Origin of the sequence: Nocardia alni, from assembly GCF_019038435.1 — a bacterium.
GTDB lineage: Bacteria > Actinomycetota > Actinomycetes > Mycobacteriales > Mycobacteriaceae > Nocardia > Nocardia alni.
The window spans coordinates 1-57,671 of record NZ_JAGPOX010000048.1; the positions used below are offsets into that span (position 1 = coordinate 1).

A 57,671-nucleotide genomic window follows, 5' to 3' on the forward strand; every position below is an offset into this window, starting at 1 on the left:
CTCCCCACCGGCCTCATCCCCCGCCCGCCGCCGATACAACTCCCGCACGGCCCGCACCTCGGCCGCCTGCGCGAACGCCGCCGCCCCGTGTGCCCGCTGCAGCGCATCGATCAGCCCCTCGTCACTCATCGCCTGAAGCTCTCTGCCATCGAACATGTGTTCGAGCCTACCTCTTCGAACCTATGTTCCACCACCCCGTTATCCAGGCGATTTGGTAGCAAAAGGCGGGGTAGTGTAACTTCGTGCAAGCCGAAGGGGAACACCCGGCTGGCAAACAGCACGGGGCTATGGCGCAGCTGGTAGCGCACCACACTGGCAGTGTGGGGGTCAGGGGTTCGAGTCCCCTTAGCTCCACAAAAACCACAGGTCAGGGCCGATATTATATCGGTCCTGACCTGCTTTGTTTGGCTCAGCCCCACGGGAACTCCGCAGTTTCGGTTTCGTATGTCCGTTCCGGCCGGGCGCGGAGCTAGCCGCTGTAGGTTCTGCTGGCCTATTGGTGAGACTTGGGCGGGTTGCCGAGAGCGCTCAGGCGCCTTCGTGTCATGTGTATATGGCCAGCAGATGGGGCTGTCCGTTGGCGATGATTCGGGTCGACTGCTGGGTGGCGTAGCCGCTTGAGATCCTTGCCGGTCCGTCGAGCGTCAATCAACCTAAAATGGCGATCTATGATTTAGGTTGATTGCTTCAGCGGTATATGAGTAGTAGGGGCGCAGCGATGGGCGGGTCGAGTGTTTCTGGTGTCGGCCGCGCTGGGCCTGCTCCGTCGGGCCGAAGGGGCGCCCGACGGCAACACGATGGAGAGAATCTAGCTAGGATTCTGTATAGTTTCTGGTATGTCCATCCTGCGCAACACGTATGAGATCAGCGTTTCCGACGCGGCGCAGCGGGGTGTGGCCGGGCTGGTCGCGGATGCCGAACATGGCGCCGATCTGGTGGTCACTCGTCATCACCGGCCGGTTGCGGCCGTGGTCAGTATGGATCGGCTCGCGGAGTTGGATCGTGCGGAGTCCGATTTGCGTGATCTCGCGCTGGTGCTCGCGCGGACCGCGACTGACAGTGGGAATCGAACATCACTGAATGCGGTGCTCGGAGCCTTCGGTCACACGAGGGAGTCCCTCGCCGAACTCGACGACGAGTAAGCCGATGGTCGAAGTCCTCTTCACCGATGCGGCGATCGACGACCTCCGGAAGCTCGGCCCCGACGCCGTGCCCAAAGTCCTGAAAAAGGTGCTGCTGCTACTGGATTCACCGCAAGCCGGCTATCCACTCGGTGGCGAACTGACCGGGTTCCGCAAGCTTGTCGTCGGCCGCAACACGTGGCGGATCGTGTACCGGGTCGTCGACCAGCAGACGATCGAGATCTGCGAGATCTGGACAATCGGAGCACGCGCGGACTCCGAGGTCTACGCGGAAGCGACCGCCCGCATCGTCGCAGCCGCCAGTCGGCTACCGGAATTCAGCAAACTCGGCGACGTAGTCGAACGACTCGGCCGCAATGCCGAATCACTCGGTATCCCACCGGCACCGATCCGCGAGCCCGTCCCGGATTGGCTCGCACAGCGACTGATCCACACGGTCGGCATGGCTCCTGCCGAGGTCGCGGCACTGGGCCTCGAGCAGGCCGTCGACTGCTGGGCCGAATACACCTCGCGGCCATCGAGGTAGCTGTCTCTCGTCGGAGAGGTGCGCTCGCCACCGATGCCACGATCCGGCGGCTGGTGGCTGGCGCCACCGACAAGCCGCCTCGGGCTGGCCGAGGCGGTTTCGCGGTCGGCCACTCCTACATTGATCGCCGAGATCGTCCAGGTCGGACAGGAAGCTGGAGGTGTCGGCCGACGCCGTTCCCGGTGAATATTGCCGCTGTGGCGGCTGTCGGGGCGATCACGGCGGCCATGGGGTTCACCAGCAGTAGTCGTAGTCGTCGTAGTAGTGGCATTCCTGCTGGTACTCCCACTGATCTGGAACGTCCGAGTTGGGGACTGCGGCGCCGGCCGCGCCGCCGACGATCAGCCCGCCGATGGCACCGACCGCGCCACCGATACCCATACCGGCGCCGATGCTGCGTTGTCGCGGTGAGGTGAGTTGCCAGTAGCCGATGTCGCGGGCGCTGATATTCGCGGCCAGATGTGTGCCATCGATCCGATTGGCGACGCTCACCTGGTGCGTGCCGGAGTTCAGTTCGACGGGCAGTACGGCGATGCGGGCGCAGCGAATCATGCGCCAGCACCCCGGTAGGTGATGGCAGGCCCGGCACGAGTTTCGGCTACGCGGGCGACGATCATCCGATGCCAGCGCGCCTCTGGCACGCCGGTCATGATGCCGGATGAGGTCGACAGTCTTGCGATCGAGCGCCCGGCCCCGTTCCTGGCATGTCCAGGGCTTGAAGCTCTGAATCGTTATGGGTTGGGGCTGCCTTATAGCATCAGCGGATGTCTGTGTCTGTGCCGGAGAAGACTTTTGAGCACTGGGTGAGTCAATACATTTTGTATAGGTTTCGTTCGAAGGCACTGTTGTGGTGGCCCGCGTTCGGGGCGGACGTGTTGACGGGAGGACTTCCACGACGACCAGGCAAGGCCGTCTCGTTCGAGTTGAAGACGACCACGACGACGGGGGGCAATCCGAATCGTCACCACATCGACATCGACCTCGGACAGCTCTGGAACTACGTCAACCATCCGCTTGGACTGCAGCCGTTCTACGTTTTCCCGATACCCAACTGGTCAGGGAGTCTCGACACGTTCGCGAGACGTCGCGGAATGCACGTCACGGACTTGGCATTCAGGCGGAGCGGCTCCAATTGGTGGTTCGCAAACTGGACGGTGGCGATGCCGGCGAGAGACGTAGCGAAAGTTCTCGCCGGGCCACTGAAGCGTCATGGATCCCCGAATCTCGGCGTCCGGGAGCGGTTGCTGACTATCGACGTAGATCCATCGAAGCGGACCCGCATCGTCCACTGGGCCGCAACCCCTTCGCGTCCGCTGGTTCAGTGGCGCGAGTTCTGGGACCGCATCCAAGAATGCGGTGCGATTGATTGGCCACAACGCATCGTCGTGGCCGCTGATGCTCTCCCGCGGGCCAAGTCGTCCTTGTCGTATCAGGAGGCTCGGGCCGCGCTGGTCTGGGACATGGGAGGTGAGCAGAATGCCGAACTGGTCATTCTCGACCTCGTCGAACCCAACCAGTACGTGGTACGGGAGAGGCTGACAACCGCTGTTTTCGAGGTGGACGAGTCGGCGGACGGACAAGGGTATGACCACCGCGCCGTGGTGTTCATGGACGCAACTCTGTTGTCGCGATGAGTCTTTGACTCGAGATCGGTCATGGAACGACCATGTCCGATGGCTTGCACGCCCGCCTCTTTTTCGTGATCGCGTGGGGGCCTTTCGGCCCCTACTCGATCTGGACCCGGTCTACTGTGCGGCGGACTGGCGCTTCGGCAGTTGCCAGCCGGGGCGTGGGTAGTGGCAGGTGTAGCCGTTCGGGTAGTGCTGCAGGTAGTCCTGGTGTTCGGGCTCGGCCTGCCAGAAGTCGGTCGCTGGGGTCACCTCGGTGACAACCGGGCCCGGCCACAGGCCCGACGCCTCGACATCGGCGATGGTGTCCACCGCGACGCGCTTCTGCTCGTCGTCGAGGGTGAAGATCGCCGATCGGTAGCTGGTGCCGGTATCGTTGCCCTGACGGTCCTTCGTGGTCGGGTCGTGGATCTGGAAGAAGAATTCCAGCAGAGCCCGGTAGTCGGTCTGTGCCGGGTCGTAGACGATCTCGATCGCCTCGGCGTGACCGGGGTGGTTGCGGTAGGTGGGGTTGTCGTTGAGCCCTCCGGTGTAGCCGACGCGCGTCGACACCACTCCTGGCTGCTTGCGGATGAGGTCCTGCATGCCCCAGAAGCAGCCGCCGGCCAATATCGCGGTCCTGGTGTCCGTCACACCTTCTCCTTCATGAAGAGTTCACTGCATCTGCCACCTGTTCAACTCGCACCCGGCCCTGAAAAGTTCCACCCGCGCCGTCGGTTCGGATCACCACCGTATCGCGCGGGCGACCGTGAAAACCTGACTCTGTGGCCCTTTACGGGAAGACCAGAACGGTTGCCGTGCGAATACAAACGGTTACCGTGCCACCTCGAGTCGGGGAAGTGCTGTGAGCAGGGCCTGTGTGTATGAGTGTCGCGGGCGCTCGAAGATCTCCTCGGCGCCACCCTCCTCGACGACCTTCCCGCCCTTCATGACGAGCATGCGGTCGCTCATGTGATGGATGACCCCCAGATCGATTGGAAAACATATGCCGTGAGGGCCCGAGGCCGATGCCGAGCGAGAGGCGGGTGCCGTCGACCACGCACTCCGGGGATTCGCGGCCCGGATCGTCATCCCGCGACGGCGGCAACGACGAATTGCCGGCAGCCGCAGGCCAGGCACGATCGGATCGCTACACGGCGGTCGGTGAGCCGTTTCGCCCTACGTCGCGCGGCGGATGTTAGCCGGACGGCGATTGTGCACGCTGGAGGTCATAACCGAACCGGAGGATCTCATGGACTCTGTGCCGAAACTTGAAGGAACCACCGAAGCGGGAGTGCCGATCTACCGCTTCGACGACTCCGCCCGCGGACCGGTAATGTCGCACCAGCATGTGTGGGATCATTTCGTCCGGAGACACACCGGATTTCGCAGTAGCGTGGAGCCTGGCTTCTGGGTGGTTACCGACGGCAGCGATGTCCGGCGGGCGCTGCAGGATTGGAATACTTTCTCCAGCAAGGCCAGTATCGTATTCGATCCCGAGCCTGCCTATCAATGGATTCCCGAGATGCTTGATCCGCCGGAGCACCGGGAGTGGCGGATCCCGCTCGCCGAGGAGTTTTCCCATGCTGCCGCGGCTCGTCGAGAAGAAGAGATCCGGCAGACCGCGAGGAATCTCATCGAGCAGATAGTCGACCGCGGGGAGTGCGATGTTCTCGATAATTTCGCACGGCTGTTGCCGACGACGATATTCATGCGTGTGATGGGATTCCCGGACGAGGACACGGCTCAGTTCCTGGAATGGACAGCCGTGATTTTACATCAAAGCATCGACGATGATCCCGATCGCAGTAAGATGGCGGCGGCGATGGAAGCCGAGGCCGAGTATTTTCTTGCGCGGATAGCCGAGCGGCGTGAATATCCGGGTGACGATCTCCTGTCGAAGGCCATCGGCTGGACAATCAAGGGCGAGCCGGCGCGAGACGAGGATTTGTTGTCGTTCTGCACGTTGATGTTCCTGGCGGGTATCGACACCGTCCCCATTCAACTGGGCTACAGCTTCTATCACCTTGCGACTCATCCCGCTGACCGCGCGCTCATCAACTCCGACCCTTCTTCGGTGTCGCGCCTGGTGGAAGAAATGCTTCGCGTCTATGCCTTCGTCAACCCGGCCCGCCGGGCGACTACGGAAGCTACTCTGGGTGGTTGTCCGATAAAGGCCGGCGATATGGTGCTGCTGCCGCTGTCCGTCGCCAATCGGGACCCCGCGCGATACGACAATCCACAAGAAGTCGATGTCGATCGGGCGGCAAGTAGCCATATCGCATTCGGATCCGGGCCCCATCGCTGTGTCGGGTCTCATTTGGCACGGCTCGAGCTCAACGTGGCAATGCAGGAGTGGCACGCGCGCATCCCCGACTATCGGTTGACCGACGACCAGCCTCCCTTGATGCAGCACGGAACCATCTACGGACTCGAACAACTGAGGTTGACCTGGTAGAAGAGCCGCGAACGTTCAGCCCAGGCTGATGGCAATTTGGATGCGGGACCGCAGGTCGAGTTTGTTGAGGATGTTGGAGACGTGCGTTTGCACGGTGCGTCGGGAAAGGTACATCTGTGTGGCGATATCGGAGTTGGACATACCGAGGGCCACGAATTTTGCCACCTTCTGCTCCGTGACAGTCAGGGCGGCGAGTCCGGTTTTGGGACGCTGACGGGATCCTCGGGTTCCACGGCGGACCCCGAGGCGGCGTAGCCGGGAAAGCGTGCGGGCCGAATCGGTTTCCGCGCCGAACTGGTCGTAGAGTTCGATCGCGGCTTCCATGGTTTCGCGCGCCGGGCCGGTCTGACCGTCAGCTGCCAGAAGCACCGCAAGATTTTCCTGCGTTTGAGCCTCGAGCAGGCGGTAACCGGCCTGGCGGAACTGCTGGGTGGCTTCCGCGAGCAGGTCCGGCCGGTTCTCGAGCAGACCATGGCACAGCAGCGCCGCGCCCCGGCGACTGGGAGTGGACTGTACTTCCGCGATCGCGTCAGCCTTGGCAGTGACGATTTCAAGTCCAGCACGGTCGCCTATCGAGTACACCAGCCGCGCGGCATCGGGGATGGCGTGGTGCAAGAAGACATTGAGCACCGGCGCGGGTTGACAAATAATATCGACCAGGACATGAGCCGATGCGCCGGCGTCCTCTTCGGCCTCCGCTATGAGCGCATGGGCCCACGGATGAAAGTGGGAATGCGCGCGGGCGCCCATACTGCTGTCTTGCGCCGGGATCGTCGGGCGCTCGGTGATCTGGCCACGCCGCATGTGAATGATGGCGGCGAGGGTCTGGCCCGGTGCGTCATAACCAAGAGTATCGGGGGCTTCATGCAGTGCATCGAGTTCGGCGAGCGCATCATCCCAGTCGCCGGTGACATACATCAGGCGCGCGCGAGCGAGCAGGTTCGGCGCGAGATATGTGCCGTGATTGTCCAGACAGAAGCGGTTCGCGGCGTCTAGTGCGGCGTGCGCGTCTTCGGTTCTGTCCAGTTCTATCAGGCAGTGGCTGCGCAGTAGATAAGGGTCGAATTGGTCGAAGCGTTTTCCGGCTTGTACGCCCGTGTTGTACGCGTCGATCACTTTATCGGCCATCGTCAAGGCATCGTCGAGTTGGCCGTTGCATAGCCGGAATCCGCCGAGCCCCATGTATCCGAAGCCACCGGCCACCGGATCGTCGTGGATTCTGCCGATCGAGATGGCTTTTTCCGCGGCTTTTTCCGCGGCGGTGAAATCCTCGAGGAAACAATACGTCAACGCCATGAAGCCGTGGATCTGGCCCTGCTCCTGCGGGGCGAGCGATGGCAGCGCAAGCGCGTTACGGGACTCGGTGATGGCGTCGCGGAGGCGCCCCTGCCCGTGGCAGGCCTGCGCGAGCAGCCAGCGCAAGGCGCCGTCAGCTGTTGGGTCGAGGGAATGGGCAGCCAGGGCTGTCCTCGCCGCGGCTTCGGCTCGTGCGGCCCGGCCGGACCACAGCAGGGCCCGCACTTGGTGTAGGCACAGCGCTGCGCGGGCCGCTTTTGGGAGACGGGCAGTGGTCAGGGCGGAGTCGAGCAAGCTGACGGCAAGGTCGGGGGCGCGCACGATCAGTGTGTCGGCGTCCCGGGTGAGCCAGGTCAGGCAGGGCTGGTCGAGAGTGGTGCGGGAGGCGACCAGGAATAGTGCGATGTTTTCGGCCGAGGCGCCGGTTTCGATGAGTGCGTGCGCCGCACGGGCCTGAAGAGCCCGTCGGGTGTCGTCCGGCACCTGCCTCGCGAAGGCTTGCCGTATGAGGTCGTGACGGAATCCGAGCCGGTGTTCAGTGTGCGCCAGCAGGCCGGTTTCCAACGCTAGGCTGACTGCGTTCCACACCTCGAGCACGGACACGCCCAGAACTGTCGAGAGCTCGTAGGCCTCGATCTCTGGCCCCAGTGCGGCGGCCATGGACAGGATTTGGCGAGCGGCGACCGGCAGAAAGTCCAACCGACGCAGGATTGTGTCGGTCAGTGTCCGCGGAAGGGTGATCGTCGCGTCCTCGCCATCCACGGATGTGCCGATCTGCTCGGCGATCCCCTCACTGAGCAGTATTTCTCCTGCTTGCCGCAGCCCCGCCACCAATTCGGTCACATAGAGTGGATTACCGCCCGCGGTGGCGACGATCGTACGCAATCCGGGCCCCGCGGGTGCGCCGGCTACGTCTTCGGTAAGGGCCGCCACGGCAGGCTCGTCCAACGGGTTCAGCCGCAGCCACGTCGCGCCGGACTCGCCGAGCTCCCGTAACACCGCGGCCAATGATTCGTCGCGTGGAACCGGTCGCACTGCGACGAGCATGAGCAATGGAAGCTGCGTGATCCCGGCGGCCAACCGTCGTATCACCAGCAGACTGGCGGCGTCGGCCCACTGAAGGTCGTCCACTGCCAGCGCCACCGGACCTCGCGCGCACAAACCGTCGATCACTGTCAGCAAAGCCTCACTGACCGCGAATTCGCGACTGGCGGCTCCTTCAGCCGGGCCTTCGCTGCGCAGCAGGGCCCGCGCTCGGTCCATCAAAACGTCTTCGGATGGGCTCTTCGACTCGAAGCACGAGGCGATCGCGGTGAACGGCACCTGGTTTTCGATCAGGGCGCCCCGCCCTGACAAGATCTTCACCTTTCGCGAACGGAAATGCCTCCTCACCGCATCCAGCAACGCGGTCTTACCGATCCCGGGTTCCCCCTCGACCACTACTACGACGCCGTGACCGGCGACTGCCTCTTCGACCGAATGCGCTATCCGGTTGAACTCGTCCTGTCGGCCGACGAACGGGGCTGGTCTGGGGCTTGCCACAGTTGAAAGAAAATCGGTCGAGGGTGTGCCCGCCGTCGGTCGCTCGCGAGGCGTCATGAGTACAGCGAAGCTGTGAGTTCGACCGTCTCGGATCGATGGATTTCGGGTGTTTCGATAGTTGGCACGACAACTCCACGGTGAGACTGAAGTGGCTGCGGCCGTGAGTTCGCGGCCCGTGGCGCACCGAAGGGGGCCTCGGCTCCGGCCTGTGTGCCGTAACGAGAAGACTAGAACGGTTGCCGTGCGAATCCAAGTGTCGGAAACGATATGCGTTGTGCCCTGGGATCTGGGCTGTCCGGACAGATCAGCTGCGAATCTGTGCCGTGTCGGCGTACAGCCGGGTGTGGGCGAGGCGACCGTTGGCGACCTCGAACAGCCAGAGGTTGTGGAACACCACCGGAACGCCGGTCGCCTTGGGGACCGCCGTGTTGGTCAGCTGGACCGCGAAATACTCTTCGGCCTCGATCACCTGGTCGACCTGGCTGCTGAACGAGTCCCACACCTCCATTCCACCGGGCGTCTTCGCGAAGAAGTCCTCGAAGGTTTCGCGGCCGGTGTAATCGCCGCCGTAGGGCAGCGATTCGGGGAGCGACATGACGAAGTCGTCCCGGAGTATCGGCAGAATGCGGCTACTGTCGCGGCGCGCGAACAGTTCCGTTATGGCATAGGCCATCTCGTCCTTCGTGTACACCTGCCGTGAGCCGGGTTTGTCGGTTGCGGCGTCGAGTGCCTCGATCGCGACCATGTCGGTCCCGATGACGCCGTCGGCGAAGGAGAAGTTCTCCGGCGGTGTGAGTGTCATCATCACGAAGACGTCCGCCGGGCTGATGCCCGGGTCGACGTTGAGCAGGTGTACCAGCGTTGTATAGAAGCGGCGCTTGGCCTTCGGGCCGCGCTCGAGGCCGTCGGTGATGCGGATGACGGTCCAGTCCTGCGAGCGCGGACCGCCTCGGAACTCGCGGGGGAACACCATCGTGCCCTGCTCGAATTCGTGGATGAGCTGGAAGTCGTCGTCCGGCTTCATGTTGAGCTCGGAGACCAGTGCGTCGTGCACCGCCCGGGAAACCGCTCGGATGTGCTCGGGTGACTTGCCGCGGGCCAGTGAGATGTCGACGAAAGGCATGATGCGTCCTGTCTGGGGGCTGGTCCAGGCCGACCTTGCAGCTGGTCGGCCTGAGCAGGCTTCTTATACTATGTAGGTCATCATACATAGTTGATGAGCGAAGAGGGCCGCGCGGCCGCATGATCCTGTAGCCTCTACTTGACGATTCAGGTGATTCTCGGTAAAGATCGAACGTTTGGTGCCTTCGTAACGGAGTTTGAACTCCTGATATTATGTAGGCTGGCATACATTCATTACTGATGACGGGACGACACAGCGATGGGGCGACGGTCGGACGCAAAACAGAAGATGGTGCAGGCCGCCAAACAGCTCATCCGCGAGCGCGGCTACAACGCGACGGCCTTCTCCGACGTCCTCGAGCTCAGCGGTGCTCCTCGCGGCTCGGCCTACCACCATTTCCCGGGCGGCAAAGCGCAACTGGCGATCGAGGCGGCCGCCGCACACGCGCACGAGCAAGTGGAGATAATCGACCGCGCCGCCGACCAGGCGGACAGCGCGACACGGCTCATCGAGATCTACGTGGACCGCGGCCGCGAAGGCATGGTGGCCAGCGATTATTCACGCGGCTGCGGAATCGCCCCACTGGTGATCGAAGGCGCCGCCCGAGACTCGAACGAAGTAGCCGAGGTGAGCCGCCAATCGTTCACCGAAATGGCCGATCGACTCGCCTACCACTTCGTAGCGTTCGGCCTCGAGCGCCCCACCGCCCGCACGCTCGCGGACGCCGTGATCGCAGGCGTCGAGGGCGCGATGGTGACCGCCCGCGCCCAGCGCAGCCCGGCCCCGTACGACGCCGTGCAAGCCGTGATGACCCAGTATGCGGCGAGCGTCGCGCCCAGGAGTTCCGGCCGTCAGGGTACGGGAGGATCTCGGGTCTGATCGTTCGACGCGGGCTCGGCCGGAACGGCGGGTCTGAGGGGGCTGATACGGCGCAGATTCAGCCGTAACGGGATTCAGACCGTACTCACGGAGGACGCCGGTAACAGACGCTGTCCGGCAGGTGCTGACTGCGTATCAGGAGCTGTGGGTATCGACGCTGAACGGTCGCAATTCGTCAGCCTGGGAGCCGCAAATCGTCAGTGTAGACGTCGCATATCGGCAGCCTGGGCCGCGGGCTCGTATTAAACAGGTTGTATGCACGACTGGCACAACCGCCGCCGCGAAGTCAGCCGGACCCGGGCAAATGGATAGGGGTGCGTAGGCCGCCTACCGGCGACGGGTGGGCCGACCCGCACGCCTGTGCGGCCGAGCCAGGGTATTCCATGGAATCCCTTCCTAGCGAGGCACTACACGCATGGTGGTGCCCGCCGCCTGCGTGCTGTTGATGGAGTCGATGATCGGGGCGGCGTAGCGGTGGTATTTGGTGCGGTAGGCGGCGTCGATGCGGTCGTCGGCCGTGGAGGCGGCGTCGACGAATGTGACGTCGGTATCGAGACCGTCGGTGTGGAGGTGGCCTTCGTGAAGTCGGCGGGTGCTCCGATACCAGGTGGCGGTGGGGCCGTTGACGGATCGGATGTAGACCTCACCGCCGTCGCGGACCGCCCAGATGATTCGGGGCTTGGTCAGCGTTCCGTCGGAACGGCGGGAGGAGATCTCGATCTCGTCGATCCGGTCGATGATGTCGAGTTGGTCCGGGCTCCATGCGGTCATGTGGATCACTCCTTCGAAATCGGTTGGGGGAGTTGATGTCAGAGCTGCGGATCAGGGGCGGGCGCGCTGCCGGTCGGCGCGGGCGTACTCGTCGTCGGTGACGTGTTCGCCCCAGGTGGTTTCCGGAGCGTTCGGATCGCCGGTGCCCTCCCAGATCGCCAGATGAGTCATGAAGTGCTCGGTGGTGGCGCCGTGCCAATGCCATTCACCAGGCGGGGTGTAGACGGTGTCGCCGGGACGCATCACGATGACCTGGCCGTCCCGGGTGGCCACCAGTCCGATGCCCTCGGTGACGTGCAGGGTCTGCCCGACGGCGTGGGTGTGCCAGGCGGTGTGGGCACAGGGGGCGAAGCGGACAGCGTTGACCCGGGCTCGCGACGGCTCTTGTCCCCGGTAGATCTGGTCGAACCAGACCTCGCCGGTAAACCACTCGCTCGGGCCTTTCTGCGTGGCCGGGGTCGGTATTTTCTCCATGTCCTCGTCTCCTTCCTTATGACCCGTGCAGCTAATTTCTGGTTACTTACAGTGTGGCTGTATCGGGCGCGTAGTGGTACGAAACGGCTGCATGCTGACACGCCGCGGGGCCGTGTCGCGGTCACAGGTCGAGTACACGCCGGTTCCGCCGCGCGCGGGAGTGACGCCTGTTCCGGGTAATCCCAGTACCTCCCTGAGTCGGTTCGCCCGTCACGATCTGCTCGCCGCCAACCATCTCGCTCGCGCCCTCTACGCGCCCATGCTGGCCGATCCCCGCCGACCCGCCAACAACGCCCGCTTCGTCTACCTCGACCCCGCATCCCGTGAGTTCTTCGCCGACTGAGATCGCGCCGCCGACGACATCGCCGCCAGAGCGCGCAGCCGGTCGGCGCGGGCGCGATGGACGCCACTCGGAGTGAGGTCGAATTGGTCGAAGCCGTGGGGTAGCCAGGATTGCCGTGCAATTCGACGGGGATGCCGCCCGACATCAGGGGCGGCGTCGGTCCGTCCAGCAACGGGTGCGGGTCCCCAAGGTTGTGGCCGCGTGTGTTCGCTTCCGTCTACGATCAACCGTGAAAGGAGGCGAGGGAGTGGCTTTGAGCAATCGCGTAGTCAATGACCCGCACTACACGGCACCGATATATCACAAGAGCGAAGCGGCTCACATTATTGATGTGCCAGCCCAGACGTTCCGCAATTGGTCGGTCGGCTATGCCTACAAGCGACTCGACGGTTCGCAAGTTGCCTCACCACCGATCGTCACCACACTAGAACCGCCTCACCCTCGAGGTCGGAGTGTGCCGTTCGTCGGTCTTGCCGAGGCGTACATCGTTGCAGCCTTCACCACAGCCGGTCTTCCCATGCAGCGCATCCGCCCCGCTGTGCTGTGGCTGCAGGAGCACATCGGCCTGCCACAAGCACTTGCGAGCGAACAACTCCAAACTGACGGCGCGGAAGTGCTCTGGGACTTCGGTCGACACTCCCGGAACCCCGCAGACCTCGACACAGTCGAGGGGCTGGTGGTAATTCGCAGCGGCCAGCAGGTATTTCGCCCAGTAGTTCGCGATTATCTGAAGCGTGTCACCTACGAGAACGGGTGGACCAAGACCATCGAACTCGCACAGTACAAGAACGTCAATGTCATCGTGGACCCATGGCTCAACGGCGGGCAGCCGACCGTGGCCGACCGTGGTATTCGCGTCGTCGACATCACGAGCAGACTGCGGGCCAATGAACCGGTCGACGATATAGCAGACGACTACGACCTGACCCCGAGTCAGGTCGAGGCGATACTCCGGGCAGCCTGAGGTTATGGCGGGGGAAGCAGCCGAAGCGGGAGTCAGATTCTTTCTCGACCGCGGCCTCGGTTCACGCATCGTGCCTGATGCGCTCAGACAAGCTGGGTGGGTCCTCGAAACGATGGACGAACGCTACGGAAAGGAGGAGTCGCAAAATATCCCGGACACCCAATGGATCGAAGAGGCCACTCTCGCTGGTGACGTGTTGCTTTGCAAGGATGTGGCCATAGCCCACAACCCCCTCGAGGCACAGGTCATCTATATGTCCAATGCGCGGGTATTCGCCCTGTCCAAGGCAAATTTGGCAGGACGCGCGATGTGTCAATGGTTTCTCGAGAACGAAGCCAAGATCCTGGCCGCCGCGACCAGAGCGAGTGGACCGTATGTGATGTCTGTGAATCCGTCGTACAACCTTCGCCGGGTAAAGCTGGCCTATCCTCCACCGAAGTGACGTCACCGGCCAGCATGCGCTCGAGTCCGGCAGGTTGGTGTCCGTGCGGAAGTCTTCTCGATCAGATTGATATTCTCGGTGGCGAGATTGTCATTTTCAAGGAGTCGATGGTGACGACCAGTGATGGGCGGGCCGTGCTGCGCTTGCCTACCCGCGAGATCCCGGTGCCGGCCTCGGTCAGCGAGCAGGCCCAGGCCATTTTGGCGCTCGGGCCGCTGGCGCCGACGCCGCAGTGGCCTGGGCTGGATGATCCGGACGCCTGGCGGACGTTGATCGCGGAACTCGACGGGACGGCGTTGCGGATGGCTCCGGGGTCGGGCGCGCCCGCCGGGGTCGAGGAGATTTCCGTCGGGCGGGCCCGGGTTTTCGTGATAACCCCCGAGGGCATCGCGCCCGGCGATCGCCGTGTTTACCTCGAGATCCACGGCGGTGCGTTCATTCAGGGCGGTGGCGAGATCTGCCGGGTGCGTGGCATCGACAATGCGCACCGGGTGGGGGCGCGGTCGTGGTCGGTCGACTACCGGATGCCGCCGGATCATCCGTTTCCCGCCGCGCTCGATGACTGCGTTGCCGCTTACCGGGCACTGCTCGAGCAGCGCGACCCGGGGGAGATCGTCGTGGGCGGGGTGTCCGCGGGTGCGAACCTGGCCGCCGCAACCGTGCTGCGCGCCCGCGACGAGGGCCTTCCGCTGCCCGCCGGAGTCGTCTTGGCAACGCCCGCAACAGATCTCACCGAGGCCGGTGATACCTGGCAGACCAATCTCGGCCTGGACAACCTGCTGACCCCTTCACCTTCCCCGCTGCTGTATGCCGCGGGCCACGACCTGCGCGACCCGTATCTGTCACCCCTGTTCGGCGACTTCGGCAAGGGCTTCCCGCCGGCCATTCTCCTGTCCGGTACCCGCGACGTCCTGCTCTCAGATACCGTCCGCCTGCATCGCGCGCTGCGTGCCGCCGATATTCCCGCCGACCTGCACGTCTGGGAGGCCGCGAGCCACGGCGGATTCCTCGGCCGCGCCCCTGAGGACGACGAGCGCACCCGTGAAATCCGGCTGTTCCTGGCACGGTGCTGGGCCGTTTGATCACGGTGCGGCCGGCGCCGGTAATCCGTTGGGGCCGAATGATTCCGGACGCGGCCGATCCGGGCTAGACTATGGCGCGGTCGACGACAACCTCGGTCGGAGCTAGGAATATCGCCATGGGTCGGTACAACGACATAGAAAGCCTCGAGCGACGGTACTGGAAGATCATCAGGGTCGCGCACGATCCGGAGGTGAAGGAGTTCATCGATCAGTGTCGATCGCGCACCGTCGAGGTCGATGGGAGTCCGTACAAGTACTACGAATGCGGTAGCGGGCCGACGGTGTTGTTCGTCCATGGGCTGCACACCAATTTGGGGAACATGCTCCCGGTTGCCCGCGAACTCGTGGAGCGGAATTACCGGGTGGTGTTGTTCGACCTCCCTGCCCACGGGGAGGCCCCCGGCAGTGCTGTCACCCCCGTCGAAGTACGTGAGGTGATCCGCGCTGTCGGCGCCCGGCTCGGCGAGCTGCATGCGATCGTCGCCTATTCCGTGGGCGCGTTGTGGGCATTCGGGGCATGGAACGACGACCTGCGTGCCGAGGCGTTCGTCTCGATTGCGGCGCCGTGCTCGCACAAGTATGTGATCGAGAAGTTCGGCGAATTGCACGAGGTGGACACCCACCTGGTCGAGGAACTGTTCTCGAGAATCGAGAGGCTTCTCGGCCCCGGAGTCTGGACCGAGTTCTCTCCGCAGGAGATCGTCAAGACGATCGATGTGCCCGGACTGGTCATCCACGGTACGAGCGACGACTTCATACCACCCGAACACGCTGTGGATCTGCACTCCAACTGGCCCGGATCAACCTTGGAACTGGTCGAGGGCACCGGCCACTTCGATATCGTCGGGTCCTGCGACACTCGCAGGCTTATCGCCGCTTACCTCCACGAAGTGAAATCTTCCTAGAGGTGCGGTTATGCCGCGACCGGCTACTGCGGTTGCCCTTCCTGACTTCGGCCGGTGGCGAATGCGTAGAGGGCGTTCACCGTGTGCAAGGACTCCAAGGACAGCGAATCCGCACTGGTCGTGCGGCCGGAGTACTGCTCGAGCCGGACGATCACCCAGGTCAGGGTCAGCGAGTCCAGAGCCAGGTCGGCGTCGTCGAGGTGATCGTCGTCGGTGGAAGCGAGTTCGCCGCCGAGCCGTGTGACATCCCACAGGAGCGTCCGAATATCGGCCTTCGTGAGACCGGGACCAGTGGTCATCGTGGCTCCGTGGGCATGCTGCGGTCGGCCTTACCCACTGCTGTGCGCGGGATATCAGCTCCGATATGCCACCGCCTGGGTACCTTGAAGGCGCTGAGCCGTTCCCGGCACCACGCGGTCAATTCCTGCTCGGTCACCGCTTCGGCGGCGACGTATGCCTCCAGCATCGGCGGCGGCCCGTCCTTCTCCGCCGCACGGAACAACGCGAGAGCTTCCGAGACCTGGGGATGGGCACGCAGCACACTCTCGATCTCGGTGAGATCGACCTTGAGGCCGCCGATGATGCGCACCGAGTCGGCTCTGCCTCGCAGCGTCAATACGTTTGTCCCGGGGGCGATCTCGGCACGATCGTAGGTGCGTAGCCAGCCGTCCGCGTACCGGTCCTGATACTCGGCGTCCAGGTACGGGGAGGCCTTCGTCTCGATGTAGAGCTCCCCGTCGACGATCCGGGTCTCGATTCCGGGCAGTACCCTTCCGACTTCCGGATAGGTGAACTCCCCGGCCAGATCCGTGGCGATGACGCCGAACTCCGACATTCCGTAGAACTGTCCGGCGGGGACGCCGTACCTGCCCGAGAACCGTTGTGCCACCGCGTCGGGCAGTACATCGCCACAGGATGCCGCCAGTCTGAGCGAACGAGGGCGGTCCGTTCCGCCTGCCTGGCTCAGCAGGCCGAAATGTGCTGGTACACCGAGGATCACCTGGACGTCGGCCTCGCATGCGCGTGCCATCAGCTCGTCGGGAAGTACTCGGTCGGGAAAGACGAGCGACCCCCCGAGGTAGAGGGTCAGCAGTACGCCGCAGAACAGGCCGAATCCGTGCGTGGGCGGGCTCAGCAGAAAGACGCGCTCACCCGGTCTCGTCATGCCCGGGTTCGCCGCATGCCGGCGTATGTCCGCCAGCACCGAATCACCGGTGCGTACTACGACTTTGGGTGTTCCGGTAGTGCCTGAACTACACATCATCACTGTGACACGCGGATCGCGGGGCATCGGATCGTCGCGACGCTCCACCGACAGTTCGCCGCAATCGTCGACGAAGGCCGTCAGGGCCGGTGCGACGAGGTGACCTCGTACGACATAGTTCGGCCGCACATGATCCAGGACGGTGGTAGTCTCGGCGGCCGTCATCCGGGCGTCCAGAATCAGCGCCTGGGCGCCCTCGGCCCAGAGGCCGAACAGCCACCACAGCATACCGAAACTGGGCGTCACCTGAAGGGCGACAACGCTTCCCGCGCCGATCCCATGCTCGGTCAGGATGTCGCGTACCGCAGCGACCTCGTGCCGCAGGCGCGCATAGGTGATCTCCTGGGAGCCCCGGGCCCAGACGGTCTCGGGGTCGGCGGCGGCCATCGATGTCAGGCCCCACCACCTGTTCTCCCCACCGGTACTCACGCCCCCACCACCTCGATTACAGCGGTCGACCAGGTCCATCCGGCACCGATACCCGACACCAGGATGATCTCGCCCGGATGAAGAAGTCCTCGCTCCCGCAATTCCACCAGATTCGCGAACGGATCGCCGGGGCCGAGGTGGCCGGTGTGCTCACCGAAGACCAGCAGTTCCGCATGCGTTATATCGGCGTAAGCACCGGAATACATGATGTCCATGAGCATTTGGTCGATGTGCGGGAGAACTACGTACCGTATTCTATCGTCCTCGGGGGCGATGTGCGCATCCTGCAGGGCCTGGATCACACCGTGCCGGGTGCCGTCGCGCAGCGCGGCCAGGGCCACGAAAGACGGCCTGTGCCTGCCTATTTCGGCGATGCTCGTGGCTTCGATGGTCGTCTTGTTCCACATCGGTGCGGGGGTGAATTCCTCCTCGCCGCGGAACGTCTTCTCCATGCGCGGCTCGGAGAAGTGCGCCACCGACAGCACCCGCAGACTGCCGGAACCGCCGCGCTTCAGCAGTGCCGCGGTGGCGCCGTCGCCGTATCCACCCGGTCGGCCCTCTTCCCAGCGGACCCATCCGGGCGCACAGAACCGGTCGGCGGTGGTCAGCAGAACGGTCTCGGCAGTGGTGTCCGCCAGCAGCATTGATGCTCCCATGCCGACGGACGTCAGGGCGCCATTGCAGAACTGGCCCTGCATGGCCAGCGGCAGAGTCCGGCCGGACGCTCCGATCTGGTGAGCGATGTAGTGCGCTACCGGCCATACATCATGGCCCTGGTGATAAGCGTGGGAGTGGATCAGCGCGTACAACTCCGTCGGGTCCTGGCCGGCCTGCCCCAGACAGTCGCGTGCCGCGAGCACGGCCATTTCCGGGGCGGCCAGTTTCAGGGAGACGGGTAAGGACTCGACTCGCAGGACCGGTAGGCCCGCGCTGGGCAGGGTGGGTCCCTTGCTGGAAGCTGGGATCGGCTCGCGGTCTTCAGGAATCCAGACCGAGACCGCTTCCAAGCGAATATCCGCGCCGATCCTCATGGCGCACAGCCTTTCGACACCGCTTTGCGGGTTGGTGACACGTAAAGAGGCCTATTGGTGATCGTTACGTTACGGTTCGGCGATAAATATAGACCCCGAAGGTTCCGTCCGCACTGCGCCGGCGTCGAGCATCCCGCTTCGCCGTGTCAGGAGATTGCTCGTGCGATGCCCTGAACGACCCGAAGGCGCCCGTCTGTGAGTGCCGCGGTGAGGTTTTCGGCCTTCTCGGAGAAATTGGCGACGAAGGCGTGCAGTCCGAGCGGATTGGCGGGCTGTGCCAGGACCATCTGCATTACTCCGGCTGCCTGGTCGGTGAGATCGTTCCAGTGGTCGATCGTGAATCCCGTGGCCTGGACGGTTTCTCGCAGCCGGTCGGAAGTTACGAGGAAGCTGCGTTCGGGTCGGTCGGCCCAGGGAAGGGGATAGCCGAGTTCGCCATCTTTGCCGGATGTGATGTCCCAGAGGGCGAGTCGGCCTCCGGGGGCCAGCACCCGCCGTGCCTCTCGGTAGAGTCGCTCCTTGTTCGCCACGTTCATCTGCACGTGCTGGCTGAAGACGACATCGAAAGCGGCTGCGGTGAAAGGCAATTCGGTGACGTCTGCCTGCCGCACGGAAATGTGATCGTCCAGCCCGACGAGTCGATCGAGCCACCGGGCTGTTTCGCAATACTCCTCGGTCAGGTCGACGGCGGTGACCTGACAGTGACGGTGCTCGGCGACGAAGCGGGAGGTGCCGCCGATCCCGCTGCCCGCGTCGAGTACCTTGTGCTCGCTGGAGATCCCGAGCAGGTCCACCAGTTGGCTGGTGGCGAAGCGACCCATGGTGTGGAAGTCCTCGAGCAATCCGAGGTCCGCGGGTCGCAGCTGATCCAGGTCCTTTCCGGCCGCGAGGAGGGCTTGCTCGATGTTGTGCCGAGATAGGCCGGTCGAGTACTGCGTGTGGATTTCGGTGCTGTTCATATCCGATGTCCTGACTGTTGTGATGCGATGTGGCTGAGCGTGATTCAGTCGTTCCGTGAATCGCCCGATGCGATGACGGCGGCGGGCGGTTCGATCGAAACACCGTCGGGCTCCTGCGGGGGTTGGGCAGGAAGGAATACGGCCGCGAGCAGGGCCCCGGCGACGGCCACCGCCCCGGCGACGAGACATCCGACGCTGAGCCCGTGATCGAAGGCGCCGATAGCGGCCCGGCGGACGGCGTCCGCGGCGGCGCCCTGGCCGTATCCGGCGAGTTGGTGTGAGACGCCGAATGCCGCTCCGACGGACTGGTGGACGAGGTTGGTCAGTGCGGACGGGAGCGCCGCCGGCAGGGTTGCGGTGAGCCGGGTGCTGTAGAGGGAGGCGTACACGCTGCCGATGACGGCAACCCCGAGAGTGCCGCCGAGAAGGCGGGTGGAGTCGTTGACCGCGGAGCCGACGCCTGCCTGGTCGCCCGAGACAGCGCCCATGATCGATTCGGTGGCGGGCGCCGATGTCAGGCCCATACCGAGACCGTAGACAACCATTTGCACAGCGATGATCGAGTAGGTGAAGGTGGGTGTGATGGTGCCGGCGACCCAGAAATAGAAGATCGCTTGCAACGCGAGTCCAGCCGTGACGATGGCCTTCGTGCCGAACTTGACCGAGAGCCTGGTGCCGGCGGTTGACCCGATGGCGACCGAGAGGGCAACCGGGAGTAGATGAACCCCGGTGGACAACGGGCTGTAGGTTCGGACGAATTGGAAGTACTGCGTCATCAGGAAGATGAAGCCGAACAGTGTGAAGAACCCGACGGTGACCGCGGCGCTGGCCGCGCTGAAACGCATATTCGCGAACAGGCGCACATCGAGCATAGGCGTGCCGGCGCGACGCTCGCCGAGGATGAACGCGATCAGCAGGACGACGGCGCCGACGAATCCGAGCAGTGAGCCCGCCGATGCCCAGCCCCGATCCGGGGCCTCGATAATGGTGTAAACGAGCAACGCCATGAATCCCCCCGACAATACGAGCCCCGGAAGGTCCAGGCGGTGCGCTACCGGGGGCGCCGACCTGCGGACGGACAGCGCGACCAGAGCGATGACGGCCAGTGAGGCCGGCCCGAGGGCGTAGAAGATACTCGACCAGCTGAAGTGCTCGAGCAGGAAACCGCCGACGATCGGCCCAAGGGCGATGGCCATGCCGGCCGTGGCGCCCCATAATCCGATGGACAACGCTCGCTCCTTGCGGCTGACGAACACACCGGTCAACAGGGACAGCGTGGCCGGAAATGTCATCGCGGCGCCCAGACCCATGATCGCGCGGGCCGCGACCAGCTCGCCACAGGAGCTCGCGTAGCCGCCGGCGAAGCTCGCCGCTCCGAACACCAGCAAGCCGCCCAGGAGCATTCCCTTGCGGCCGAACCGGTCGGACAGGCTGCCCGAGGAGAGCAGCAACGCGGCGAACACCAGATTGTAGGCGTCCACCACCCATTGCAATTGGGACGTGGAGGCGCCCAGTTCACGCGTCAATGCCGGCAGTGCGACGTTGACCAGCGTGGTGTCGAGATTGATGAGGAACGAGGCCAGCAACAGCGCCACGAGCATCATCGGCTTGGACTGTAAGCGATTCATAGTTTAATACTAGGCATTCATAGTAGAGTTTTTCAACTATGAGATATAGAAACTTTCAAAGGGTGCGGTACAGTGGGAGTATGCGGACTTACGGCCAGTACTGCTCGATCGCCAGGGCCCTCGACATCGTGGGAGACCGCTGGACGCTGCTCATCATTCGTGAGCTGCTGCTGCAGGGCCCGTGCAGGTTCACGGACCTGAAGAACGGGCTGCCCGGCATTGCCGCCAACCTGTTGTCGACCCGCATCAAGGAACTCGAACAAGCCGGGCTGATCCAGCGAGCCGATGCGCCGCCCCCGGTCGCGACCACTCTCTACAGCCTGACCGAGAACGGTTTGGCGTTGGAGCCGATGCTGAAGACGCTGGGACACTGGGGCCTGAGATATATGACCGACGAGCGGCAAGGGGACGCGTTCCGGGCACGTTGGCTTGCCTACGCGCCCGCGTGGTTCACCACCGACTCCAACCCGGACGCCCCGCCGTCGACCATTCAGCTCATCGCGGGAGGCGAACACGCTGTCGTCGAACTCCGATCGGGCCAGGTGCACACCAGGATCGGTGACGTCACCGATCCCGACCTGACTCTCGACGGGCCGCCTCGCGCCGTTCTCGGACTGCTCACCGGCATGATCGACTTCGCGGGCGCCGCTCACCTCGGCCTCACCGCACACGGCAAGCGTGATGTACTCCAACGTCTGCGGCCCGTGGCCGAGAACGTGTCGACTGCTCGGATTGAAGTCGGCATCTGAATATTCGGCTCAGGACGGCACAGGTCTTACTCCGTACCGGGAAGAAATGACGCGTGTGCTGTCAGCACTCGCCATCCGGACTCGTCCGTGCGGGTCCACATTCGCGTATACCGCGCCGTAACGGCAATAGGCTGGCCGCCGACAACGGCTTCTATTTTGCCCAAAAACCACGTGACGCCCGCGTTTCCTCGGACAATAACCTTCAGGTCCTCTTCCTCGACCCGGGTCATGACCTGCTGGCCACTGCCGTGCGCGCCGAGATCGTCGGCTTTGGTGTATATATTCCCATCTGGACCGGTGAATATCAGTTCCTCGTCGAGCAGTTCGCTCAATGATTCGACATCGGAATTCAGTTGAGCTGTCTGGAGGCGGTGTTCCGCGGCGATCAGATTTTCGATATCGCTGTTCATAGTCACAGCCTTCCATATCGGTAAGGGCACGACTTCCCGCTTGCGGAAATACCCGTAGTACCCGTGAGCCGATCCGTCGGCGCAAATCGAGAAGTGTCCGACCGGGCTCCAGCCTGGGCCCCGTCGGACACTTCTGCTACTCACTGTGGGGTGTGGCCGGGCTGTCGGCGCGCAGTACTAAGCCGCGTTCGACACCGTCAGCTCGACGGGTACCGGCACTCCGAGCAGGGTCAATATCGCGGCCAGCTTCTCGTCCAGAAGCCTTCCTACCGCGGCGATGTCGGGGTTGTCGAAGCTGCCGAAGCGGGTGGAGGGCTGGTCCACGCTCAGGAAGGTACGGTCTCGAGCGTCGGTGTACAGGGCGATGCGGATGGGCGCGTAGAGCATGATGCCGGCATCGTGGCGAAACATCGTCTCGGCGATGACATTGTTGCCGACCAGGTAGGTGACAGCTTTGGTGGTGTTCCCCCGCAGCGTCATCATCGCGGTCGGGTCCAGGGTCCAGAAATTCGCGAATGAATTGGGTGTGCGCTCAGCGGTGTATTTTTTCACGGCTTCCAGATCACCGGCTTCGATTACCTCGGCCAGTGTGGCGAGGTCGATGTCGGGGACGAGTTGTTCGAAGCGTCGGCGTGTGTTGTCGAATGTGTCCTCCACTTCGATGACGAAGCGGTTGACGGAATGGGTGACACGACGGACGCCATCGGTGGACGGGGGCATCGGGGTTCTCCTTGTGGGTTCGAGTTCGCGGACGAGTGGTTGTCGATCAGTTGACCGCGGGTGTGGCCGCCGTCGTTGTCGCGGAGACGCGGGCGCGCAGTTTCGCCAGTGAGATGAGGTGCAGCGCCAGCAGCAGCGGTACGCCGGCAGTCGGAATCAGGACCAGCGGAAACAGTGATACCTGCTGTGTGTCGGGCGTCAGATGAATCAGCTGTGTGCGGCCCGGCGCGCCGAAGAAGGCGATGGTGAAAGCGACGAGGAAATCCACGATTCCGAGGATGTTGAACCACACCGCCCGGCGATAGTTGCCCTCACGCAGTCCGCGCAGGACCCACGGGGTGGCCAGACCGACCGCGATATCACCGAGACCTGCCGGAAGCGCGAAAAGCGGCGGAAGTTCGCCCAGGCCCAGCGCGATCAGGAATATCACGCCGCCCACCCGGGTCGCGTGTGGGCGGGTGAGTCTGGTGAGAATCCCAGGGTCGGACAGTGCGCCCCCGACCTTGGGCAGGCGGGCGAGAAGCAGCAGGCCAACCAGCGGTATCGCGAATCCGATCGCCAGCCACGGCACGGTGGCGCTGTCCCCGAGCCGATATACGTGCCGGGCCGCCAGTCCCGCCGTCACCAGGATCCAGCCGATGTATCCGACGCCGAACAGCAGCGCCGACCTGCTGTTCGCTCCGTCGGCTCTCGCCGACTCCCGCACCTGTCGCGCGACGGCGAGCAAGATCAGCGCGACCTCGACCGCGACGAGTATCGACATATATCCCGGCATGGCAACTCCGTCCTTCGGGCCGTCACGTCTGCGACGTCCACTGGTGTAGAAAATCTACCATCTGATTAATAATTTCAACAAGATGAGAGAAAAAGTTATTAGCAAGAGGGTGGGTAGGTCTCGTGAACGGCCTCGATGGCCGGGACGCGCGAATTCGATCGTGCACGAGCTTCGTGAGGAGGCAACTGGATTGGTCAGTCGCGCAACGTGATTCGCTTGACTAGGCGGGCCAGGCGGGTCGGTCCGGCCCCGAGGTCACCGCGTCCAGGAAGGCGGCGACAGGCGGTGCGAGCGGTGGTCGGCCGTAGGTCGCGGCCAGCACGCGCCGACCGTCCTGCGGGATCCGAGTGATGAGTACGTCGCTGCGGCGGTGCGCGCTCAGGGCGAGTCCGGGCAATGTGGTGACACCCAGACCGGCGGCGGTCAACGCCTGTGCCGCGATGTAGTCCTCGGTCTCGAAGGCGATGGCGGGGGCGAAACCGGCGCGAGCGCAGGTGGCGAACAGATGCGCCCGGCAGCGTTCGCAACCGGCGATCCATCGGGCATCGGCATGGTCGGCCAGCGTGTCACCGCGGTTGTCCGCGCCTGTCACCAGGTAGACCGGCTCTGTGAACAGTGGGTGCACGGTGACACCGGCCGGGTCGGTCTCCTCGTGCGCGAAGATCAGCGCCACATCGACATCGCCTGCGCGCAGGGCCCGCAGCGCGGCGGGCGGTTCGGCCTCGACCAGGGCCAAGTCCAGATCGGGATGATCGCGGAGCAAGACGGTCATCGCCGCGGGCACCAAAGTCGCCAAGGCCGACGGAAATGCGGCGAGCCGGATGCGGCCCGCGCGTAATCCGGCATGTGCGGCAACCTCGGCCCGGGCCGAATCGATGCGGCCGAGGATCTCCTCGGCGCGCGCTACCAGTAGCTCACCGGCGTCGGTGAGCCGGACTCCCCGTCCGGCACGCTGCAGCAGCGGAACCCCGACCTCGGCCTCCAGCCTGGCCAGATGGTGACTGACCGAGGGCTGGGCATAGTGCAGCGCCTCCGCCGCGGCGGTAACCGATCCCTCCCGCGCTACCGCCAGCAGCACCCGCAAGCGCGTGGTGTCCACGACACGAATCATAGGCTATTTCGATGGAATGCTCGGAAGTATCCATTGGATGTATGGATCGAATCGGGGGCTAATGGATCCATGCCCACCATCACCGATGTCCTGCTCGCTCGAAACCTGTTGGCGAGTCGGCTGCCGCCGACCCCTGCCTGGTCGTATCCGCTGCTCGACGCGACAGCCGGAACCAGGGTCGTCGTGAAGCACGAAAACATCCAGCCCACAGGTGCTTTCAAGGTGCGAGGGGGGTTGAATCTGCTCGCGAGCATGTCCGCGCGGGACCGGGCCCAGGGGGTGCTCGGATACTCCACCGGCAATCACGCCCGGTCACTGGCCTACGCCGCACGCGAGTTCGGCGCGCCGTGCGTCATCGTCATGCCGTCGTCCACGAATTCGCTGAAGGCCGAGGCAGTGCGTGCGCTCGGCGCGGAACTCGTCGAGTTCGGCGCGGACTTCGAGCAGGCGCGGGTCCATGCCACGGAGCTGGCCGCCGATCGGGGAATGCGCCTGGTGTCGGCGGCCGACGAATCCGCCATCATCGCCGGGGTCGCGACCGTTTATCTGGAGCTGTTGTGGGCGGTGCCCGATCTGGACGTGATAATTGTCCCGGTCGGCAGCGGCAGTGGGGCGGCCGGCGCCTGCCTGGTCGCGGCCGCGCTCGCCCCGGCCTGCGAGGTGATCGCGGTACAATCGGAAAAATCGCCGGCCGCGCACGATTCATGGCGTGCTGGTCGACTGATCCAGCGCCCCAATACCTCTCGCGTCGACGGCCTGGCCACCGGCAGCGGATTCGCGCTACCTCAACGCATGCTGGCGAAGTATCTGACGGATTTCGTGCTCGTTACCGACGATTCGATCGCCGAGGCGCAGCATGTTCTGCACACCCGCGCCCACACCCTGTCCGAGGGCGCGGGAGCGGCGGCGTTGGCCGCGGTCCTGGCCGATCGCGACCGATTCGCGGGGCGCAAGGTGGCCGTGATCTGCACCGGCGCGAACGCGACCGATCCTGGTCGGTAGCCGGCGAACCGAGAATGCCCGCCCCGTTCCGACCGGTCGGCAACGAGGTCCGCGTCGCCGAGACGGTACGCTCGCTGCTCGAAGACCGTACGGCCGGTCGCCAGTGTGATCCCGATGGGAGCAGAGCTACCAAACCGGGGTGGGAGGCTGTGCGAAGTTCCTGTGATCCATGCTCCTCGTGCCCCTCGGCCGGTGATGGGGCACGGGTGAAGAGGCACGGACGAAGCTGCTGCGGGACCTGATTGGGTGAGTACCACGAAGGAACGAGCGACTCATGAAGGTGGTCGGTGATGTGCAGGTTCTCGTGTGATGGGTGACGAAGATTTCTCAGCGGGCGGGTCGGAACGCCGGCTGGCCGAGCTGCTCGTGGCGGTGAGCGGTGGTGAGCGCGATGCGTTCGCGGTGCTGTATCAGCTGACCAGCTCGCGGGTGTTCGGGCTCGCGGTGCGGATGATGCGCGATCGGGCGACAGCGGAGGAGATCACCCGAGAGGTGTACGAACGGGTGTGGGCGTCCGCGGGGCGTGAAGATGAGTGGATGGCGAGTCCGATGGGGTGGCTGACGATGCTGACTCATCGGGCCGCCGTGGATCGCGAATGGGTCGATGGGCGAACCTATCTGGGCCGCGACCATGATGCGGACGTCGAATCGGCCGAGCAGCGGGTCGGAAAGCAGGCGATGCTGCCCTCCTTGGACAGTGTGACGCCGCTGCAACGCGAGAGCATCGTGCTGGCCTACTACGGCGGACTCACCTACTCGCAGGTGGCCCAATTGCTGGATACACCGACAGCCATTGTGAAATCTCGTATCCGAGGAGGACTGCGGCTCCTGGCCGGTTTGTCCGGTCGTACGACGAATTCTGGTGCCGGACCCATCCATTCGGCCGAGGGCCTCGACTAATCAAGGGTCGCCGCAGAGATGGTCTGCTGTTGCGTCCAGCATCTGCCTGCTGTCACGCAACTGCGATCGGAGTGCTCGATGATTGTTTCGGCCCTGGACACCGTGGCCGCCCGGACTGCCGGGCTGGTCAAGATCTATGGGTTCGGTGATACCGAGGTGCGTGCGCTCGACGATGTCAGCGTGGAATTCATGACGGGGGAGTTCACCGCCATCATGGGGCCGTCGGGATCCGGTAAATCGACGTTGATGCACTGCCTTTCGGGTCTGGATACCGCGACTTCGGGAGCGGTGTGTATCGGCGAAACGGATCTGACCACGCTGTCCGATAAGCAGATGACCATGCTGCGGCGTGACCGGATCGGGTTCGTATTCCAGGCATTCAATCTCGTGCCGACGCTGACGGCGCTGGAGAACATCACGCTCCCGCTCGATCTCGCGGGACGCGAACCCGATCAGGAATGGCTGTCCACGATCCTGAAGCGGCTGGGCCTGAACGAACGGCTCGCGCATCGTCCCGGCGAACTGTCCGGCGGGCAGCAGCAGCGAGTAGCGTGCGCCCGGGCGCTGGCCGGGCGGCCGGACATCATCTTCGGTGACGAACCGACCGGCAATCTGGACTCCGGCTCGTCGGGGGAGGTGCTGTCCATCCTGCGCGCGGCGGTCGACCAGTTCGGGCAGACCGTCGTCATCGTGACACACGATCCGCGCGCCGCCTCCTACGCCGATCGCGTCGTATTCCTGGCCGACGGCCGGATCGTCGACGAATTGCGCTCTCCCACAGCGGATTCGGTTCTCGATATGATGAAATCGCTGGAGACGCGCTGATGCCCGCCGGTCCGATGCGGAGGGTGGCGACGCGCAATCTCGTCGCGCACAAGGTGCGACTGACCCTGACGTTGCTATCGGTGGTGCTCGGAACCGCTTTCGTCGCCGGGTCTTTCGTACTCACCGATTCCCTGCAGGGAACATTCGACGGTCTGTTCGCAGGGGAGGCCAAGGGCGTCGATGTGCGTGTGCAGCCGGCGGATCGCCAGTCGCTGGGTCTCCCGGACGACGTGATCGGCAAGATCGCGGCAACCGACGGCGTGCGCGCGGTCGCGCCCCGTGTGGCCGGGCCCATCGTCCTGCTCCGGGACGGTAAGGCGATCCAGACCGCGGGCACGTCCGTCACCGGAACCTCGTATCTCCCGCCGAGCAGGGCCGTCGGTGCACCCGACAGGTTCCTGACGGGGACGCCGCCCGTCCGGGCCGGGCAGATCGCCGTCGACCGGACCGGCGCCGAGCGGGCCGGGCTGCGCGTCGGCGATCGCACGACGGTGCTGGTCCCGTCCGCGGGGTCGGTCGGTGTGACGGTCAGTGGTATCTACGACCTGCCCTCCGGCGGCGCGGGCGGCATCACCGTGCTGTTCCAGGACGCACAGGCCCGGCATCTGTTCACCGACGGGAAGCACGTCGCGTACGCCGACGTCGCCGCCCGGCCCGGAGTCACCGCCGACCGGCTGCGCACCGAACTGGCCGGGGCGTTCCCGCAGTACACGGTGCACAGCGGTGACCAGGTCCGGCGTGAGATGGAGAAGGACGTCGCCGACCGGCTGAAGTTCGTCGACTATTTTCTGCTCGCGTTCGGCGCCGTCGCCGTACTGGTGGGTGCGTTCATCATCTACAACACCTTCTCCATGCTCATCGCCCAGCGTCTGCGGGAACTGGCGCTGCTGCGCGCGGTCGGCGCCGATCGCGGCCAGGTGGGGCGGTCGGTGCTGGCAGAAGCGGTGATCATCGGCCTGATCGGCAGCGCGCTCGGGCTCCTGTGCGGAGTCGGCCTGGCGTTCGGCGTATTCGCGATGTTGAAGGCCGCGGACTTCGGGCTGCCGAGCGCGAGCATGTCCGTGCGTCCGCGGACGGTCGTGGTGACGCTGCTGCTGGGTGTGGCCGTCACGGTGGTCAGCGCCTGTTCTCCCGCGCGCCGAGCGGTGCGGGTCGCGCCGGTGGAGGCGATGCGCGGCGGCCTCGGACCGGTACGCGAGTCACTCAGGTCGCGCACCATCGCCGGTGTGGTTCTGGCGGTCGCGGGGGTGGCGCTGATCGGCACGGGCGCTTGCCATATCGGTGCCACGGCGGCACTGATCGTCGGAATAGGCACGGCGGCCGTAATTTTCGCGGTGCTGTTCGCCGCGCCGGCATTGTCCGGGCCGATCGTCCGGGGGTTGGCCGTGCTGCTGCGGCCGTTCGGGACTGTCGGCCGGATGTCGCGCAACAACGCCCTGCGTCATCCCCGCCGCACCGCGGCGACGGCCTTCGCGCTCATGCTCGGTCTCCTGCTGGTCTCCTCGATCGGGATTCTGGACGCATCGGCCAAGGCCGGCATCACCGATCTGGTCGACAAGGGTGTGAAGGCGGACTACATGCTGGCCGGTCCACCGACCGTCGGCCTGCCGCCGGCGGTCGCCGCTGTTGCACAGCGGGTTTCGGGCGTTGGTGCGGTGGCGTCGTTGCGAACGGTGGGTGTGCGGGCCGGCTCCGAACAGCTGACCGGGACAGTGCCCGAGGGGCCGCTGCACGATGTCCTGGACTACATGGTCGACCGGGGCACCGACCGGCTCGGCGGTGACGGTGTCATGGCGTCGGAAACCGAAGCGTCCCAGCATCACTGGAAGCTCGGTGACACGATCGAACTCACCAGTGCCGACAAGCGGGTCTATCCGGTCGTCGTCCGGGGCATCTACAAGGACACCCGGTTGCTCGGCCCGCTGGTCGCCCCGAAGGCGTTCTACGACAAGGTCGTGCCGGTCAGCCTGCGCACCGATTATCTGGTCTTGCTCACCGCGCGGCCGGGCACGGACACCGCGGCCCTGCGCCACGGTCTCGAGTCGGCCATGCGGCCGTACCCCATCGTGCAGGTACAGGATCGCGACGAGTTCAAGGGATCTCAGGGCGCGCAGATCGATTCGATGGTGGGAATCCTGTACGGGCTGCTCGCGCTGTCGGTGGTGATCGCCGTGCTCGGCATCGCCAATACGCTGGCGTTGTCGGTGGTGGAACGCCGTCGCGAGATCGGGGTGCTGCGTGCGGTGGGCATGCGGCGGGCGCAGGTGCGCCGCACCATCTATCTGGAGTCCGCACTGATCGCGGTCTTCGGCGCGCTGATCGGTGTCGGCCTGGGTTCCGGTATCGGCGTCGCGTTCCTGCGCACTCTGCGAGATTTCGGGCTCGTGCAGATCGCCGTGCCGTGGGGACAACTCGCCGCGACCCTGCCCGTCGCGGGCGTGGTGGGCGTGCTGGCGGCCCTGTGGCCGGCGATCAGGGCATCCCGGACGCCCCCCTTGGCCGCGATCGCCGGCGAGTAGGGCGATTCGGGCAATTCTGAAACCCGCCGCGTCACAGACCAATCCGGCCCCACCGGCGGCTCCGACTGCCGGTGGAGTCCATTGCATCGCAACGGCGACCGGACATCGCTTTCCTGCCTTTTTACTGTCGATTGGAGCACTTCGGATGACCTCGTTGGCCCCGCAGCCGGCAGGTAGTACAGCAGCTGATTGCTTTCCGCTTTCGCAGGCGCAGATCGGTATCTGGAATGCCCAGCACATGGCCCCGGACGTGCCGCTGAGCGTTGCGCACTACATCGAGGTCGACGGTGAATTGGATGTCCGGATACTCGATTCCGCAATTCATCGATGCGCGGTCGAGTTGCAGAGCCCGCTCCTGCGTGTGTTCGAGAGCGATGGGGTGCCGTATCAGGAGGTCGCGTCCGATATGCGGATCGCGTCCCGGGTGGTCGATCTGCGGTCGCTGCCGGACCCGCGTGCGGCCGCGCTGCGGTGGATGGATCGGGATGCGTCGGCGCCCATGGGCGTGGTGCGGGCGCCGCTGCTGGAGAGCGCGGTGTTGCGAACCGGGGAGGCTCAGTTCTTCTGGTACGCCAAGATGCACCACATCGCCATCGACGGCTACGGTGCGATGCTGCTGCTGGCCCGCGCGGCGGAGTACTACAACGCCGAAATCGACGGCGTGGAGCCGAGTCTGTCGAATGCGGAGAACCTGCGCATCCTCAACGACGCCGAGCGGGACTACCGCGATTCTCCGGACTTTCAGGAGGATATGCGGTACTGGCGGGAGCAGACGGCCACGCTGCCCGAACCGATCGGCCTCAGCAGCCGTTTCGCGCCGGCCAGCGGTCGCCGTCGGGCGGTCGCCGGGAGCCTGGACTCCGCGACGACCGAACTGCTCGATGCCGCGCTGACGCGGCCGGGCGCCTCGCGGCCCGCGCTGTTCATCTCCGCGCTCGCCGGCTATCTGGCGGCCGTGACCGGGCGCGGCGAGGTCGTGCTGAGCCTGCCGGTGACCGCGCGCAGCACGCCGGCGCTGCGGGCCTGCGCGGGCTACGTGTCGAATGTCGTTCCGCTGCATATCTCGGTCGGCCCGAAGACCACCATCGCCGAGCTGGTCCGGCAGACGCGCGCCCGCATCCGGGGAGCGCTGAACCACCAGCGCTATCGCCACGAGGACATCCAGCGCCATATGCCGGGCGGGGCAGACGGCCGAGAATTCTTCGGCCCGGTCGCCAATATCATGCTGTATCACAACAGGATTCGATTCGGGGCGGCCACCGGGATCATGCAGCTGGTGTCGACGGGACCGGTGGAGGATCTGTCGATCAACGTGCACAACGGCGGCGGGGACGGCGTGAGCCTCGACTTCGTCGGGAATCCCGATCGGTACAGCCGTGACGAGCTGGACGGTCATCATCGGCGTTTCCTGGAGTACCTCGCGGGCTTCCTGGGCGCGGACTGCGATCTGCCCGTATCCGCGCTGTCGCTGATCAGTTCCGCCGAGCGCGCGCGACTGCTCGGCGAGGTGGCCGGATTCCGGCCGGGCACGCGCGCGGCCTCGACGACGCTGGTCGACGCCTTCGACACGGCGGTGGCCGAACACGGCTCGGCGATCGCGGTGCGCCACAACGGGGTATCGCTGAGCTACGGCGAATTGGACGCCAAGGCCAACCGATTGGCTCGCAAGCTGATCGAGATCGGCGTCGGCCCCGAGTCGCTGGTGGGCATCGCCCTGCCGAGGTCGGCGGAGCTGGTGATCGCGCTGATCGCGGTCGTGAAGGCCGGTGGCGGGTATCTTCCGGTCGATCCCGGGTATCCGGCCGACCGGATCGCGTACATGCTCGACGACGGGCAGCCGGTTTGCGTCGTGACCACGTCGGATCTGCGTTTCCCGGTGGACGTGCCGCTGCTCGAGCTGGATCGTCTGGACCTGTCCGGATATAGGGACACCCAGGTCACCGACCTCGATCGGCGCACGCCGCTGACGCCGCAAAACGTCGCGTACGTGATCTACACCTCGGGCTCCACCGGACGCCCGAAGGGAGTGCAGATACCACATCGCAACGTCACGACCCTGTTCGCGAATGCACAGGGGCACTTCGGGTTCGGTGAGCACGACGTCTGGACGCTGTTCCATTCCTATGCCTTCGACTTCTCCGTATGGGAGCTGTGGGGCCCGCTGCTGTACGGCGGCACGCTGGTCGTCGTCGACTACGTCACCTCACGCTCACCGGAGCAGTTCCTCGAGCTGCTGCGCCGGGAACGAGTGACAGTGCTGAACCAGACGCCCTCGGCCTTCTATCAATTGGCCGCGGCGGACCGGGCCGCATCGATGGGCGAACCGCACGCGGAACCGCTCGCCCTGCGGTATGTCGTATTCGGCGGCGAGGCGCTCGAGCCGCGTCGGCTCGCGGATTGGTATGAGCGACACGGTGACAGCTCACCGCGTCTGGTCAACATGTACGGCATCACCGAGACGACCGTGCACGTGACCCATCGTGCGCTCGGCGGCGGCGAACTCACCGGGTCGTACCCCGCGGTGATCGGCGAGACGCTGCCGGGCCTGCGAATTCTGCTGCTGGACAATCAATTACAACCCGTTCCAGTCGGCGTGCCCGGAGAGATCTACGTCGAGGGCGATCAGCAGGCGCGCGGGTATCTCGGCCGTCCGGGCCTGACCGCGGCGCGCTTCGTCGCCAATCCGTTCGGCGCCGCGGGGACTCGTCTGTACCGGTCGGGTGACCTCGGCAAATGGAATGAGCACGGCCTCGAATACATCGGTCGCAGCGATGATCAGGTCAAGGTGCGAGGTTTCCGTATCGAGCTCGGCGAGATCGAGGCCGCGCTGCTCACGCACGAAACCGTCCGCCACGCCGTGGCTCTCACGCGCGAGGACCACCGCGGCGGTGCGCGCATCGTCGCCTATCTGGTCGGACATCCCGGCACGCCGCCGGATACCGAGGCGGTGCGAAACGATCTGGCATTGCTGTTGCCGGACTACATGATCCCGTCGGCTTTCGTAGTACTGGACGCGATTCCCCTGACGGTCAACGGCAAATTGGACCGGCAGGCACTTCCGGAACCCGCGCTGGAGACCAAGGCCTATCGCGCGCCCGCCACGGCGGTCGAACGCGCGGTCGTGGACGCCTTCGCCGAAGTACTCGAACTCGAGCGGGTGGGGCTGGACGACAGCTTCTTCGCGCTCGGCGGCAACTCGCTGGCCGCGACGCAGGTGGCCGCGCGAGTGGGTGTCGCCCTGAATGCCGGTATTCCGGTGCGGCTGCTGCTCGAGGATGTGACGGTGGCCGAACTTGCCGGGCAGATCGAGCGTTACGCCGCCGTCGAGTCGTCCGAGGGCGTGGCGCGTACGCCGCTGGCGGGCCGTCGGCGTCCGGCGCGGCTGCCCTTGTCGCCGGCGCAGCAGCGCCTGTGGTTCATCAATCAATTCGACACCGCCGCAGCCACCTATAACATTCCCTTCGCCCTGCGCATGCGCGGTGACCTGGACGTGGACGGTCTGCGCAAGGCGTTCGCCGATCTGGTCGAGCGGCACGAGGCCTTGCGCACCGTCTTCCCGAGCAGCGCCGAGGGCGCCTCGCAGGTGATCGTGCCCGCGTGGGAGGCGGCCCCGCGCCTTCCGGTCGTGGAGGTGGCGAGCGGCGACGTGGACGCGCACCTGCTGGAAACCGCGGCCGGCGGATTCGATCTGAGCGTCGAGACCGCGCTGCGGGTCGAACTCCTGCGTATCGGTGGGCAGGAGCACGTGCTGGCGGTCGTCATCCATCACATCGCGGCCGACGGCTGGTCGCTGGCGCCGTTGTTCGCGGACCTGATGACCGCCTACCGGGCGCGGCGTGAAGGGCATGCGCCGCAGTGGACGCCGTTGGCGGTTCAGTACGCGGACTACAGCCTGTGGCAGCGCGATGTGCTCGGGGACGAGTCGGCGCCCGGCAGCCGCGCGGCCGTTCAGGTGGCCTATTGGCGCGAGCGGCTGGCGGATCTGCCCGAGGAGATCTCGCTGCCTTACGATCGGCACCGCCCGGCCACGCAGTCGCTGCGCGGCGGCCGGGTACCGGTCGCCATCGATGCCGAAACCCATCGCCGGCTGATCGAGATGGGGCGTGAGCGCAACGCCACGCTGTTCATGGTGACGCACGCGGCGTTCGCGGTACTGCTCGCACGCCTGTCGGGGATGCGCGACGTCGCCGTCGGCACGCCGATCGCCGGGCGCGGGGAACGCGAACTGGACAACCTGATCGGAATGTTCGTCAATACCTTGGTATTACGGACGACGGTCGATCCGGGGGAGTCGTTCGGCGCGGTCCTCGCCCAGCAGCGCGAGGGTGATCTGGCGGCATTCGCGCACGCGGAGGTGCCGTTCGAGCGCCTGGTCGAGATTCTGAATCCGGTGCGGTCCGCCGCGCGACATCCTCTGGTGCAGATCGGCTTCTCCTTCCAGAACCTGGGACAGGTGAGTCTCGAGCTGCCGGGCCTGGTGGTCACGGGCTCCGAAATCGACACCGGGGTAGCGCAATTCGACCTGCAACTGGTGCTGACCGACACATACGGCGGCAACGGTGCGCCCGAGGGGATCGCCGGGCACCTGATCTACGCGTCGGATCTGTTCGACGAGCGGACGGTCGCCGGGGTCGCCGCGCGGTTCCAGCGAATTCTCGGTGAGATCACCGCGGCTCCGGCCCGCGCGGTCGGTGATATCGAGATTCTGGACGCGGCCGAGCGCCGGGCCGTGCTGTCCGGCCCGAACGCCACCGACCACCCGGTCGATCCGGCCGCGACGCTGGCATCGCTGTTCTACGCCCAGGTGGCACGCACGCCGGACGCCGTGGCGATCGTATCGGAGACCTCCGACGGTCTGGGCCAGGCGACGAGTCGATCGCTGACCTATGGTGAGCTGGCCGAGCGAGTGAATCGCCTTGCGCGATACCTGATCTCACGCGGAGTCGGCCCCGAGACCCGGGTCGCGCTCGGGATGCGTCGTTCGGTGGATCTCGTGGTCGGCATGTACGCGGTCGCCGCGGCGGGCGGCGTCTACGTGCCGCTGGACCCGGATCAGCCCGAGGACAGGCTCGATTACATTCTGCGGACCGCGGCGCCCCTGTGCGTGCTGACCACGGGTCCGGACCTGTTCTCCGCGGCCACGGTTCCGCTGATCTGGATCGATTCGCTGGACCTGACGAGCCTGTCGGCCACGCCGATCACCGATGCCGACCGGCTCGGACGACTGCGCGCGCAGAACACCGCGTACCTGATCTTCACCTCGGGGTCGACCGGGCAGCCGAAGGGCGTCGCGGTGCCGCATCACGGCATCGTCAACCAATTGCTGTGGAAGCATTCGGAATTCGGTCTGGGCGACCAGGACGCAGTGCTGCTGAAGACGGCCGCCACGTTCGACCTGTCGGTGTGGGAATTCTGGTCGCCGCTGGTGTCCGGGGCCCGATTGGTGCTCGCCGCGCCGGGCGGCCAGAACGACCCGGCCTATCTGGCCGGAATGCTCGCGGCGCACCGGATTTCGGTGCTGCACGCGGTGCCCTCGATGCTGGATGCCATCGCGACGGTGACACAGGGAGCATTACCTCCCGCGCTGCGTGCGGTACTGGCGATCGGCGAGGCACTGCCCGCCCGCACGGCACAGCGGGTGCGCGAGAGTAATCCGGCGCTGGAGCTGTGGAATCTGTACGGGCCCACCGAGGCCGCCGTCTCGGTGACGGCCCACCGCGTGACGGACGCCGACACCGGTCGCGTGCCCATCGGTGTGCCGCAATGGAATACTCGCGCCTACGTGCTGGACGGGCGGCTGCGCCCGGTGCCGCCGGGCGTCGCGGGTGAGCTGTATCTGGCGGGCTCCCAACTGGCGCACGGCTACTACGAACGGGCGGCGTCGACCGCCGACCGCTTCCTCGCCGACCCGTACTCGCCGACCCCTGGCGCACGTCTGTACCGCACCGGCGATCTGGCCGCGTGGAATGCCGAGGGCGAGCTGGATATTCTGGGCCGCACGGACTTTCAGGTCAAGGTTCGCGGCTTCCGGATCGAACTCGGCGAGGTCGAGACCGCGCTGCTGCGGATACCGGAGATCGCGGCCGCCGTCGTGATCGTGCACGCCGATGCGGCCGCGGGCGATCGGCTCGTCGCGTATGTGGTCGCGGCGGCCGGTGGTTCGGTCGATGTCACCGCGGTGTCGGCCCGGCTGGGTGGGCTGCTCCCGTCGTACATGCTGCCCTCGGCATTCGTGATTCTCGATGAGCTGCCGCTGACCCCGCACGGAAAAGTGGATCGCCGCGCGCTGCCGGATCCCGTCTTCGAGACCATCGCGTATCGCGCGGCACGCACCGCCCCCGAACAGACGGTCGCGGGCGCGTACGCCGAGGTCCTGGGGGTCGACCAGGTGGGCCTGGACGACGATTTCTTCGCCCTCGGCGGCAACTCGCTGGCCGCGACCCGGGTCGTCGCGCGCTTGAACGCGGCCACCGGCGCCACGATCGCGGTCCGAGCGATCTTCGAGGCGCCCACGGTCGAGGCGCTGGCGGCTCGGATATCGCGGCAGGCCGCTGCCGGAACGCGGCCGAAGCTGAGCAGATACGAACGGCCGCAGAGCATTCCGCTGTCGGCCGCGCAGCAGCGGCTGTGGTTCCTCAACCGCTTCGATCCGTCCTCGGGGGCCTACAACATCCCGATCGCCCTGCGGATGCGCGGCGCGGTCGATGCCGCCGCCCTGTCCGCGGCGTTCGCGGACGTCGTGGAACGGCACGAATCGCTGCGGACCCTCTTTCCCGACAGCGCACAGGGGCCGCACCAGGTGATCGTCCCCGCGGCCGAGGCCGTCGCGACGCTGCCGGTGCTCGAGGTGTCGCCGGACGAGCTCGAGACCCGCCTGGTCGCCTCGGCCGCCCGCGGATTCGACATCGCCACCGAGGTCCCGCTGCGGGTGGAACTGCTGCGCGGCGGTGACGACGAGCACGTGCTGCTGGTCGTGCTGCATCACATCGCCGCGGACGGGTGGTCGCTCACGCCGCTGTCCGCCGATATCGTCACCGCCTATCAGGCCCGTATCGGCGGTGAGCGGCCGCGCTGGGAGCCACTGCCCGTTCAGTACCCGGACTTCACCCTCTGGCAGCGGGAGATGCTCGGCAGCGAGTCCGACCCGCACAGCAGGGCCGCGACACAGCTGGACTACTGGACCTCCCGACTGGCCGGGCTCGCCGAATGTCTCGCCCTTCCGGTCGACCGCCCCCGCCCGGCCGTCGCCTCCGGTCGCGCGGATTCGGTTGTCGTGACGGTTGATTCGACGCTGCACCGCAGCCTGGCGGCGCTGGCCCGCCGCAGCGACGCGAGCGTGTTCATGACCGTGCACGCGGTGCTCGCGGCATTGCTCGCCCGCCTCGGCTCGACTCGGGACGTGTGCCTGGGCACGCCGATCGCCGGGCGCGACGACGAACAGCTGGACCGGATGATCGGCATGTTCGCCGGAACGCTCGCGCTGCGGACCGACGTGCGGTCGGACAGCCGGTTCACCGATCTGCTGGCCTCGGTGCGCGAGGGCGATCTGGACGCCTTCGCCAACGCCGACATCCCCTTCGAGCGGCTGGTCGAGGTGCTGAACCCGGTGCGTTCGACCGCGCATCACCCGCTGTTCCAGGTGATGCTGTCGGTGCACGACACGGCTCCGGGACAGGTGCTGCTGCCCGGGCTCGACGTGGCGGCCGAAGCGATCCGGACCGGTGTCACGGCGTGGGATCTGCAGTTCACCCTGGTGGAGTCGTACACCTCCGGCCGGATCGCCGACGGTATCGAACTTCGCCTGACCTACGCGACCGACCTGTTCGACCACGGCACCGCCGAGCGGATGTGCCGGCGCTTCGTCGACATGCTGTCCGCGGTGGTGGCGAACCCGGATGTCGCGGTGGGCGATATCGACATCCTGTCCGAGCGCGAGCGAGCCGAACTGTCCTCGGTGCGCGGAGATCCCGCCGCGCCCGCGATCACCCTGGCGGACTATTTCGATGCTGTCGCACAACGACTTCCGGAGCATGTCGCGGTGCGTGCCGACGCGCGGGAGATGACCTACCGGGAGATCGACGACTGGTCGAACAGGCTGGCACGGGGGCTGATCGCGCGCGGTATCGGTCCCGGAGACGTCGTGGCGCTCGCTCCGGCTCGCTCGATCGAATCGGTGGTCTGCTCGATCGCGGTCGCGAAGACGGGCGCGGCGTTCCTGCCGATCGACAGGCGCTACCCGCTCGACCGCATCCGATACCTGCTGTCCGACTCGGCGGCACGACTCGGTGTGACGGTGACGGCCGATGACGGCCTGCCCGATGACATTACGTGGCTGACAGTGCGGGAACTGGACGGCGGTGCGAGCGCGCCCGTCACCGACCGGGACCGGGTGCGTCCGGTGTACGTCGACGATGTCGCGTACGTCATCTACACCTCGGGAACCACCGGTCGTCCCAAGGGCGTCGCGGTCACCCACCGGGGGCTGCACAGCTTCGCATCCGAGCAGCAGGCCCGATACGGCGTCGAATCGACCTCGCGCACCTTGCATTTCGCATCCCCGAGCTTCGATGCCTCGGTGCTGGAACTGCTGATGGCGCTGTGCGGCGGGGCGACGATGGTCATCGCCCCGACCGACATCTACGGCGGCGACGAACTCGCGGCCCTGCTGGACCGTGAGCGGATCACCCACGCGTTCATCACCCCTGCCGCATTGGCCAGCATCGAGACCGGCCGGTGGCCGCTGCCCGGGCTGCGCTGCCTGATCGTCGGCGGCGAGGCATGCGGCACCGAACTGGTCGAGCGGTGGGCGCGGGACCGGCCCATGCTCAACGCCTACGGACCGACCGAAGCCACTGTGGCGGCGATCATTTCCGATCCGATGCGGCCCGGATGCCCGGTCACGCTCGGACACGATCCGGTCCGCGGCGCGAGCATCGCCGTCCTGGACGACCGCCTGCGCCCGGTGCCGCCGGGCGTGAGCGGCGAGCTGTATCTCGCGGGCGCGGGCCTGGCTCGCGGCTACCACCACCGGCCGGTATCGACCGCCGAACGCTTCGTCGCGAATCCATTCGACCCGGCCGGCGCGCGCATGTACCGCACCGGTGATCTGGCGTGCTGGACCGCCGACGGGCAGCTGAACCTGCTGGGGCGCAGTGACGATCAGGTCAAGATCCGGGGCTTCCGCATCGAGCTGGGCGAGATCACGGCCGTGGTGGCCGAGGGCCCCGGAGTGCGGTTCGCGCACAGCGAGATCGGGCACGATCGGGCGGGCGTGGCTCGCATCGTCACCTATGTGATGTTCGCCGACGGCGTTGTGCCGGACGCGGATTCGCTGCGAACCCACGTGGCCGACCGGTTGCCCGCGCATATGGTCCCGTCGCTGTTCGTGAATCTTCCCGCTGTACCGCTCACTCCGGCGGGCAAACTCGACCGCGCCGCGCTGCCCGAACCCGATTTCGATCTGCTCGCGGCCGGTGGTCGGGAGCCCGCGACGGAGAACGAGGCGCTGGTCGCGGCCGCGATGGCCGAGATCGTCGGTCACCCCGGTGTGTGCGCCGATCACAACTTCTTCGAGCTCGGCGGCAATTCGCTGTCCGCAACGCGGTTGGTCTCCCGGATCGCCGTGCTGTCGCAGCGGCAGCTCGGCGTGCGGGCGGTCTTCGAACAGCCGACTCCCGCCGGCCTGGCCGCCCTGCTGGACCGCGCGCCCCGCGCCGGGTCCGCACCGGCGCGCCGGGATCGGCCCGCGCGGGTGCCGTTGTCCTTCGCGCAGCAACGGTTGTGGTTCCTGAACCGGTTCGACACCGCCGCCGGCACCTACAACATCCCGATCGTGCTGCGGATGCGGGGTGCGCTGGACGTGGCGGCGCTGCGGCAGGCGCTGCGCGATGTCGTCGAACGGCACGAGGCACTGCGCACGACCTATCCCGACGCGGCGGACGGCCCGTACCAGTCGGTCGTTCCCGCGGACGATGCGGGGATCGAGCTGACCGAACTGGAACTCGCGGCCGATCGCGTCGAGGATCACGTGCGGGCCTCGGCCGGCCGGGGCTTCGACCTCACCGTGGAGATTCCGGTGCGCACCGAACTGCTTCGCGTCGGTGAGCACGAGTACGTGCTGGTGATGGTCGTGCATCACATCGCCGCCGACGGTTGGTCGCTGCGGCCGCTGGCCGGGGACCTCGCCATCGCGTACGAGGCTCGCCGCGTGGGAGATTCGCCGCGCTGGACGCCGCTGCCCGTGCAGTATGCGGACTACAGCCTGTGGCAACGCGACATGCTGGGCAGCGACACCGATCCGGGCAGTGTCGCCGCGGCGCAGCTGAGCTATTGGCAGCGCACGCTCGCCGATCTGCCCGAATGCCTCGAACTGCCGATGGACCGGCCGCGTCCGCCGGTGGCCTCGCATCGCGGGGCCTCGGTCGCCGGCCGCATCGACGCCGCTGTGCACGAACGGGTTTCGCAGTTCGCCTCCGCCCGCGACGCCAGCGTGTTCATGGTGCTGCACGCGGTGCTGGCGATCGTGCTGTCCCGGCTCACGGCGAGCCGGGATGTGGCGATCGGCACCCCGATCGCGGGCCGCACCGACGAACAGCTCGAGCATCTGGTCGGGATGTTCGTCGGCACCCTGGTCCTGAGAACGCACGTGGACGACGACCGTTCCTTCACCGAACTGCTCGACGCCGTCCGCGAGGGCGATCTGGGCGCGTACGCCAACTCAGACATCCCGTTCGAGCACCTGGTGGACCTGCTCAACCCGATCCGGTCCTCGGCACATCACCCGCTGTTCCAGGTCATGCTGTCGGTGCAGAACGCCTCGCCCATGCGTTTGCAACTCCCGGCGATGGCGATCGACGCCGAGGATCTCGACGCGGGCGTCGCGCAGTTCGATCTCCAGTTCGCGCTGACCGAGACACACGAGCTGGACCGGACGCCCGACGGCATCGACCTGCGCCTGGACTACGCCACCGATCTGTTCGACGAACAGAGCGCGCGGCAGATCATCCGGCGTTTCATCGCGGTGCTGGAGGCGGTCGTCGCCGATCCCGCGGGCGCCGTCGGCGCGGTCGAGATCCTGGACGAACGGGAACGGGCGACCCTGGCGCCCGCGCGGGGCGCGGCGTCGGCGCCGGCGGCGACGCTGCCCGCGTTGTTCGCGGCGGCTGCCGTGGACGGCGACCGCATCGCGATCCGGTCCGATCTCGCGGAACTGAGTTATCGCGAACTCGACATGCGCTCGAACCGCCTGGCGCGCATGCTGATCGGCCGGGGCGTCGGCCCCGGAGACGTTGTCGCGCTCGGCCTCGCGCGTTCGGTGGATTCGGTGGTCGGCCTGCTCGGCGTCGTGAAGGCGGGCGCGGCCTACCTTCCGGTCGACCCGCACTATCCCGCCGATCGGATCCGGCACATGCTGTCCGATTCGGGTGCGCGCGTGGGTGTCACGACCGACGTGCAGGCGGCGCGGCTGCCCGAGGGCATCGAATGGCTGCGATTGGCGGAGCTGTTCGAATTCGACCCGGCTCCCGTCACCGACCGCGACCGGACTCGGTCGCTGCGCATCGACGACCTGACCTACGTGATCTACACCTCGGGCTCGACGGGTGTGCCGAAGGGCGTCGCGGTCACCCACCGGGGCCTCGCCAACTTCGCCGCCGAGCAGCGCAGTCGATACGGCGTCGAGAACACCTCGCGCACATTGCATTTCGCCTCGCCCAGCTTCGACGCGTCGGTACTGGAACTCTTGCTGGCGCTGTGCGCGGGCGCGACGATGGTGATCGCGGCCCCCGATGTGTACGGCGGCGGCGAACTGGCCGGACTGCTCGACTCCGAGCGGATCACCCACGCGTTCATCACCCCCGCCGCGCTCGCCAGCATCGACGCGCGGCAGTGGCCGCTGCCGTGGCTGCGGTCCCTGATCGTCGGCGGTGAGGCGTTCGGCCTCGAACTCGTCGCCGACTGGGGCGCCGACCGTGCGATGTTCAACGCCTACGGTCCCTCGGAAGCCACTGTGGCGCCGGCGCTTTCCCACGCACTGCGGACGGACGGCCCGATTCCCCTCGGCGGTCCGATCCGGGGCGCGAGCCTGGTCGTGCTGGATACCCGGCTGCGACCGGTACCCGTGGGTGTGGTCGGCGAACTGTATGTCGCGGGGGACGGGCTGGCGCGCGGTTATCTGCGACGCTCCGGATTGACCGCCGCGCGATTCGTCGCGGACCCGTTCGGCGTGCCCGGATCGCGGATGTACCGGACCGGAGATCTGGTGCGGTGGAACGGACTCGGTGAGCTGCTGTTCGCCGGTCGCGCCGACGATCAGGTGAAGATCCGCGGCTTCCGCATAGAGCTGGGCGAGATCACCGAGGTGATCGCCGAACATCCGGCAGTCCGGTTCGCGCACACCGAGGTTCGCGCGGATGGCACGGGTGGGCCCCGGATCGTCACGTACGTGGTCCGCACCGAATCCGAGGTCCCGGCCGATGCCGCGGCGATCCGGTCGCATGCCGCCGCGGCGCTGCCGGGGCATATGGTGCCCTCAGCGATCGTGGAACTGCCGTCGATTCCGTTGAGCCCCTCGGGAAAGCTGGATCGCAAGGCCCTGCCGGAACCGGACTTCTCCGCCGCGGCGGAGCCGGGGCGAGCACCGGGGACGCCCAACGAGCGACTGGCCGCCGCGCTGATGGCCGAGGTGGTCGGCGCCGGCGGCGTCGGCGCGGACAGCAACTTCTTCGACATCGGCGGAAACTCGCTGTCCGCCACGCGATTGGTCGCCCGGATCGCGGCCGAGACCGGCCACAGCCTGGCCGTGCGCTCGGTCTTCGACGCTCCGACACCCGCGGGTCTGGCCGAGATGCTCGACTCGGCCGTAGCGGGCGGCAGCCGTCTGCGCCCGGGCCTGATCGCGGGGGAGCGGCCGGCCCGGATCCCGTTGTCCCCGGCGCAGCGACGGCTGTGGTTCGTCAACCGCCTCGACATGTCCTCGGGTCTGTACAACATCCCGATCGCGCTGCGTCTGCGTGGTGCACTCGACGCCGGGGCGCTGGAGGCAGCGCTCCGGGATGTCGTCGGCAGGCACGAGATTCTGCGCACGGTATTCCCGGATTCGCCCGAGGGACCCCATCAGGTGATCCGGGATGTCGGGACGGCCGATATCGGCCTGGTGCGGATCGAGGCCGAGATATCGTCCTTCGCCGCAATGGGTTTCGACCTCACCATGGAACTGCCGGTACGGGCCGCGCTGCTGCGCCGGGCCGACGACGAGCACGTTCTGATCCTGGTGCTGCACCACATCGCGGCCGACGGCTGGTCGCTGGCGCCGCTGGCCGCCGATATCGCCACGGCTTACGGCGCGCGAGTGTCCGAGCAGGCCCCGCAGTGGCCGCCGCTGCCGGTGCAATACGCCGACTACAGCCTGTGGCAGCACGAAATCCTCGGCGGCGAAAAGGATCCGGACGACCTCGCCGCACGGCAGCTCGACTACTGGCGCACGCGCCTGGCCGAACTGCCCGAATGCCTGGAACTGCCGACCGATCATTCGCGCCCGCCGGTGGCCACACACCGTGGCGGCGTGGTGAATTCGGTGCTGCCCGCCGCGGTGCATCGCCGGCTGGCCGAGCTGGCCCGCGCACACGACGCGAGCCTGTTCATGGTGCTGCACGCGGCATTGGCGGTGTTGCTGGCGCGATGGAGCGCCACCGGTGACATCGCCATCGGCACGGCCGTCGCGGGTCGCGGCGACGAGGGGCTGGATCGTCTGGTCGGCATGTTCGTCGGCACACTGGTGCTGCGGACCGAGGTGCGGGGGCATCGCAGCTTCGCCGAACTGCTCGGATCGGTCCGGGGCGAGGACCTCGACGCCTACGCGAACGCGGACATCCCCTTCGAGCGATTGGTCGAAGAACTCAACCCGGCCCGCTCGACGGCCCACCATCCGCTGTTCCAGGTGATGCTGTCGGTGCACGACGACTCACCCGCCGCGATCCGCCTGCCCGGCCTCGACGTGGTCACCGAAGAGCTGAATTCCGAAGTGGCCAAATGGGATCTGCAGGTCACCGTGACCCAGGCGCACACCGCGGACCGGGCGCCGGACGGTCTCGAGGTGGCCCTGCACTACGCCACCGATCTGTTCGACCACGCCACCGTCGAGCGGGCCGCGCAGCGTTTCGCGCGGATCCTGACCGCCGTCGCCGAGGACGCGAACCGTGCCGTCGGCGATCTCGATATCCTCGACGAGTGGGAGAAGACCGAGCTGTCACCGGCGCGTGGCATCGAATCGGCCTCGCCCGCACCGCTTTCCGAGGTCTTCCGGGCGGCCGTGACCGGAAATCCGGAGGGAATCGCGATACGTAGCGGCACAACGGAATTGACCTATCGGGAATTGGACGATCGGTCCGGCCGGGTGGCGCGGGCACTGATCGACCGCGGGATCGGCCCGGGCGATGTGGTCGCCGTCGCGGTGGCGCGCTCGGCGCGCTCGGTCCTCGCCTCGCTCGCGGTGACCAAGACCGGCGCGGCGTATCTGCCCATCGATACGCGCAATCCCGGCAAGCGAATCGGTCATATGCTCGCCGATTCGGGCGTCACGTGCGGTCTGACGATGCCCGGGGAAACCGAGTCGCTGCCGGATGATGTGGCCTGGCTGATGCTGCCGGAGCTCGAGAGCGCCGATGTGACGCCGGTGTGCGATGCCGACCGGCTCCGGCCGCTGCATGTCGACGACCTGGCCTACGTGATCTACACCTCGGGTTCCACCGGTGAGCCCAAGGGCGTCGCCGTCACGCACCGGGGACTGTCGAACTTCGCCGCGGAACAACGTGATCGCTACCGGATGGATTCGGACGCGCGCACCTTGCACTTCGCCTCGCCGAGCTTCGACGCCTCGGTGCTGGAACTGCTGCTGGCGTGGGGAGTCGGCGCGACGATGGTGATCGTCCCGGCCGATGTGTACGGCGGCGACGAACTCGCCGAAGTGCTGGAACGCGAACGCGTCACGCACGCGTTCATCACCCCGGCCGCGCTGGCGAGCATCGATACCGGACGCTGGCCGTTGCCGCACCTGCAGTACCTGGCCGTCGGTGGCGAGCTGTTCGGCGGCGACCTGGTGGAGCGCTGGGTGGCGAACCGCCGGTTCTTCGACGGATACGGCCCGACCGAGACCACGATCATGACGCTCATCTCCGAGCCCCTGACGGTCGGCGGACCGCTCGTGATGGGACGCCCGATCCGGGGCACCTCCGCCGTGGTGCTGGACGCGCGGTTGCGCCCGGTACCCGTGGGCGTCAGCGGTGAGCTGTATGTCTCCGGATGCGGGCTGGCACGCGGCTATCTGCGGCGACTCGGGCTGACCGCGTCCCGTTTCGTGGCGGACCCGTTCGGTGCGCCCGGCGGCCGGTTGTATCGCACGGGCGATGTCGTGCGGTGGACCTCCAACGGCGAGCTGGTGTTCGTCGGGCGGTCCGACGACCAGGTCAAGATCCGTGGTTTCCGCATCGAGCTGGGCGAGATCACGACGACGGCCGTTTCGTATCCCGGTATTCGGTTCGCGCACACCGAGGTTCGCCGGGACACCGGCGGGCGCGATCAGCTCGTGACATACGTGGTCGGAGCCGAGACCGCCGCGGGCGGGATCGACGCGGTGCGCGCGCATCTGGCCGAACGGCTGCCGGGGCACATGGTTCCGGTCGCGATCGTGCCCCTCCCGTCGATTCCGTTGACGCGCAACGGAAAACTGGATCGTTCGCTGCTGCCGGATCCGGACTTCGGGATCGTCGACTCCGACGGCCGCGAGCCGCGGACCGCGAACGAAATCCTTGTGGCCGCCGCGATGGCGGAGGTGATCGGCCAGGGCGGTGTGCGCGCCGACGACAGCTTCTTCGAGCTGGGCGGCAACTCGCTCTCGGCCACCCAGCTGGTGGCCGGGATCGCCGCCGCATCGGGCCACCAGCTGGCCGTTCGATCGATCTTCGAGCATCCGACACCCGCGCGATTGGCGGCACTGCTCGACGAGGCGCACCGCAGCGGTCCCTCCGCGCGCCCGGCCCTGACCGCCCGGCCGCGACCCGAGCGCGTTCCGTTGTCGCTGGCGCAGCAGCGCCTGTGGTTCCTCAACCGCTTCGACACCGAGTCGGGCGCCTACAACATTCCGGTCGCCCTGCGCCTGCGCGGAGTGCTGGAGGTCACCTGCATACAGGAGGCGATCCGGGATGTGATCGACCGGCACGAGGTGCTGCGCACCGTCTTCCCGGACGGCGCCGAGGGGCCCAGTCAGGTCGTCGTGCCGCACTACGATCGGCCGATTCCCGTGCTCGATATCGACGAGGCCGAATTGGCCTGTGCGGTCGGCGAACTCGCGACGACAGGTTTCGATCTCGGCACCGATGCTCCGGTGCGGGCGACCCTGTTCCGGATCCGGCCCGATGAGCACATGCTGGTCCTGGTCCTGCACCACATCGCCGCGGACGGCTGGTCGCTGGCGCCGCTGGCGGCCGACATCGTCACCGCCTATCAGGCGCGAACGGCGGGTGTGGCGCCGCAGTGGGAGCCGCTGGAGGTCCAGTACGCCGACTACAGCCTGTGGCAACGGGAGGTACTCGGCGACGAGGACGATCCGGATTCCCTGGCCGGCAGGCAGTTGCGGCACTGGCAGCGAGTGCTGGCAGACCTTCCCGAGTGTCTCGAACTGCCCGCCGACCATCCCCGCCCCGCCGTCGCCTCCCATCGGGGAGCATCGCTCACCGTCGGGATCGATGCCGCCCTGCATGCCGAGCTGGTGGATATCGCACGGACTCAGGACGCCACCCTGTTCATGGTGCTGCACACCGCGCTCGCGACACTGCTGGCACGGTTGAGCCGAAGTTCCGATATCGCGATCGCCACCGTGATCGCAGGTCGCACCGAGACACAGCTGGCGCGTCTGGTCGGTATGTTCGTCGGCACGCTGGTGCTGCGCACGCGGGTATCCGGTGACGAGCCGTTCGGCGCGATGCTCGCGGCGGTCCGCGAGGGCGATCTCGACGCGTTCGCGAATGCGGACATCCCCTTCGAGCGGCTGGTGGAGCTGCTCAACCCCACCCGAACGAGCGCCTATCACCCCCTGGTTCAGGTGGGCCTGTCGCTGAACAACCAGGCCTCCGCCGAGCTGAGTATGGCCGGTGTGGAGGTGACGGCCGAGGATATCGACGCCGGCACCGCGAAAATGGATCTGCAGTTCGCGTTCACCGAATCCCGGCTGCCGGACGGCACACCGGACGGGATCGCACTGGCGTTGAACTACGCGACCGATCTGTTCGAGCCCGAGACCGCCGCGCGATTCGCCGCGCGATTCGTTCGCATTCTGGCCGCGATCGCGGCGAACCCGCAGATCCCGGTCGGCGATATCGACCTGCTGGACGAGTACGAACGAGACGCGCTGGTGCCCGCCCGGGGCGCCCGCGCCGCGGAGACCAGGACCCTGTCCGCGATGTTCGCCGACGCGGCGGCCGATCCGGACCGGGTGGCGATCCGATCGGATGCCGCGGAACTGAGCTATCGCGCGCTCGACGAGAAGACCAACCGGCTGGCCCGGATGCTGACCGCGCGCAACGTCGGGCCGGGGGACGTCGTCGCGCTCGGTATGGCGAGGTCGATGGATTCGGTGATCGCCGCACTGGCGGTCACCAAGACCGGCGCGGCGTTCCTGTCGGTCGACATCAAGCATCCGGCCGAGCGGATTCGCCATATGCTGTCCGACTCCGGGGTGCGGGCGGGACTGAGCACCGCGTCCGACGTCGGGGCGCTGCCCGCCGATGTGGAATGGCTGGTGATCACCGAACTCGACGACACCGCGGTGTCCAGCGACCCGCTGGCGCCGCACGAATTCACGCGCGCGCCGCGGGAGCAGGATCTCGCGTACCTGATCTATACCTCGGGATCGACGGGCCGGCCGAAGGGCGTGGCGGTCACGCACCGCGGCCTGCACAACTGCGCGGAGGTGCTCCGAGTCCGCTTCAAGGTCGAAAGCCGTTCCCGTACCTTGCATCTGGCGTCACCGAGTTTCGACGTCGCGATCCTGGAACTGCTCCTGGCCTGGTGCGCGGGTGCGACGATGGTCATCGCTCCGGCCGATGTCTACGGCGGTGACGAACTGGCCGGAGTGCTCGACCGGGAACAGGTGACGCATGCGGTGATCACGCCCGCGGCCCTGGCGACGATCGATGCCGGGCGGTGGCCGCTGCCGCATCTGCACACACTGGTCGTCGGCGGCGAGGCGTTCGATCCGGATCTGATCGGGCGCTGGGCGGTGGATCGCCAGGTGATCAACGGCTACGGCCCGTCCGAAGCGACCATCGCCACTACGCTCTCCTCTCCGCTCCGGGCGGATCGGCCGGTAGCCCTGGGGCATCCGATACGCGGGGTGACGGCCGTGGTCCTGGACGCGCGCCTGACGCCGGTGCCGATCGGTGTCATCGGCGACCTCTACGTCGGCGGTGTCGGGCTGGCCCGCGGCTATCACCGGCGGCCCGTGCTCACGGCGGATCGGTTCGTCGCCAGCCCCTTCGGCGATCCGGGCGACCGGATGTATCGCACGGGTGATCTGGTGCGCTGGACGCGAGGGGGCGAGCTCTCGTTCGTCGGCCGCGCGGACGACCAGGTGAAGGTGCGCGGCTTCCGGATCGAGCTGGGTGAGATCAATGCGGTCGTATGGGGTTGTCCCGAAGTGAGTTTCGCGCACACCGAGCTGCGTCGCGACGGCCTCGGGCAGGCGCGGATCGTGACGTACGTGGTGAGCGAGAGCGCGGCCGAATCGCTGCGTGGATACGCGGCCGAACGACTGCCCGCCCACATGATTCCCGAACTGGTGCCGCTGACCCGGATTCCGCTGACGCCCACCGGGAAACTGGATCGAAAAGCCCTGCCGGAACCGGTGTTCGATGTCGCGGATGCCGACGGCAGGGCCCCCGCGACGCCGAACGAGGTGATGACCGCCGCCGCGATCGCCGAGATCGTCGGTCGCCCAGAGGTATACGCCGATCAGAGCTTCTTCGACCTGGGCGGCAATTCCCTGTCCGCCACCCGGTTGTCGGCGCGCATCGCCGCGCTGTCGGGTCACCGGCTGGGCGTACGGGCGATCTTCGAGCATCCGACGCCGGCGGGACTGGCCGCGCTGCTGGACGCCGCGGATCGCGCGGGTGCGCCCGGCGTTATGGCGCTGACGGGACGCGAACGCCCGCAACGACTTCCGCTGTCCCTGGCGCAGCAGCGCCTGTGGTTCCTGAACCGATTCGACACCGGTTCGGGCGCCTACAACATTCCGGCGGTCCTGCGCCTGCGCGGTGAACTCGACGCCGAGGCGCTCGCCGCGGCCATCGGTGACGTCGTGGCCCGGCACGAGACGCTGCGCACGGTATTCCCGGACTCGGCCGACGGTCCCAGCCAGGTGATCCTGGACGACGCGGGCTCCGGGTTCGTCCTCGAGCGGGTGGACCTCGACGCCGCCGTGGTCGGGACGTACACCCGAAAACTGATCTCGACCGGATTCGACGTGCGCGTCGAGCCACCGCTGCGGGCGACCCTGCTGCGCGTGTCCGACGACGAGCACGTGCTGGTCGTGGTCATCCACCACATCGCCGCGGACGGCGGATCGATCGCGCCGCTGGCCGGTGATCTCATGGCGGCGTACGAGTCCCGTCGTCGCGGCACGGCTCCCGGCTGGGCGCCGCTGGCCGTGCAGTACGCCGATTTCACCCTCTGGCAGCGTGAAATCCTCGGCGCGGAGGACGATCCGGGCAGTCGCGCGGCGGCGCAGCTGGACTACTGGCGCAGGACGCTGGACGGACTGCCGGAGTGTCTGGAACTGCCCACCGATCGGCCGCGGCCGACGACACCCACGTACGCGGGTGCGTCGGTGCACACGTCGATCGACGCGCCGCTGCACACGGCGCTGCACGAGCTGGCGCGCCGCCACGATGCGACGCTGTTCATGGTGCTGCACGCCGCGCTCGCGGTCTTGCTGCACCGGCTCACCGGCACCGGGGACATCGCGATCGGAACTCCGATCGGCGGGCGTACCGAGGAGCAACTCGAGCAGTTGATCGGCATGTTCGTCGGCACCCTGGTGTTGCGGACCCCGATCACCGCGGCGGCGTCGTTCGCCGCGACGCTCGAGGCCGTGCGCGCCACGGATGTCGACGGGTTCGCCAACGCCGATATCCCCTTCGAGCGATTGGTCGAGGTGCTCAACCCGGCCCGTTCGACGGCGCACAATCCGCTGTTCCAGGTCATGCTGTCGGTGCACGGACCCGTCCGGACCGCGCTGCGGCTGCCCGGTGTCGAGGTCGTCGCCGAGCAGCCGGAGTTCGACATCGCGAAATTCGATCTCCAGTTCACCGCGACCGAATCGTTCACCGCGGGCGGCGAACCGGACGGAATCGGCCTCTCGGTCACCTATGCGACGGACCTGTTCGACACCGGCAGCGCGGAGCGATTCGGCGCGTATCTCGTCAGGCTCCTGCGCGCCGCGGCCGCGGATTCTGCCCGGCCCGTAGGCGATCTGGAGATTCTGGCGGCCGCGGAGGCCGGGCAGCTCGCGCCCGTGCACCGCCCGTCGACCGTGCCGGCGGCGACGCTGGCCGATCTGTTCGCCGCGGCCGTCGCGGTGGAACCGCGCAACACCGCGATCCGGTCCGGCACCGTTCACCTGAGCTACGCGCGGCTGGACCGGTTCACCAACAAGCTGGCCCGGGAGCTGATCGTTCGCGGCGCCGGACCGGAAAAGTGTGTGGCCGTAGGGATTTCGCGGTCGATCGAATCCGTACTCGCGGTGCTGGCGGTGGCGAAGACCGGTGCGGCGTTCGTGCCCGTCGATCCGGCGTATCCGAGTCGGCGCAAGCAGCACATGGTGACCGATTCGGGAGCCCTGTTCGGCGTGTCCGTCTCGGGCACCCGCGGCGCCATGCCCGATGGGCTCGAGTGGCTGCTGCTGGACGACCCCGAGTTCAGGAGCCGGGTGGCGGAGATCTCGGAAGCGCCGATCACCGACGCCGAACGCACCGAACGGCTGCGGATCGAACATCCCGCCTACCTGATCTACACCTCGGGGTCCACCGGTATCCCCAAGGGCGTCACCGTGACCCACGGTGGGCTCGCCAACTTCACCACCGAGATGAACCGTCGTTGCGAGGTGCATCCCGGTTCCCGGGTACTGCATTTCGCCTCGCCCAGTTTCGACGCGGCGGTGCTGGAACTGTTGTTCGCGCTCGGCGGCGCGGCGACGATCGTGATCGCCGGATCGGACGTCTACGGCGGCTCGGCCCTGGGCGAACTGCTCGCTGCGGAGATGGTCACGCACGCGTTCATCACCCCGGCGGCGCTGGCGACGGTCGACCCGTCCGGGCTGGACCACCTGGCCGCCGTCATGGTCGGCGGCGACCGGTGCGATCCCGACCTGGTGCGGCGCTGGGTGGGGATTCCGGAGCGGCCCGGCACCATCGCGGCCCGCCGGCGGATGTTCAACGCCTACGGCCCGTCCGAGGCCACCATCGCCGCGACGCTGAGCGCGCCGATGCGACCGGGAGCCCCGGTCACGGTCGGCGGGCCGGTGCGCGGGTTCGGCCTGCTCGTGCTGGACTCGCGCATGCATCCGGTTCCGGTCGGCGTGCCCGGCGAGCTGTATCTGTCGGGAATCGCCCTCGCTCGTGGATATCACCGCCGGGCGGGGCTGAGCGCCGAGCGGTTCGTGGCGAACCCGTTCGGCGCGCCCGGCGAGCGGATGTACCGCACCGGGGACCTGGTCCGGTGGGCGACGCACACGGCAGAGCGAGAGATCGAATACCTCGGCCGCACCGACGATCAGGTCAAGATCCGCGGTTTCCGAATCGAATTCGGTGAGATCGATGCGGCGATGACGGGCCACCCGGAGGTCGAGCGCTCGGTCACGATCGGGCACACACCCGCGAGCGGCACGACGATGCTGGCGTCGTATGTGACACTGCTGCCCGGCGCCGCGGTCACGGCCCCGGACCTGGTCCGGTACCTCACCGATCGCCTGCCCGGCTACATGGTTCCCCCCTCGATCACCATTCTCGACGCGTTGCCGATCACGCCGGCGGGGAAGATGGACCGGCAGGCTCTGCCCGAACCGGTGTTGATCGCGGCCGCCGGGTACCGGGTGCCCGCCGGCCCGGTGGAGGCCGCCCTCTGCGAGGCGTTCGAGGTCGCGCTCGGTGTGGATTGCGTTGGGGCGGACGACAATTTCTTCGAACTGGGCGGCAACTCCCTGCTGGCCACGCACATGGTCGCCATCGTGCGCGAGCGGCACGGGCTCGACGTGCCGATGCAGGCAATCTTCCTGCGCCCCACGCCCGCCGGGATCGCGGCGCGGATGAACGACGGGGAGGACCTCGCGCAGGACCCGGTGGACGCGGCGTTCGGGACCGTCCTGCCGCTCCGCGGTGAAGGCAGCGAACCACCGTTGTTCTGTGTCCATTCCGCGAGCGGTGTGGCCTGGAACTACGCCGGTCTGCTTCCGCATCTCGAGGCCGAGCGGCCGGTGTACGGCCTGCAGATGCCCCATCTGACCGGTGGCGGCGAGGGCCTGGACACGATCGAGACCCTTGCCGTGCGGTACGCCGAGGAAATTCGGCGGGTGCAGCCGAACGGTCCGTACCACCTGCTCGGATGGTCGCTGGGCGGGTTGATCGCCCACGAGATCGCCGTCCTGCTGCGGCAGGCGGGGGAGCAGGTCGCCCTGCTGGCCATGATGGACAGCCGCATTCTCGCCTGGGAGACGGCGACCACCGATCCGACCGCCGGAGAACTGCTCGGCAGCCTGCTGGGCGATCCCGATATCGCGCGGCAGGACATCGGCGCCGACCGCGCGGCGCAGTTGCTGGCCGAGCACGACGGCCCGTTCGCCTCGCTCACCCCCGTGCAGGTGCAGCGACTCTACGATGCCTATCTGGCCGGAACCCGGATGGGATATCGGTTCGTGCCCAGCAGCTACGACGGCGACATGTTGTATTTCACCGCGATGGTGAATTCCGGTCCGGTCGACGAGTTCGGGCGGATGGCGCCGATCAAGGGCGCCCTCGATTGGCGCCCGTTCGTCACCGGTGAAATCAGGGAATGCCCGATGGACTGCTCGCATGTCGAAATGTCGAATCCGGACGCCCTGGCCGAAATCGGTGCGGCGCTGCGCGGTTATCTCGCGCGCAAGAACGGGGAACGGTCGAGCGTCGAGGTAGTCAGCATCGTGCGCGACAGCGGCCTCGAATCGGTCGTCAACGGAAGGGCGGTGAAATGAGCCATTGACGGGCGTGCGGCCTCGGGGAGGGGCCGGCCTGCTTGTTCATCGCATCTCACCCGTGACGTCACGCGTACACCTGGAAACGGAATCATGGAGACGTGGGAACAGAATATTCACGAGCTGACCGGTGTATATGTCCTCGATGCGCTCGCCGACAGCGAGCGCGATTCCTTCGAAACCCACTTACGCGTGTGCCCGTCCTGTGTAGCGGAGGTTGCCGAGCTACGCAGGGCCGTCATCGGATTGGCGGGCGAGGCGTCGTTCGTACCGCCGGCCATGCTGTGGCAACGGATATCGGAGAATATCGGATGCCGTACCGCCGAGATAACCTAGCCGGACGAGCCGTTCGGCGGGATCGGCCGAGTTCGATTCGAATGATCGGGGATGACGATGTCGGCATCCTGTACCGCGCCGACCGAATTCGCTGCCTGCACCGGGTCGGACGGCGCAGGCAGCCGCACATCCGCGGGCATCACCCGGCCGATCGGCGGCCGAGTCCGCTGCCGCGGATGGGCGGCGATATCGGCCAGCACGCGTCGGCGCAGGTCGGGTCCGGGGTCCCGGGCGTCGGCGACCGCGAGTTCGGTCACGACGGCGCGGAACGCCTCGACCTCGCGGGCGCATTCCGGGCAGCCGGCCAGGTGTGACTCATATGTCCGGCACTCGTCGGCCGGTAGAGCACCGAGTGCATACGGACCGGCGAGGTCGTGTATGCCGGGTGACGCTGTCATTGCTGAGCTCCCAAACACTCGCGCAGGCGAAGCAGTCCGTCGCGCATTCTGGACTTTACTGTCCCGATGGGTGTTTCGAGAACCTCGGAAACCTCGCGATAGGTATAGCCGTGGTAGTACGCGAGCACGATGGACTGACGTTGCAGGTCGGACAGGCCGTCGAGGGCGTGCCGGACCTGCTGCTCCTCCAGGCGCGCCATCGTCGCCTCGACGGTCTCGTCCACCGGCCGGCGGACGTCCAGCTGTCCGGCGCGGCCCTCGCGATCGGCCGACGCCTGTTCGTGACGGATCCGGTCGATCGCCCGTCGATGCGCGATCGTCACGACCCACGCCATGACCTTGCCGCCCTGCTCGCAGAACTGTGGCGCCTTGAGCCAGATCTCGAGCAGAACCTCCTGGGCGACCTCTTCGGAGCGCGCGTGATCGCGCAGCACTCGCGTGGTTATCCCCAGGACGGGACCGGCTACGAAGTCGTAGAGCTTGGCGAACGCCTCGGCATCGCCGACGGCGACACGATTGATCAGCAGGTCCAGCTCGCTGTCGATATCGTCCGCATCCGTGGCAGGGGCACCGCCCGTCGTTTGCCGGGTGCGAATGACCATACAGTGTCCTTCCAGACCGACGGTCGGGGCTCACGGCACCCTCGCCAACCGAGCCGCAGCCGATGTCACACGGATGTGCCCCCGTCGCGAACCATCGGCAATCCCGCTCGGGGCGCGACCGAGTCGGCCCCGGTGTGAGTGCTGTGGATGAAACCGTATTCGCAGAGACCGATGGTCAGTACCGGCCGCACGTGTCGGCGATCTCGCGCATCTTCGCGGCCAAGGCGGCATCGGCGCCGGCCGGAACCCCCTTCGTCTGTTGCTCGGCCATGAGTTGCTGGAAGGCTGCCCTGCGCTCCCCGGGCGGGCGGTTGTAGGCCTGGCGCAGTTGGTTCTTCTGCTGTGGCGCGGAGTCCAGCTGGGTGGCCGCATCCGGCGCGACGCGGTGCAGCGCGGTGTCTACCTGCTCGAACGAGCAGGAGGAGGTCAGGAGGGGTCCGAATGCGTCGACCGGGTCGGCGGAGGCGAACGTGGAACCGAGCATGGCAATGCCGGCAGACAACCCGCTGAGGGCCAGGGTGGCGGTCAGGTGCTGGTGTCTGAGTACCGTCATGTATCGACCTTCCGGATAGTGTTCGGTCAGCTGTACTAGCTTGCGCCCCTGTGCGACTGGACAGAAGGAAGTCGATACAGACGGCGCGGCGGATTGGTGCGTAACGCAAACAACTGCCTGACCCGCACCGATCTCGGTGGCGGGTCAGTCGTGCTGGACGGCTCGGGTCAACTCTTCGACGATCGCGTCTCGAGTGGCCGGCCGGTTCGAAGTAGCTCGAGCGTAGCGCGGCCGTCCCGGCGATCATCGCGACGGTCGAGTATGCCGCAAGATCAGGGTTCGCGGAGCGCATTGCGCGAAGGTGTATCCCTCGGGTCCGAACCGGCCGAGTAGCGCGAGCGAGTGCCGGATCTCGGCGATCCCGTAGTCCCGGCGAGCGAGCAGGAAGGTAATCGGCCGATTGCCGCTGTTTGGGTAATCGTTTTCTGAAACGCTGGAGCCGTGCCGCAACAGCCTGCGTCGGGTTCGCCTACCCGCGATACGGGAGTGCGGCGCGCAGGCCTGCACAACCAGTAGAGGAGATCGTATGAGCGCCTATGCTTTTCCCGTCGTCGAGCCTCCCGTCGCCGCTACGTCCGAGACGGCCTACCTGATCGCCAGCGGCGACCTGCGCCCCGCGGCGAACGAGATGGGGTGGCCCACCCAGGTGGAGCTCGAGCGGATGGTGACCGACGCATTCCAGGAGGTCGGCTGGAAAGTGGTGCGGGCCAACGAGATCGACCCGCACACCGGGCACGGGTTCATCAGCAGCCAGCGGATGGGGCTGAACGTCTTCGCCACCATCCCCGCCGACGCCCCGCTGATCGTCGCGGAGGCGGTGTGGCAGTACAGCCATCACGTGCTCGCCGGTCTGCGCACGCACCAGGGACCGATCCTGACGGTCGCCAACTTCGCCGGGAAGTGGCCCGGCCTGGTCGGGCTGCTGAACCTGAACGCCGGACTGACCAAGATGCGCAGACCCTATTCGACCATCTGGACGGTCGACGGCACCGACGAGTGGTTCCGCGACGGCATTCGCAGCTGGGTCGAGACCGGAACCATCGTGCACGATGCCTCGCACGTCCATCCGCTGCCCGCCCTGCCCGACAGCCCGGAGCGTGACCTGGGGGTGGCGCTGGCCGGGCAATTGCTGCGGGACAAGGCCATCATCGGGATCTTCGACGAGGGCTGTATGGGCATGTACAACGCCATCTTCGACGACGAGGTGCTCAACGCGATCGGCATCTACAAGGAGCGGCTGTCCCAGAGCGCGCTGTGGGCCGAGATGCTGAAGGTCGGCGACGAGGAGGCCCGGGAGATCGGCCGCTGGTTGCTGGATGCCGGGATGAGTTTCAAGCTCGGAACGGATCCGGACACGGAACTGACGCAGGAACAGTTGGTCCTGCAGTACAAGATGTACATCGCGGCGCTGCGGATCGCCGACGACTTCGGCGTCGATGCCGTGGGCATCCAGTACCAGCAGGGTCTGAAGGATCTGGCGCCGGCCTCCGACCTGGTCGAGGGGCTGATGAACAACGTCGAGCGTCCCCCGGTGCGCAGCCGTGACGGCGAGCGCGTGTTGTGGGAGGGCCGCGCGGTGCCCAACTTCAACGAGGTGGACGAGGGGGTGGCCGTGGATTCGCTTGTCACCAACCGTGTCTGGACGGCCATGGGCCTGGATCCGGCCACCACGCTGCACGACGTTCGGTGGGGCGAGGAGTACGACGGCCGGTTCGTATGGGTCCTGGAGATCTCCGGCTCGGTGCCGCCGTCGCACTTCGCCAACGGCTACGCGGACGCCGAAGGCTGGCGGCAAGGCCCGATGTTCTTCCCGGCCGGCGGGGCCACGATCAACGGCATCTCCAAACCGGGCGAAATCGTCTGGTCGCGTGTGTATCTCGCGGACGGACGGCTCAACGTCGATATCGGCCGCGGCACCGTGGTCGACCTGCCGCTCGAGGAGAGCCGTCGGCGCAAGAACGCGACCAACCCCGAGTGGCCGATCATGAATCTGGTACTGCACGAGATCAGCCGGGACCAGTTCATGGCGCGGCACAAGGCGAACCACGCGAACGTGGTCTACGCACCCGATGCCGAGACCGCGGACAAGGCACTGCTGGCCAAGGCCGCTTGCTTCGACGCGCTGGGAATCGCCGTCCACCTGTGCGGCGCCACGGCACTCACGCAGAGCTGACCCCCGAGCCACCGGTTCCCGAACCGCTCGTTCGGGAATCGGCCATCGCGAATCAGGGCCATGCCGACGTCTCGACAGCCACGGTTTCGCGGGCGATGAACGGCTCGGCGAGGGCTCTGAGACCGGTAGTTCGACGGGGCTCGGCCGCGCAGGTCGATCCACCACTTGCTGTCGGTGTAGCAGGAACGACCCTCATTGCGGGATTGTTTGGCCCGGGCGTAGTACCGGTCCGCACGCGCCCGTCTTCTGGTAGTCGGGCAGCAGGTGTGGCAGCGTGATGTCCGAGTACTGGCGTAGTTGCCGGAGTTGGCGGGTGGTGTGGACGGCGTCTTTGCGGACCCAGTCCTGGTCCGCGCCGGCTGCGTCCTGGAATAGGTGGATCGGGTAGTAGTCGCGGGTCATTCGTGGATCCTCGCTGAGCCCGTGGGGCACCCAGACTCCGTGGATGTGCACGAATGTGG

General features: G+C 66.7%; 37 protein-coding genes, 1 tRNA gene and 1 pseudogene (1 of these 39 running past the window's edge). 19 read left to right on the plus strand and 20 right to left on the minus strand.

Going from position 1 to position 57,671, the window contains the following annotated elements; translation table 11 throughout:
• The first annotated feature begins 281 nt into the window (after positions 1-281).
• The 3 genes from JZ791_RS19520 (at position 282) to JZ791_RS19530 (ending at position 1,668) form a co-directional block, all read left to right on the plus strand.
• A tRNA-Ala gene (locus tag JZ791_RS19520) sits at positions 282-354 on the plus strand.
• A 482-nt stretch (positions 355-836) separates the two neighbouring features.
• Positions 837-1,142: a type II toxin-antitoxin system Phd/YefM family antitoxin gene (locus tag JZ791_RS19525; RefSeq protein ID WP_216896592.1), complete on the plus strand. Its 306-nt coding sequence runs from the start codon at positions 837-839 to the stop codon at positions 1,140-1,142.
• A gap of 4 nt (positions 1,143-1,146) precedes the next feature.
• Positions 1,147-1,668: a type II toxin-antitoxin system RelE family toxin gene (locus JZ791_RS19530; RefSeq protein WP_216896593.1), complete on the plus strand. Its 522-nt coding sequence runs from the start codon at positions 1,147-1,149 to the stop codon at positions 1,666-1,668.
• Between the two features lie 234 nt (positions 1,669-1,902).
• On the opposite strand, the gene JZ791_RS19535 is transcribed toward JZ791_RS19530, so the two are convergent.
• A complete protein-coding gene (locus JZ791_RS19535) occupies positions 1,903-2,220 on the minus strand; it encodes a hypothetical protein (RefSeq protein ID WP_216896594.1) in 318 nt (105 codons plus the stop codon).
• 212 nt (positions 2,221-2,432) lie between these two features.
• Here JZ791_RS19535 and JZ791_RS19540 point away from each other — a divergent pair, with 212 nt between their 5' ends.
• Complete coding sequence (locus tag JZ791_RS19540) at positions 2,433-3,302, plus strand: hypothetical protein (RefSeq protein WP_216896595.1); 870 nt, start codon at positions 2,433-2,435, stop codon at positions 3,300-3,302.
• Positions 3,303-3,413: 111 nt separating this feature from the next.
• On the opposite strand, the gene msrA is transcribed toward JZ791_RS19540, so the two are convergent.
• Together msrA and JZ791_RS45160 are read right to left on the minus strand one after the other, a co-directional pair.
• Positions 3,414-3,929, minus strand: a complete 516-nt coding sequence (msrA, locus tag JZ791_RS19545; protein WP_216896596.1) for a peptide-methionine (S)-S-oxide reductase MsrA — start codon at positions 3,927-3,929, stop codon at positions 3,414-3,416.
• 180 nt (positions 3,930-4,109) lie between these two features.
• Entirely contained in the window at positions 4,110-4,247 is a 138-nt protein-coding gene (locus tag JZ791_RS45160) for an ABC transporter ATP-binding protein (protein ID WP_254205977.1), read from the minus strand.
• A gap of 280 nt (positions 4,248-4,527) precedes the next feature.
• On the opposite strand from JZ791_RS45160, the gene JZ791_RS19555 reads away from it, so the two are divergent.
• Positions 4,528-5,733, plus strand: coding sequence for a cytochrome P450 (locus JZ791_RS19555; protein WP_216896598.1), 1,206 nt, complete (start codon positions 4,528-4,530; stop codon positions 5,731-5,733).
• A gap of 15 nt (positions 5,734-5,748) precedes the next feature.
• Here JZ791_RS19555 and JZ791_RS19560 read toward each other — a convergent pair whose 3' ends face one another.
• Both JZ791_RS19560 and JZ791_RS19565 read right to left on the minus strand, forming a co-directional pair.
• Entirely contained in the window at positions 5,749-8,628 is a 2,880-nt protein-coding gene (locus JZ791_RS19560) for a helix-turn-helix transcriptional regulator (protein ID WP_216896599.1), read from the minus strand.
• A 247-nt stretch (positions 8,629-8,875) separates the two neighbouring features.
• Positions 8,876-9,694 (minus strand): tautomerase family protein, encoded by an 819-nt coding sequence (locus JZ791_RS19565; RefSeq protein ID WP_216896600.1) that lies wholly within the window; start codon positions 9,692-9,694, stop codon positions 8,876-8,878.
• Positions 9,695-9,952: 258 nt separating this feature from the next.
• On the opposite strand from JZ791_RS19565, the gene JZ791_RS19570 reads away from it, so the two are divergent.
• On the plus strand, positions 9,953-10,573 hold the full coding sequence (locus tag JZ791_RS19570; protein WP_216896601.1) for a TetR/AcrR family transcriptional regulator: 621 nt from the start codon (positions 9,953-9,955) through the stop codon (positions 10,571-10,573).
• 396 nt (positions 10,574-10,969) lie between these two features.
• On the opposite strand, the gene JZ791_RS19575 is transcribed toward JZ791_RS19570, so the two are convergent.
• Together JZ791_RS19575 and JZ791_RS19580 are read right to left on the minus strand one after the other, a co-directional pair.
• On the minus strand, positions 10,970-11,344 hold the full coding sequence (locus JZ791_RS19575) for a DUF2255 family protein (RefSeq protein WP_216896602.1): 375 nt from the start codon (positions 11,342-11,344) through the stop codon (positions 10,970-10,972).
• 51 nt (positions 11,345-11,395) lie between these two features.
• Complete coding sequence (locus JZ791_RS19580; RefSeq protein ID WP_216896603.1) at positions 11,396-11,818, minus strand: (R)-mandelonitrile lyase; 423 nt, start codon at positions 11,816-11,818, stop codon at positions 11,396-11,398.
• 199 nt (positions 11,819-12,017) lie between these two features.
• On the opposite strand from JZ791_RS19580, the pseudogene JZ791_RS19585 reads away from it, so the two are divergent.
• The 5 genes and pseudogenes from JZ791_RS19585 to JZ791_RS19605 all read left to right on the plus strand — a co-directional run.
• Positions 12,018-12,158 (plus strand): annotated as a pseudogene (locus JZ791_RS19585) (MmyB family transcriptional regulator); the annotation flags it as partial.
• Positions 12,159-12,408: 250 nt separating this feature from the next.
• Positions 12,409-13,125 carry a DUF433 domain-containing protein gene (locus JZ791_RS19590; RefSeq protein WP_216896604.1) on the plus strand — a complete coding sequence of 239 codons (717 nt, stop codon included), beginning with the start codon at positions 12,409-12,411 and terminating at the stop codon, positions 13,123-13,125.
• Between the two features lie 4 nt (positions 13,126-13,129).
• Complete coding sequence (locus tag JZ791_RS19595; RefSeq protein WP_216896605.1) at positions 13,130-13,567, plus strand: PIN-like domain-containing protein; 438 nt, start codon at positions 13,130-13,132, stop codon at positions 13,565-13,567.
• 107 nt (positions 13,568-13,674) lie between these two features.
• Positions 13,675-14,649 carry an alpha/beta hydrolase gene (locus JZ791_RS19600; protein ID WP_216896606.1) on the plus strand — a complete coding sequence of 325 codons (975 nt, stop codon included), beginning with the start codon at positions 13,675-13,677 and terminating at the stop codon, positions 14,647-14,649.
• A gap of 116 nt (positions 14,650-14,765) precedes the next feature.
• Positions 14,766-15,554 (plus strand): alpha/beta fold hydrolase, encoded by a 789-nt coding sequence (locus JZ791_RS19605; RefSeq protein WP_216896607.1) that lies wholly within the window; start codon positions 14,766-14,768, stop codon positions 15,552-15,554.
• A 23-nt stretch (positions 15,555-15,577) separates the two neighbouring features.
• On the opposite strand, the gene JZ791_RS19610 is transcribed toward JZ791_RS19605, so the two are convergent.
• The 5 genes from JZ791_RS19610 to JZ791_RS19630 form a co-directional block, all read right to left on the minus strand.
• A complete protein-coding gene (locus JZ791_RS19610) occupies positions 15,578-15,853 on the minus strand; it encodes a phosphopantetheine-binding protein (RefSeq protein WP_216896608.1) in 276 nt (91 codons plus the stop codon).
• Positions 15,850-17,247 (minus strand): class I adenylate-forming enzyme family protein, encoded by a 1,398-nt coding sequence (locus JZ791_RS19615; RefSeq protein ID WP_216896609.1) that lies wholly within the window; start codon positions 17,245-17,247, stop codon positions 15,850-15,852. Before JZ791_RS19615 ends, JZ791_RS19610 begins: the two co-directional genes overlap by 4 nt.
• On the minus strand, positions 17,244-18,278 hold the full coding sequence (locus tag JZ791_RS19620) for a 3-oxoacyl-[acyl-carrier-protein] synthase III C-terminal domain-containing protein (protein WP_216896610.1): 1,035 nt from the start codon (positions 18,276-18,278) through the stop codon (positions 17,244-17,246). Before JZ791_RS19620 ends, JZ791_RS19615 begins: the two co-directional genes overlap by 4 nt.
• 146 nt (positions 18,279-18,424) lie before the next feature.
• Positions 18,425-19,237: a class I SAM-dependent methyltransferase gene (locus JZ791_RS19625; protein WP_216896611.1), complete on the minus strand. Its 813-nt coding sequence runs from the start codon at positions 19,235-19,237 to the stop codon at positions 18,425-18,427.
• Positions 19,238-19,281: 44 nt separating this feature from the next.
• Complete coding sequence (locus tag JZ791_RS19630) at positions 19,282-20,865, minus strand: DHA2 family efflux MFS transporter permease subunit (RefSeq protein ID WP_216896612.1); 1,584 nt, start codon at positions 20,863-20,865, stop codon at positions 19,282-19,284.
• Positions 20,866-20,945: 80 nt separating this feature from the next.
• Between JZ791_RS19630 and JZ791_RS19635 the strand changes: the two genes are divergently transcribed.
• Positions 20,946-21,614 (plus strand): winged helix-turn-helix transcriptional regulator, encoded by a 669-nt coding sequence (locus JZ791_RS19635; protein ID WP_216896613.1) that lies wholly within the window; start codon positions 20,946-20,948, stop codon positions 21,612-21,614.
• Positions 21,615-21,640: 26 nt separating this feature from the next.
• On the opposite strand, the gene JZ791_RS19640 is transcribed toward JZ791_RS19635, so the two are convergent.
• The 4 genes from JZ791_RS19640 to JZ791_RS19655 form a co-directional block, all read right to left on the minus strand.
• The gene (locus JZ791_RS19640) at positions 21,641-22,024 is read right to left on the minus strand and encodes a nuclear transport factor 2 family protein (RefSeq protein ID WP_216896614.1); all 384 of its coding nucleotides are present in this window, start codon (positions 22,022-22,024) and stop codon (positions 21,641-21,643) included.
• A 177-nt stretch (positions 22,025-22,201) separates the two neighbouring features.
• Positions 22,202-22,744 carry a DUF302 domain-containing protein gene (locus tag JZ791_RS19645; RefSeq protein WP_216896615.1) on the minus strand — a complete coding sequence of 181 codons (543 nt, stop codon included), beginning with the start codon at positions 22,742-22,744 and terminating at the stop codon, positions 22,202-22,204.
• A 46-nt stretch (positions 22,745-22,790) separates the two neighbouring features.
• A complete protein-coding gene (locus JZ791_RS19650) occupies positions 22,791-23,519 on the minus strand; it encodes a DUF8737 domain-containing protein (protein WP_216896616.1) in 729 nt (242 codons plus the stop codon).
• Positions 23,520-23,739: 220 nt separating this feature from the next.
• Positions 23,740-24,618 (minus strand): LysR family transcriptional regulator, encoded by an 879-nt coding sequence (locus tag JZ791_RS19655; protein WP_308162996.1) that lies wholly within the window; start codon positions 24,616-24,618, stop codon positions 23,740-23,742.
• Between the two features lie 81 nt (positions 24,619-24,699).
• Here JZ791_RS19655 and JZ791_RS19660 point away from each other — a divergent pair, with 81 nt between their 5' ends.
• From JZ791_RS19660 to JZ791_RS19685, 6 genes are all read left to right on the plus strand, one after another.
• Positions 24,700-25,632: a threonine ammonia-lyase gene (locus JZ791_RS19660; RefSeq protein ID WP_216896618.1), complete on the plus strand. Its 933-nt coding sequence runs from the start codon at positions 24,700-24,702 to the stop codon at positions 25,630-25,632.
• A gap of 309 nt (positions 25,633-25,941) precedes the next feature.
• Positions 25,942-26,532, plus strand: a complete 591-nt coding sequence (locus JZ791_RS19665) for a sigma factor-like helix-turn-helix DNA-binding protein (protein WP_216896619.1) — start codon at positions 25,942-25,944, stop codon at positions 26,530-26,532.
• Between the two features lie 78 nt (positions 26,533-26,610).
• Positions 26,611-27,357: an ABC transporter ATP-binding protein gene (locus JZ791_RS19670; RefSeq protein ID WP_216896620.1), complete on the plus strand. Its 747-nt coding sequence runs from the start codon at positions 26,611-26,613 to the stop codon at positions 27,355-27,357.
• A 14-nt stretch (positions 27,358-27,371) separates the two neighbouring features.
• The gene (locus JZ791_RS19675) at positions 27,372-29,876 is read left to right on the plus strand and encodes an ABC transporter permease (protein WP_438804540.1); all 2,505 of its coding nucleotides are present in this window, start codon (positions 27,372-27,374) and stop codon (positions 29,874-29,876) included.
• A gap of 145 nt (positions 29,877-30,021) precedes the next feature.
• A complete protein-coding gene (locus JZ791_RS19680) occupies positions 30,022-53,148 on the plus strand; it encodes a non-ribosomal peptide synthetase (RefSeq protein ID WP_216896622.1) in 23,127 nt (7,708 codons plus the stop codon).
• 93 nt (positions 53,149-53,241) lie between these two features.
• Positions 53,242-53,484 carry a zf-HC2 domain-containing protein gene (locus tag JZ791_RS19685; RefSeq protein ID WP_216896623.1) on the plus strand — a complete coding sequence of 81 codons (243 nt, stop codon included), beginning with the start codon at positions 53,242-53,244 and terminating at the stop codon, positions 53,482-53,484.
• Here JZ791_RS19685 and JZ791_RS19690 read toward each other — a convergent pair.
• From JZ791_RS19690 to JZ791_RS19700, 3 genes are all read right to left on the minus strand, one after another.
• Entirely contained in the window at positions 53,481-53,882 is a 402-nt protein-coding gene (locus tag JZ791_RS19690; protein WP_216896624.1) for an anti-sigma factor, read from the minus strand. The genes JZ791_RS19685 and JZ791_RS19690 overlap by 4 nt on opposite strands.
• Positions 53,879-54,484 (minus strand): ECF RNA polymerase sigma factor SigK, encoded by a 606-nt coding sequence (gene sigK / locus JZ791_RS19695; protein ID WP_216896625.1) that lies wholly within the window; start codon positions 54,482-54,484, stop codon positions 53,879-53,881. Before sigK ends, JZ791_RS19690 begins: the two co-directional genes overlap by 4 nt.
• 175 nt (positions 54,485-54,659) lie before the next feature.
• A complete protein-coding gene (locus tag JZ791_RS19700; protein WP_216896626.1) occupies positions 54,660-55,037 on the minus strand; it encodes a hemophore-related protein in 378 nt (125 codons plus the stop codon).
• A 526-nt stretch (positions 55,038-55,563) separates the two neighbouring features.
• Between JZ791_RS19700 and JZ791_RS19705 the strand changes: the two genes are divergently transcribed.
• The gene (locus JZ791_RS19705; protein WP_216896627.1) at positions 55,564-57,210 is read left to right on the plus strand and encodes a hypothetical protein; all 1,647 of its coding nucleotides are present in this window, start codon (positions 55,564-55,566) and stop codon (positions 57,208-57,210) included.
• Between the two features lie 192 nt (positions 57,211-57,402).
• Here JZ791_RS19705 and JZ791_RS19710 read toward each other — a convergent pair whose 3' ends face one another.
• A protein-coding gene (locus JZ791_RS19710; RefSeq protein WP_254205978.1) for a glycosyltransferase family protein crosses the window boundary here: on the minus strand, positions 57,403-57,671 show its 3' portion. 1,450 nt of this gene lie beyond the right edge of the window; 269 of the gene's 1,719 nt are visible here — the last part of the coding sequence; its start codon lies beyond the right edge, outside the window — the gene reads right to left on this strand; it ends in the stop codon at positions 57,403-57,405.

Coding starts and splice junctions, on each gene's coding strand:
- JZ791_RS19635 (WP_216896613.1), top strand. CDS start 20,946: ATGCGGACTTACGGCCAGTACTGCTCGATCGCCAGGGCCCTCGACATC.
- JZ791_RS19580 (WP_216896603.1), bottom strand. CDS start 11,818: ATGGAGAAAATACCGACCCCGGCCACGCAGAAAGGCCCGAGCGAGTGG.
- JZ791_RS19620 (WP_216896610.1), bottom strand. CDS start 18,278: ATGAGGATCGGCGCGGATATTCGCTTGGAAGCGGTCTCGGTCTGGATT.
- JZ791_RS19530 (WP_216896593.1), top strand. CDS start 1,147: ATGGTCGAAGTCCTCTTCACCGATGCGGCGATCGACGACCTCCGGAAG.
- JZ791_RS19690 (WP_216896624.1), bottom strand. CDS start 53,882: ATGACAGCGTCACCCGGCATACACGACCTCGCCGGTCCGTATGCACTC.
- JZ791_RS19660 (WP_216896618.1), top strand. CDS start 24,700: ATGCCCACCATCACCGATGTCCTGCTCGCTCGAAACCTGTTGGCGAGT.
- JZ791_RS19645 (WP_216896615.1), bottom strand. CDS start 22,744: ATGCCCCCGTCCACCGATGGCGTCCGTCGTGTCACCCATTCCGTCAAC.
- JZ791_RS19560 (WP_216896599.1), bottom strand. CDS start 8,628: ATGACGCCTCGCGAGCGACCGACGGCGGGCACACCCTCGACCGATTTT.
- JZ791_RS19700 (WP_216896626.1), bottom strand. CDS start 55,037: ATGACGGTACTCAGACACCAGCACCTGACCGCCACCCTGGCCCTCAGC.
- JZ791_RS19565 (WP_216896600.1), bottom strand. CDS start 9,694: ATGCCTTTCGTCGACATCTCACTGGCCCGCGGCAAGTCACCCGAGCAC.
- JZ791_RS19535 (WP_216896594.1), bottom strand. CDS start 2,220: ATGATTCGCTGCGCCCGCATCGCCGTACTGCCCGTCGAACTGAACTCC.
- JZ791_RS19665 (WP_216896619.1), top strand. CDS start 25,942: ATGGGTGACGAAGATTTCTCAGCGGGCGGGTCGGAACGCCGGCTGGCC.
- JZ791_RS19680 (WP_216896622.1), top strand. CDS start 30,022: ATGACCTCGTTGGCCCCGCAGCCGGCAGGTAGTACAGCAGCTGATTGC.
- JZ791_RS19575 (WP_216896602.1), bottom strand. CDS start 11,344: ATGACCGCATGGAGCCCGGACCAACTCGACATCATCGACCGGATCGAC.
- JZ791_RS19675 (WP_438804540.1), top strand. CDS start 27,372: ATGCGGAGGGTGGCGACGCGCAATCTCGTCGCGCACAAGGTGCGACTG.
- JZ791_RS19605 (WP_216896607.1), top strand. CDS start 14,766: ATGGGTCGGTACAACGACATAGAAAGCCTCGAGCGACGGTACTGGAAG.
- JZ791_RS19570 (WP_216896601.1), top strand. CDS start 9,953: ATGGGGCGACGGTCGGACGCAAAACAGAAGATGGTGCAGGCCGCCAAA.
- JZ791_RS19670 (WP_216896620.1), top strand. CDS start 26,611: ATGATTGTTTCGGCCCTGGACACCGTGGCCGCCCGGACTGCCGGGCTG.
- JZ791_RS19705 (WP_216896627.1), top strand. CDS start 55,564: ATGAGCGCCTATGCTTTTCCCGTCGTCGAGCCTCCCGTCGCCGCTACG.
- JZ791_RS19640 (WP_216896614.1), bottom strand. CDS start 22,024: ATGAACAGCGATATCGAAAATCTGATCGCCGCGGAACACCGCCTCCAG.
- JZ791_RS19685 (WP_216896623.1), top strand. CDS start 53,242: ATGGAGACGTGGGAACAGAATATTCACGAGCTGACCGGTGTATATGTC.
- JZ791_RS19595 (WP_216896605.1), top strand. CDS start 13,130: ATGGCGGGGGAAGCAGCCGAAGCGGGAGTCAGATTCTTTCTCGACCGC.
- sigK (WP_216896625.1), bottom strand. CDS start 54,484: ATGGTCATTCGCACCCGGCAAACGACGGGCGGTGCCCCTGCCACGGAT.
- JZ791_RS19600 (WP_216896606.1), top strand. CDS start 13,675: ATGGTGACGACCAGTGATGGGCGGGCCGTGCTGCGCTTGCCTACCCGC.
- JZ791_RS19650 (WP_216896616.1), bottom strand. CDS start 23,519: ATGCCGGGATATATGTCGATACTCGTCGCGGTCGAGGTCGCGCTGATC.
- JZ791_RS19555 (WP_216896598.1), top strand. CDS start 4,528: ATGGACTCTGTGCCGAAACTTGAAGGAACCACCGAAGCGGGAGTGCCG.
- JZ791_RS19540 (WP_216896595.1), top strand. CDS start 2,433: ATGTCTGTGTCTGTGCCGGAGAAGACTTTTGAGCACTGGGTGAGTCAA.
- JZ791_RS19630 (WP_216896612.1), bottom strand. CDS start 20,865: ATGAATCGCTTACAGTCCAAGCCGATGATGCTCGTGGCGCTGTTGCTG.
- JZ791_RS19625 (WP_216896611.1), bottom strand. CDS start 19,237: ATGAACAGCACCGAAATCCACACGCAGTACTCGACCGGCCTATCTCGG.
- JZ791_RS45160 (WP_254205977.1), bottom strand. CDS start 4,247: ATGAGCGACCGCATGCTCGTCATGAAGGGCGGGAAGGTCGTCGAGGAG.
- JZ791_RS19525 (WP_216896592.1), top strand. CDS start 837: ATGTCCATCCTGCGCAACACGTATGAGATCAGCGTTTCCGACGCGGCG.
- JZ791_RS19610 (WP_216896608.1), bottom strand. CDS start 15,853: ATGACCACTGGTCCCGGTCTCACGAAGGCCGATATTCGGACGCTCCTG.